At 67.3% G+C, this 57,671-nt stretch carries 47 protein-coding genes and 1 riboswitch (2 of these 48 only partly in view); of the genes, 27 read left to right on the top strand and 20 right to left on the bottom strand.

Features of this window, described 5'->3' with window-relative positions:
• The 5 genes from ACYVAN_RS02615 to ACYVAN_RS02595 all read left to right on the top strand — a co-directional run.
• Nucleotides 1–36, top strand: the 3' portion of a protein-coding gene (locus tag ACYVAN_RS02615; RefSeq protein ID WP_460955175.1) for an ABC transporter permease. It extends 630 nt beyond the left edge of the window; only the last 36 of its 666 coding nucleotides appear in the window; the start codon falls outside the window, past its left edge; the stop codon is at nucleotides 34–36.
• Nucleotides 33–725 carry an ABC transporter permease gene (locus tag ACYVAN_RS02610; RefSeq protein WP_460955173.1) on the top strand — a complete coding sequence of 231 codons (693 nt, stop codon included), beginning with the start codon at nucleotides 33–35 and terminating at the stop codon, nucleotides 723–725. Before ACYVAN_RS02615 ends, ACYVAN_RS02610 begins: the two co-directional genes overlap by 4 nt.
• Complete coding sequence (locus ACYVAN_RS02605; protein ID WP_460955171.1) at nucleotides 722–1,603, top strand: ABC transporter substrate-binding protein; 882 nt, start codon at nucleotides 722–724, stop codon at nucleotides 1,601–1,603. Before ACYVAN_RS02610 ends, ACYVAN_RS02605 begins: the two co-directional genes overlap by 4 nt.
• Before the next feature lie 250 nt (nucleotides 1,604–1,853).
• Nucleotides 1,854–2,129, top strand: a complete 276-nt coding sequence (locus ACYVAN_RS02600) for a hypothetical protein (RefSeq protein WP_460955169.1) — start codon at nucleotides 1,854–1,856, stop codon at nucleotides 2,127–2,129.
• 345 nt (nucleotides 2,130–2,474) lie between these two features.
• Nucleotides 2,475–2,750, top strand: coding sequence for a hypothetical protein (locus ACYVAN_RS02595; protein ID WP_460955167.1), 276 nt, complete (start codon nucleotides 2,475–2,477; stop codon nucleotides 2,748–2,750).
• A 125-nt stretch (nucleotides 2,751–2,875) separates the two neighbouring features.
• Here ACYVAN_RS02595 and ACYVAN_RS02590 read toward each other — a convergent pair whose 3' ends face one another.
• Nucleotides 2,876–3,685, bottom strand: coding sequence for an IclR family transcriptional regulator (locus ACYVAN_RS02590; RefSeq protein WP_460955165.1), 810 nt, complete (start codon nucleotides 3,683–3,685; stop codon nucleotides 2,876–2,878).
• Between the two features lie 194 nt (nucleotides 3,686–3,879).
• On the opposite strand from ACYVAN_RS02590, the gene hutH reads away from it, so the two are divergent.
• The 5 genes from hutH to hutI all read left to right on the top strand — a co-directional run bounded on the left by hutH (nucleotide 3,880) and on the right by hutI (nucleotide 10,963).
• A complete protein-coding gene (hutH, locus tag ACYVAN_RS02585; protein ID WP_460955163.1) occupies nucleotides 3,880–5,433 on the top strand; it encodes a histidine ammonia-lyase in 1,554 nt (517 codons plus the stop codon).
• Nucleotides 5,430–7,106 (top strand): urocanate hydratase, encoded by a 1,677-nt coding sequence (locus tag ACYVAN_RS02580; protein WP_460955161.1) that lies wholly within the window; start codon nucleotides 5,430–5,432, stop codon nucleotides 7,104–7,106. Before hutH ends, ACYVAN_RS02580 begins: the two co-directional genes overlap by 4 nt.
• Before the next feature lie 15 nt (nucleotides 7,107–7,121).
• A complete protein-coding gene (locus ACYVAN_RS02575; protein ID WP_460955159.1) occupies nucleotides 7,122–8,333 on the top strand; it encodes an allantoate amidohydrolase in 1,212 nt (403 codons plus the stop codon).
• A gap of 4 nt (nucleotides 8,334–8,337) precedes the next feature.
• A complete protein-coding gene (locus ACYVAN_RS02570) occupies nucleotides 8,338–9,660 on the top strand; it encodes a formimidoylglutamate deiminase (protein WP_460955157.1) in 1,323 nt (440 codons plus the stop codon).
• 142 nt (nucleotides 9,661–9,802) lie between these two features.
• The gene (hutI, locus tag ACYVAN_RS02565; protein WP_460955155.1) at nucleotides 9,803–10,963 is read left to right on the top strand and encodes an imidazolonepropionase; all 1,161 of its coding nucleotides are present in this window, start codon (nucleotides 9,803–9,805) and stop codon (nucleotides 10,961–10,963) included.
• Between the two features lie 55 nt (nucleotides 10,964–11,018).
• On the opposite strand, the gene ACYVAN_RS02560 is transcribed toward hutI, so the two are convergent.
• From ACYVAN_RS02560 to ACYVAN_RS02540, 5 genes are all read right to left on the bottom strand, one after another.
• Nucleotides 11,019–11,918, bottom strand: a complete 900-nt coding sequence (locus tag ACYVAN_RS02560; RefSeq protein WP_460955153.1) for a LysR family transcriptional regulator — start codon at nucleotides 11,916–11,918, stop codon at nucleotides 11,019–11,021.
• Nucleotides 11,915–13,102 carry a glycine C-acetyltransferase gene (locus tag ACYVAN_RS02555; RefSeq protein ID WP_460955151.1) on the bottom strand — a complete coding sequence of 396 codons (1,188 nt, stop codon included), beginning with the start codon at nucleotides 13,100–13,102 and terminating at the stop codon, nucleotides 11,915–11,917. The genes ACYVAN_RS02560 and ACYVAN_RS02555 overlap by 4 nt, the downstream gene beginning before the upstream one ends.
• On the bottom strand, nucleotides 13,103–14,122 hold the full coding sequence (tdh, locus tag ACYVAN_RS02550; protein WP_460955149.1) for an L-threonine 3-dehydrogenase: 1,020 nt from the start codon (nucleotides 14,120–14,122) through the stop codon (nucleotides 13,103–13,105).
• 267 nt (nucleotides 14,123–14,389) lie between these two features.
• Nucleotides 14,390–16,381, bottom strand: coding sequence for a YhgE/Pip family protein (locus ACYVAN_RS02545; RefSeq protein ID WP_460955147.1), 1,992 nt, complete (start codon nucleotides 16,379–16,381; stop codon nucleotides 14,390–14,392).
• 18 nt (nucleotides 16,382–16,399) lie between these two features.
• On the bottom strand, nucleotides 16,400–19,132 hold the full coding sequence (locus tag ACYVAN_RS02540; RefSeq protein WP_460955145.1) for an efflux RND transporter permease subunit: 2,733 nt from the start codon (nucleotides 19,130–19,132) through the stop codon (nucleotides 16,400–16,402).
• Nucleotides 19,133–19,310: 178 nt separating this feature from the next.
• Here ACYVAN_RS02540 and ACYVAN_RS02535 point away from each other — a divergent pair, with 178 nt between their 5' ends.
• Nucleotides 19,311–20,051 (top strand): TetR/AcrR family transcriptional regulator, encoded by a 741-nt coding sequence (locus ACYVAN_RS02535; RefSeq protein WP_460955143.1) that lies wholly within the window; start codon nucleotides 19,311–19,313, stop codon nucleotides 20,049–20,051.
• Nucleotides 20,052–20,190: 139 nt separating this feature from the next.
• Here ACYVAN_RS02535 and ACYVAN_RS02530 read toward each other — a convergent pair whose 3' ends face one another.
• The 8 genes from ACYVAN_RS02530 to ACYVAN_RS02495 all read right to left on the bottom strand — a co-directional run bounded on the left by ACYVAN_RS02530 (nucleotide 20,191) and on the right by ACYVAN_RS02495 (nucleotide 34,500).
• Entirely contained in the window at nucleotides 20,191–20,367 is a 177-nt protein-coding gene (locus tag ACYVAN_RS02530) for a DUF6104 family protein (protein WP_460955141.1), read from the bottom strand.
• A gap of 285 nt (nucleotides 20,368–20,652) precedes the next feature.
• Nucleotides 20,653–24,324 carry a multifunctional oxoglutarate decarboxylase/oxoglutarate dehydrogenase thiamine pyrophosphate-binding subunit/dihydrolipoyllysine-residue succinyltransferase subunit gene (locus ACYVAN_RS02525; RefSeq protein ID WP_460955139.1) on the bottom strand — a complete coding sequence of 1,224 codons (3,672 nt, stop codon included), beginning with the start codon at nucleotides 24,322–24,324 and terminating at the stop codon, nucleotides 20,653–20,655.
• Nucleotides 24,325–24,678: 354 nt separating this feature from the next.
• A complete protein-coding gene (locus ACYVAN_RS02520) occupies nucleotides 24,679–28,389 on the bottom strand; it encodes an ABC transporter ATP-binding protein (protein WP_460955137.1) in 3,711 nt (1,236 codons plus the stop codon).
• A 115-nt stretch (nucleotides 28,390–28,504) separates the two neighbouring features.
• Nucleotides 28,505–29,353, bottom strand: coding sequence for an ABC transporter permease (locus ACYVAN_RS02515; RefSeq protein WP_460955135.1), 849 nt, complete (start codon nucleotides 29,351–29,353; stop codon nucleotides 28,505–28,507).
• Nucleotides 29,353–30,495 (bottom strand): ABC transporter ATP-binding protein, encoded by a 1,143-nt coding sequence (locus ACYVAN_RS02510; protein ID WP_460955133.1) that lies wholly within the window; start codon nucleotides 30,493–30,495, stop codon nucleotides 29,353–29,355. The genes ACYVAN_RS02515 and ACYVAN_RS02510 overlap by 1 nt, the downstream gene beginning before the upstream one ends.
• Before the next feature lie 48 nt (nucleotides 30,496–30,543).
• Complete coding sequence (locus tag ACYVAN_RS02505; protein WP_460955131.1) at nucleotides 30,544–31,230, bottom strand: hypothetical protein; 687 nt, start codon at nucleotides 31,228–31,230, stop codon at nucleotides 30,544–30,546.
• 410 nt (nucleotides 31,231–31,640) lie between these two features.
• Complete coding sequence (ald, locus tag ACYVAN_RS02500) at nucleotides 31,641–32,759, bottom strand: alanine dehydrogenase (protein WP_460955129.1); 1,119 nt, start codon at nucleotides 32,757–32,759, stop codon at nucleotides 31,641–31,643.
• Between the two features lie 175 nt (nucleotides 32,760–32,934).
• Nucleotides 32,935–34,500, bottom strand: a complete 1,566-nt coding sequence (locus ACYVAN_RS02495; protein ID WP_460955127.1) for a PucR family transcriptional regulator — start codon at nucleotides 34,498–34,500, stop codon at nucleotides 32,935–32,937.
• Between the two features lie 107 nt (nucleotides 34,501–34,607).
• Nucleotides 34,608–34,699, top strand: a riboswitch (glycine riboswitch).
• Between the two features lie 149 nt (nucleotides 34,700–34,848).
• Between ACYVAN_RS02495 and gcvH the strand changes: the two genes are divergently transcribed.
• The 6 genes from gcvH to ACYVAN_RS02465 all read left to right on the top strand — a co-directional run bounded on the left by gcvH (nucleotide 34,849) and on the right by ACYVAN_RS02465 (nucleotide 39,335).
• Nucleotides 34,849–35,223 carry a glycine cleavage system protein GcvH gene (gcvH, locus tag ACYVAN_RS02490; RefSeq protein ID WP_460955125.1) on the top strand — a complete coding sequence of 125 codons (375 nt, stop codon included), beginning with the start codon at nucleotides 34,849–34,851 and terminating at the stop codon, nucleotides 35,221–35,223.
• Between the two features lie 27 nt (nucleotides 35,224–35,250).
• Nucleotides 35,251–36,606, top strand: a complete 1,356-nt coding sequence (locus tag ACYVAN_RS02485; RefSeq protein ID WP_460955123.1) for an L-serine ammonia-lyase — start codon at nucleotides 35,251–35,253, stop codon at nucleotides 36,604–36,606.
• A 165-nt stretch (nucleotides 36,607–36,771) separates the two neighbouring features.
• Nucleotides 36,772–37,344: a sugar O-acetyltransferase gene (locus ACYVAN_RS02480; protein WP_460955121.1), complete on the top strand. Its 573-nt coding sequence runs from the start codon at nucleotides 36,772–36,774 to the stop codon at nucleotides 37,342–37,344.
• Nucleotides 37,345–37,556: 212 nt separating this feature from the next.
• Nucleotides 37,557–38,072, top strand: a complete 516-nt coding sequence (locus ACYVAN_RS02475; RefSeq protein WP_460955119.1) for a MarR family winged helix-turn-helix transcriptional regulator — start codon at nucleotides 37,557–37,559, stop codon at nucleotides 38,070–38,072.
• Nucleotides 38,073–38,116: 44 nt separating this feature from the next.
• Nucleotides 38,117–38,536: an organic hydroperoxide resistance protein gene (locus ACYVAN_RS02470; RefSeq protein ID WP_460955117.1), complete on the top strand. Its 420-nt coding sequence runs from the start codon at nucleotides 38,117–38,119 to the stop codon at nucleotides 38,534–38,536.
• Nucleotides 38,537–38,633: 97 nt separating this feature from the next.
• Complete coding sequence (locus ACYVAN_RS02465) at nucleotides 38,634–39,335, top strand: type 1 glutamine amidotransferase domain-containing protein (protein WP_460955115.1); 702 nt, start codon at nucleotides 38,634–38,636, stop codon at nucleotides 39,333–39,335.
• Nucleotides 39,336–39,344: 9 nt separating this feature from the next.
• On the opposite strand, the gene ACYVAN_RS02460 is transcribed toward ACYVAN_RS02465, so the two are convergent.
• The 4 genes from ACYVAN_RS02460 to ACYVAN_RS02445 form a co-directional block, all read right to left on the bottom strand.
• Nucleotides 39,345–39,674, bottom strand: a complete 330-nt coding sequence (locus tag ACYVAN_RS02460; protein WP_460955273.1) for a YidH family protein — start codon at nucleotides 39,672–39,674, stop codon at nucleotides 39,345–39,347.
• Nucleotides 39,671–40,069: a YidH family protein gene (locus tag ACYVAN_RS02455; protein WP_460955113.1), complete on the bottom strand. Its 399-nt coding sequence runs from the start codon at nucleotides 40,067–40,069 to the stop codon at nucleotides 39,671–39,673. Before ACYVAN_RS02455 ends, ACYVAN_RS02460 begins: the two co-directional genes overlap by 4 nt.
• A gap of 88 nt (nucleotides 40,070–40,157) precedes the next feature.
• Entirely contained in the window at nucleotides 40,158–40,565 is a 408-nt protein-coding gene (locus tag ACYVAN_RS02450) for an SSI family serine proteinase inhibitor (RefSeq protein ID WP_460955111.1), read from the bottom strand.
• A gap of 219 nt (nucleotides 40,566–40,784) precedes the next feature.
• Complete coding sequence (locus ACYVAN_RS02445) at nucleotides 40,785–41,504, bottom strand: MerR family transcriptional regulator (RefSeq protein WP_460955109.1); 720 nt, start codon at nucleotides 41,502–41,504, stop codon at nucleotides 40,785–40,787.
• A 105-nt stretch (nucleotides 41,505–41,609) separates the two neighbouring features.
• Here ACYVAN_RS02445 and ACYVAN_RS02440 point away from each other — a divergent pair, with 105 nt between their 5' ends.
• The 9 genes from ACYVAN_RS02440 (at nucleotide 41,610) to ACYVAN_RS02400 (ending at nucleotide 55,302) form a co-directional block, all read left to right on the top strand.
• The gene (locus ACYVAN_RS02440) at nucleotides 41,610–42,749 is read left to right on the top strand and encodes a CaiB/BaiF CoA transferase family protein (RefSeq protein WP_460955107.1); all 1,140 of its coding nucleotides are present in this window, start codon (nucleotides 41,610–41,612) and stop codon (nucleotides 42,747–42,749) included.
• A 2-nt stretch (nucleotides 42,750–42,751) separates the two neighbouring features.
• Nucleotides 42,752–43,894 carry an acyl-CoA dehydrogenase family protein gene (locus ACYVAN_RS02435; RefSeq protein WP_460955105.1) on the top strand — a complete coding sequence of 381 codons (1,143 nt, stop codon included), beginning with the start codon at nucleotides 42,752–42,754 and terminating at the stop codon, nucleotides 43,892–43,894.
• A gap of 236 nt (nucleotides 43,895–44,130) precedes the next feature.
• The gene (locus ACYVAN_RS02430) at nucleotides 44,131–45,276 is read left to right on the top strand and encodes an alkaline phosphatase family protein (RefSeq protein ID WP_460955103.1); all 1,146 of its coding nucleotides are present in this window, start codon (nucleotides 44,131–44,133) and stop codon (nucleotides 45,274–45,276) included.
• 230 nt (nucleotides 45,277–45,506) lie between these two features.
• On the top strand, nucleotides 45,507–47,003 hold the full coding sequence (locus tag ACYVAN_RS02425) for an FAD-linked oxidase C-terminal domain-containing protein (RefSeq protein WP_460955100.1): 1,497 nt from the start codon (nucleotides 45,507–45,509) through the stop codon (nucleotides 47,001–47,003).
• Complete coding sequence (locus ACYVAN_RS02420) at nucleotides 47,003–48,265, top strand: FAD-binding oxidoreductase (RefSeq protein ID WP_460955098.1); 1,263 nt, start codon at nucleotides 47,003–47,005, stop codon at nucleotides 48,263–48,265. Before ACYVAN_RS02425 ends, ACYVAN_RS02420 begins: the two co-directional genes overlap by 1 nt.
• Nucleotides 48,265–49,587 (top strand): (Fe-S)-binding protein, encoded by a 1,323-nt coding sequence (locus ACYVAN_RS02415; protein ID WP_460955096.1) that lies wholly within the window; start codon nucleotides 48,265–48,267, stop codon nucleotides 49,585–49,587. The genes ACYVAN_RS02420 and ACYVAN_RS02415 overlap by 1 nt, the downstream gene beginning before the upstream one ends.
• Before the next feature lie 236 nt (nucleotides 49,588–49,823).
• Entirely contained in the window at nucleotides 49,824–51,557 is a 1,734-nt protein-coding gene (locus ACYVAN_RS02410; protein WP_460955094.1) for an L-lactate permease, read from the top strand.
• 147 nt (nucleotides 51,558–51,704) lie between these two features.
• Entirely contained in the window at nucleotides 51,705–52,919 is a 1,215-nt protein-coding gene (locus ACYVAN_RS02405) for an acetyl-CoA C-acetyltransferase (RefSeq protein WP_460955092.1), read from the top strand.
• A gap of 160 nt (nucleotides 52,920–53,079) precedes the next feature.
• Nucleotides 53,080–55,302 (top strand): 3-hydroxyacyl-CoA dehydrogenase NAD-binding domain-containing protein, encoded by a 2,223-nt coding sequence (locus ACYVAN_RS02400; protein ID WP_460955090.1) that lies wholly within the window; start codon nucleotides 53,080–53,082, stop codon nucleotides 55,300–55,302.
• A gap of 122 nt (nucleotides 55,303–55,424) precedes the next feature.
• Here the strand turns inward: ACYVAN_RS02400 and ACYVAN_RS02395 are convergent, their stop codons facing one another.
• Nucleotides 55,425–56,258 (bottom strand): hypothetical protein, encoded by an 834-nt coding sequence (locus ACYVAN_RS02395; protein ID WP_460955088.1) that lies wholly within the window; start codon nucleotides 56,256–56,258, stop codon nucleotides 55,425–55,427.
• Nucleotides 56,259–56,511: 253 nt separating this feature from the next.
• Nucleotides 56,512–57,138 (bottom strand): TetR/AcrR family transcriptional regulator, encoded by a 627-nt coding sequence (locus ACYVAN_RS02390; protein WP_460955086.1) that lies wholly within the window; start codon nucleotides 57,136–57,138, stop codon nucleotides 56,512–56,514.
• A gap of 83 nt (nucleotides 57,139–57,221) precedes the next feature.
• On the opposite strand from ACYVAN_RS02390, the gene ACYVAN_RS02385 reads away from it, so the two are divergent.
• Nucleotides 57,222–57,671, top strand: partial view of a flavin-containing monooxygenase gene (locus ACYVAN_RS02385; RefSeq protein WP_460955084.1) — the start only. Its footprint extends 1,050 nt past the window's final position; 450 of the gene's 1,500 nt are visible here — the first part of the coding sequence; its start codon is at nucleotides 57,222–57,224; its stop codon lies off the right edge, out of view.

Below are 57,671 nucleotides of genomic sequence, written 5' to 3'. Positions count from 1 at the left end.
ACCCCATGGGCTCGCGCGGGGGTGAACCGGTCTTGATCGTCGAACTCTGGGACTGGCTGGGAGATCCGGCGAACTGGCGCGGCTCGGGCGGTCTCGCCGCGCAGGCACTCCGACACCTCTACTACTGCGTGCTGTCGGTGGGCCTGGCCTCGTTGATCGCGATCCCCCTCGGGCTCTACATCGGACACACCGGGCGGGGCGACGTGCTGGTGGTGGGTGTCGGCAACGCCATGCGGGCACTGCCGACGCTCGGGGTCGTGACGCTGTTCGTGCTGCTCTTCGGAATCGGGGAGGGCCCCGCGCTGGCAGGCCTGGTCATACTCGCGATCCCCGCGGTGCTGTCCGGAACCCATGCGGGCATCCGCAGCGCACCACCGGAAGCCGTCGACGCGGCGAGGGGGATTGGGATGACCTCGATGCAGCGGCTGTTCCAGGTCGAACTGCCCAACGCGCTACCCCTGCTGTTCGGTGGAGTGCGCAGCGCCATGCTCCAGGTGGTGGCCACCGCCGTGGTCGCAGCCTACGTGGGACTCGGCGGGCTCGGACGAATCTTGCTGGACGGCTTGAAGGTCCGGGACTACCCGCAGATGGCTTCGGCCGCACTCGTCATCGCGGCGCTGGCGGTCCTGCTCGATCTCGCGCTCGCGGCGCTGGCGCGCCGGATGGTGCCGCGCGGGCTCGTGCTGACCGCCCGAACCGCTCGGAAGCAGGAGGCAGTGGGTTGATCAAGCAATCACTCGGGTGGGCAACCGCTATCGTGGCGGCATTGGTGCTTTCGGCGTGCGGACCGCGAGAACCGTTCGACACCGCCGGAACCGATTCGGTGGTGGTCGGATCAGCGGACTTCGCCGAAAGCGAGCTGCTCATGGAGATCTACGCGGCGGCGTTGCGCAGCACCGGAGCCGACGTCGAAACCAGAGGCCGCATCGGTGCCCGCGAACTGTACGTCGATGCCGTGCGCAGCGGGGAGCTGTCCGTGATCCCGGACTACACGGGAAACCTCCTGCAGCACGTCGATCCGGCGGCGCAGGCCACCGGATCCGAGGAGGTGTACGCGGCGCTGCGGGAACGGCTCGGCCCGGGCCTGCGGGTGTTGGAACCGTCACCGGCCGAGGATTCCGACGTGCTCGCCGTGACGCCCCGCACCGCCGAGTCGGGCGTGCGGTCGATGACCGATCTCGGACCCCGCTGCGGGGAGTTCGTGCTCGGGGCGCCTGCCGAGTGGAAGTCGCGTTGGGAAGCCCGAATCGCCGAGGTGTACGGCTGCGAGTTCGAGCGGATCCGCAGCGTGGAAGCGGGCAGTGTGACCGTGGACGCGCTGACCAGTGGGAAGATCCAGGTGGCCAACCTGTTCACCACTTCCTCGGCGATCGAGGCGAACGACTTGGTGGCGCTCGACGACCCCCGTGAGATGTTCCCGGCCCAGAACGTCGTGCCGCTGGTGGGACGCGGTGAGCTGGACCAGACCCAGGTGGACGTGCTCGACCAGGTCTCCCGGGCGCTGAGCACCGAGAAGCTGGCCGAACTCAACCGGCGGCTCGAGGTCGACAAGGAGAACCCGGCCGACGTCGCCGAGGAATTCGTCGCCGAAGCCGGAATATGATCAACGGAGTGGCTGTCGGAATCTAATAATAGTGCCTATCCGAGGCGGACGTCGCATTCACGTCCGAATGCGTCCGCTCGGAGGTGGATTCGTGCCCAGTTGTGGCTCGTTGGTGTGATGCCGCGCGCCGATGTCGAGGATAAGTGCGATGGTGTTGGTCGCTGATCGTTGATGGGAAGGAAGACCGGCAGCGTGCTTGCCCATTTTGGATCGGCGCAATTGGAAGTGAACGCCAAGGATGGGATCTCGTATGCGTACTTCTGTTCGTCTTCTGGGCGTTGTCATCGCGGCGACTGGTGCGATGGCGATGAGCGCCCCTGCGTTCGCCGTGGACAAGGGCGACAACGACAAGCCGAGCATCACCAACGAGAGCGAGGGCGGTGACGGCGGCGACGGTGGTCTGGGGCTCAACGTCCTGTCCTGCCTGAACGTGATCAATGCTCTGGGCGACACCAGCCAGGAGTGCAACGCTGGTGCCGGTGGCTCGGGCGGCGACGCGGCGACCTCCGTGGGCGGCGGCGACTGATACGCCGAGAAACGCCACTAGAGAAGAGTGTCGGCTCCCGCCGGGGGCCGACACTCTTGTCGCGGCTACCGGAACGCGTTTCCGCGAGTGCTCCGCCGGGCGCGAAAAAACTGCATGAATTCTTCCGGGAAGATCCTCGGGATTGCCGGAATCGGTTTCCATGCTCCGTGCATCTACGTTCGATCGGGGTACTTGGTGTACCGATAGTGGTACTCGGAATGCTGATCCGCCGGTGTGCTGCAAAGGTGAATTCACTGATCGGTAATCATGGGTCGCGGGGACCCTGGGCTCGAGCCCATTCCGATCCGGCACTGGAAGTAAGTGAACCCAAGGATGGGATCTCGTATGCGTACTTCTGTTCGTCTTCTGGGCGTTGTCATCGCGGCGACTGGTGCGATGGCGATGAGCGCCCCTGCGTTCGCCGTGGACAAGGGCGACAACGACAAGCCGAGCATCACCAACGAGAGCGAGGGCGGTGACGGCGGCGACGGTGGCACGGGTCTGAACCTGCTTTCCTGCGTCAGCTTGGTCAACCTCCTCGGGGACACCAGCCAGGAGTGCAACGCCGGTGCCGGTGGCTCCGGCGGCGACGCGGAGACCTCCTTGGGCGCCGAGGGCTGAGTTCCGCACTGTCCTGTCGGGGGACGGGTGCCGGCCTCTCGCGAGGGGCCGGCACCCTTGTGCTGTCCGCCGCTCGTCCCGCGCGTCTGGCGGATGTGCTGCCGGGCTGCGTCCGCATCGTCACCTCAAGCACGTCCGCTGATGCGTGCGGTCAACTCGGTCGCAGTTCGCCGCACCTGCTCGGCCAACTCCGGCCAGGTTCGCGCACAACCGCGCCCGCGCCCAGCGGGCGACTCCTCGGCAGCGCCGTCGCACACGTGCCGGAACGTCGTGCTGATCGAGGCGGTCGGTCTCCCGTCGTGGTCGAAGACCGCGCAAGCCACCGAGGCGAACCCGTCGGTGACGAAACCGTCCTCGACCGCCCACCCCAAGCGCTTCTCGACGGAGAGCAGCCTGCGCAGCTCCGGCAGGTCGCGCGGTCCCCGGACGGTGCGGCGGACGAAACTCGTCGCCGACGGCAGCACCGCCCGGACCTGGGCGGCAGGCAGGTTCGCGAGAATCGCCCGACCGGAGGCGGTCAGCGGCGCGGGCAGCCGAACACCCACGTCGGTCACCAGCGTCTGCGGCTGCACGGGGCGTTCCTTCAGCAGGTACAACGACTCGCCGCCGTGCAGAACGCCGAGATGCGCGGTGATGCCCGTGTCGTCGACCAGCCTGCGCAGCAGGGGACCGGCGAGTCGTTCGAGTGGCTCGTGCCGGAGGTACGCCGAACCCAGCTCGAAAGCGGCAACCCCCAGCCCGTAGCGCCGCTCCTCGGGCAGGTGGGTGACGAAACCGGCGGAGAGCAGCTCGGACAGCAGGTGGTACGTCGTCGAGCGCGGCAACTCCAGTTCACGGGCGAGTACCCCGGCCGAGACCGGGCCAGGACGTTTCGCCAGGGCCAACAGAACGGCCAGGCCACGACGCAACGCCGGAACATCACTGCTGCCGCCCACCGCGGTCCTCCTCGCTCGCTCCGTCCGACCGGCCACTCGCCCCGACGCCCGTGAACCGCGACGCGGAACCAGATCGGGTGGCTCGGCTGTCCACGGACCGAGTGCGCCACGACCGCCCCCGAACGTCTGGTATTTCAGACGCTCTCACCCTATTCGGGCTTCTGCCGCAGGGCTCAACGCGCTGGTATGGACACATGGTGGACAACATGGAACACGTGCCGGTCGGGCCCGAACCGCTCGTGGCGGAGCAGGTGGTCCGAGTAGCGCGCGCCGGTGCGCGAGTGCGCCTCACCGCCCTCGCCGAAGACCGGATCGCCGCCACCCGCGAACACGTCGACGCGCTGGCGACGGCCGACGGCCCCACGTACGGCATCTGCACCGGATTCGGCGCGCTCGCCGTGCGCCACATCCCACCGGACAAGCGGACCCGGCTGCAGCAGGCGTTCGTGCGATCACACGCCGCCGGCGCGGGCAACCCGGTCGAGCCGGAAGTGGTTCGCACCCTGATGCTCCTGCGGCTGCACACCATCGCGACCGGGCACACCGGGGTGCGCCCGGAAACGGCGCGCTGCCTCGAAGCGATGCTCAACGCGGACCTCGTTCCCGTGGTGCACGAACACGGCTCGCTCGGATGCTCCGGCGACCTCGCCCCGCTGGCATCGGTGGCCCTCGCGCTCACGGGCGAAGGAGAGGTGATCGACAGCTCCGGAACACCACACCCGGCAGCCGAAGCGCTCGCCCGAGCCGGGATCGAACCGGTCGTGCTCGGTGAGAAGGAAGGTCTCGCACTCACCAACGGGACCGACGGGATGCTCGGGATGCTGGTGCTGGCCCTGCACGACCTCGCGGCCCTGCTCGACGTCGCGGACGTGGTCGCCGCCATGAGCGTCGAAGCGCTCCTCGGCACCGATCGGGTGTTCGCCGCGGACCTCCAAGCACTGCGGCCACATCCCGGCCAGGCGGTGTCCGCGGCGCGGATGCGAGCGGCCCTCGCCGGATCACCCATCGTCGCCAGCCACCGCACCCCCGACTGCAACCGGGTGCAGGACGCCTACTCGCTCCGATGTGCACCCCAGGTGCACGGGGCCGCGCGCGACACCCTCGACCACGCCCGAACCGTGGCCGAACGGGAACTGGCAGCGGCCATCGACAATCCCGTCGTGCTCGGCGACGGCCGAGTCGAATCCAACGGAAACTTCCACGGTGCCCCGCTTGCGCACGTGCTGGACTTCCTCGCGATCGTGCAAGCCGACGTGGCAGGCATGGCGGAACGCCGCACCGACCGGATGCTGGACGTAGCCCGCTCGCACGGCCTTCCCGCGTTCCTCGCCGACGACCCCGGCGTGGACTCGGGACACATGATCGCCCACTACACCCAGGCAGGTCTGGTCAGCGAACTCAAGCGCCTCGCCAACCCCGCGTCCGTCGACACGATCCCCACCAGCGCCATGCAGGAAGACCACGTGTCGATGGGCTGGTCGGCGGCCCGCAAGCTCCGCACCAGCATCGACGGACTCACCACCGTGCTCGCTGTCGAACTGGTGACCGCCGCACGAGCCCTGGACCTGCGTTCGCCCCTGCACCCGGCACCGACAACCGGCGCGGTCCGAGACCTGGTGCGCACCCGCGTGCCGGGCCCCGGTCCGGACCGGCACATGGCACCGGACATCGCCGAAACCGAGGAACTGATCCGGACGGGCGCCGTAGGGCGGGCCGTCGCCGAGCACCTCGACAGGAGGCAGTCGTGAGCAACGCCAACACCGTGCGGGCTCCGCGCGGAAGCACGTTGACCGCGCGGAGCTGGAGCACCGAAGCACCGCTGCGGATGCTGCAGAACAACTTGGACCCGGAAGTGGCCGAACGCCCCGAAGACCTCGTCGTCTACGGCGGCACCGGCAAAGCGGCCCGCAACCAAGCCAGCTTCCGGGCGCTGCTGCGGGAACTGACCGTGCTCGCCGAAGACGAAACCCTGCTGGTGCAGTCCGGCAAACCGATCGGGGTGCTGCGCACGCACGAATGGGCGCCCCGCGTGCTCATCGCCAACTCGAACCTGGTCGGCGACTGGGCCAACTGGCCCGAATTCCGCAGGCTCGACGCGCTCGGGCTGATGATGTACGGCCAGATGACCGCGGGCTCCTGGATCTACATCGGAACCCAAGGAATCCTGCAAGGCACTTACGAGACGTTCGCGGCCGTGGCCGAACGCCGCTTCGGCGGCAGCCTCGACGGTACCCTCACCCTCACCGCCGGACTCGGCGGCATGGGCGGTGCACAACCCCTCGCGGTCACCATGAACGGTGGGGCAGCGCTCATCGTCGAATGCGATCCGGAACGGGCGAACAGGCGCCGCCGCGCCGGATACCTCGACCGGATCGCCGAGGACCTGGACGCGGCCGTCACCGAGGTCCTGGAAGCCAAGCGGCAACGCAGACCGCTGTCGGTGGCGGTCATCGGCAACGCCGCCGACATGATCCCCGAACTGCTGCGGCGCGGTGTACCCGTCGACATCGTCACCGACCAAACCTCCGCCCACGACCCACTTTCCTACCTACCGTCCGGTGTGGACCGCGAAGACTGGGCAGGCTACGCGGAGCGGAAACCGGACGAGTTCACCGACCGCGCGCGCGAATCCATGGCCGCCCACGTCGAAGCGATGGTGGGTTTCCTCGACGCGGGAGCGGAAGTCTTCGACTACGGCAACTCGCTGCGCGGTGAAGCCAGGACAGCGGGCTACGGACGCGCGTTCGACTACCCCGGCTTCGTGCCCGCATACATCAGACCACTGTTCTGCGAGGGCAAAGGCCCCTTCCGGTGGGCGGCGCTGTCCGGCGACCCGGCCGACATCGCCGCCACGGACCGGGCGATCCTCGACCTCTTCGGCGACGACGAACGCCTGGCCCGCTGGATCCGCCTCGCGGGGGAACGAGTGGCCTTCCAAGGACTTCCCGCCCGAATCTGCTGGCTCGGCTACGGACAGCGCGATCTGGCTGGACAACGGTTCAACGACATGGTGGCCAGCGGTGAACTGGCCGCCCCCCTCGTGCTCGGCCGGGACCACCTCGACTGCGGATCGGTGGCCTCGCCCTACCGCGAGACCGAGGGCATGGCCGACGGCTCCGACGCCGTCGCCGACTGGCCGATGCTCAACGCGATGGTCAACACCGCGTCCGGCGCCACCTGGGTGTCGTTGCACCACGGCGGTGGCGTCGGCATGGGCCGTTCCCTCCACGCCGGGCAGGTCACCGTGGTCGACGGGAGCCCCCTGGCGGCCCGAAAACTGGAACGGGTGTTGACCAACGACCCCGCCACCGGCGTACTGCGGCACGTCGACGCCGGCTACCAGCGAGCCGGCGAAATCGCCGACCAGCACGGTCTGCACATCCCGGTACGCAGGAACGACGACAATCCCAGGACTACGTGACGCTGCGAGGTGCTGATGCTCCCGGACCACGGGTTCGACACCCCCTCGGAACTGCTCGGATCCATCGACGACGTCGGCGCCGACCAGCGCCGCGGCGGGTACTCGCGGCACGTCTTCGACCCCGCCGAACGCGAGCTCCGCGACTGGTTCACCGAACAGGCCGGACGACGCGGACTGCGGGTGATGACCGACCACAACGCGAACATCTGGGCCTGGTGGGGCGATCCCGGCGCGGACGCGGTCGTGACCGGCAGCCACCTCGACTCCGTACCCGGCGGCGGCGCGTTCGACGGGCCGCTCGGGGTGGCATGCGCGCTGACCGCCGTCGACCTGCTCCGGGCGGACGGATTCACCCCACGCACACCACTGGCCCTGGTCGTCTTCGCCGAAGAGGAAGGCGGCCGTTTCGGCGTTCCCTGCCTCGGGTCGCGGCTGCTCACCGGCGCGATCACCCAAGAACGGGCCAACTCGCTCCACGACCGCGACGGGGTGAGCTTCGCGGAAGCGCTCAACTCGGCGGGATTCGAACCGCGCCACACCGGGCCGGACCCGGCGGCCGTCCGGCGCATCGGCCGGTTCGTCGAACTGCACGTCGAGCAGGGACGAGGACTGGTCGACCACGGCAGACCGGTGGCGGTGGCGTCGGCCATCCTCGCCCACGGCAGGTGGCGCTTTCGGTTCCACGGCGAAGGGAACCACGCGGGCACCACGCTGCTCACCGACCGGCGCGACCCGATGTTGCCCGCAGCGGAACTGGTGCTGACGGCCCGGCGCCTCGCCCGAGACGTGGAAGGAGCACGTGCCACCGTCGGGCGTCTCGTCGGCAACCCCGGCGGAACCAACGTCATCGCGTCCAGCGTCGACGTGTGGTTGGACGTCCGAGCTCCGTCCCCCGGCAACCTCGTCGCCGAACTCGTCGGTCGGGCTCGGGAACTCGCCGCGACGGAAGGCTGCGCCGTAGAGTTGACCGAGGAATCCCGCAACGAAACCGTGCGGTTCGACCCCGCACTGCGGGACGACCTCACGGCCCTCCTCGACACCGCACCCGTGCTCCCCACCGGTGCGGGCCACGACGCCGGAATCCTCGCGGCCGAAGTACCCACCTCGATGCTGTTCGTGCGCAACCCGACCGGCGTGAGCCACGCCCCCCAAGAACACGCCGAACCCGCCGACTGCGACATAGGCGCCGAAGCACTCGCCCGCGTCCTCGAACACTGGGCGGGGTGACCACATGAAGACACGCACGTACTGGTGCGACTGGGCATGGCTGCCCCACGGGCCGGAGCCCGACGTGCTGATCGAGATCGACGAGCACGGCACCTTCAGCCGGGTGGCCCCACTACAGGACCGCCCACCGGCGGCGTCCCACCTGCCGGGCATGACACTGCCCGGTATGGCCAACGGTCACTCGCACGCGTTCCACCGCGCGCTACGCGGACGCGCCGGTGGCCGGGGAACCTTCTGGACCTGGCGCGACCGCATGTACGAGGTCGCGGCCAAGCTCAACCCCGACAGCTACCACCGGCTGGCCACCTGCGTGTACACCGAAATGGTCCGGTCCGGGATCACGTGCGTCGGCGAATTCCACTACCTGCACCACGCTCCCGGCGGCGCCCGCTACCGGGACCCGAACGTGATGAGCGCGGCACTGGTGCAGGCCGCCCGGGACGCGGGCATCCGACTCACCCTGCTGGACACCTGCTACCTCACCGGCGGGTTCGGCCAACCCGTCGACGGCGTGCAGCGGCGCTTCGCCGATCCCGACGTGCACGCGTGGGCCGAGCGGCTCGCCCGGTTCGCGCCGGACGGTGCGGGGACGCGGCTCGGAGCGGCCGTGCATTCCGTCCGGGCCGTGCCACCCGAAGCGATCCCCGTCGTTCGGGACTGGGCCGAACACCACGACAGCCCACTGCACCTGCACCTGTCAGAACAGCGAGCCGAGAACGACGCATGCCTGGCCGCGCACGGCCGCACCCCTACCGAACTGCTCGCCGAACACGGGATCCCCGGACCGCGCACCACCGCCGTGCACGGAACGCACCTGTCCGCCGCCGACGTGCGCCTGCTCGGCAACAGCCGTACCGGGGTGTGCCTGTGCCCGACGACCGAGGCCGATCTCGCGGACGGGATCTCCCCGGCGACGCGACTCGCCGAAGCGGGCGCGGTGCTTTCCCTGGGCAGCGACGGGCATTCGGTGATCGACCCGTTCGCGGAGTTGCACGCGGTCGAAGCGTCGATGCGGCTGCACACCGAAACCCGCGGCAATTTCAGCGTCGACGAACTGATGACGATGGCGGCCTGCGCCGGACATCGATCGCTGGGCTGGCCCGATGCCGGACGGATAGCCATCGGCGCACGCGCCGACCTCGTGGGCCTCGATCCGGAAAGCCCACGGATCGCGGGCGTCCCACCCGCGGCCGTACCGGCGGTGGCCCGCGGTGACGACGTCCGCGACGTGATCGTCGACGGCAACCACGTCGTCCGGGAGGGTACGCACCGCTGCGTACCGGATGTGGCTGTCCGGCTGCGGGAAGTGATCGCCGACCTGTTCTGAACGCGGCGCTCGCGCACCGCCGGGCCACCACGCCCGGATACGGCACCGGCCGCACGCACCCATCGACATCCCAGCCCATCGACGACCCAGCCCATCGACGACCCAGCCCATCGACGACCAGCAGGGGAGTGGTCACCGGATCATGGCCAGCACCGTTATCACCGGCATAGGCGAACTCACCACCCACGACCCCGAATCGGGAAAACTCGCCGACGCCGCTGTCGTCGTCGACGGTGAGCGCATCGCGTGGGTGGGTTCCAGCGCGCGGGCACCCGAAGCCGACCACCGCGTCGACGTGGCCGGGCGCGCTATGCTGCCCGGTTGGGTCGACAGCCACACCCACCTCGTCTTCGCCGGAGACCGGACCACCGAGTTCGCCGCCAGAATGGATGGCCACCCCTACCGCGCGGGCGGCATCGCCACCACCGTCGAAGCGACCCGCTCGGCCACCGACCGCGAACTGGTCGCCAACCTGCGCCGCCACATCACCGAAGCCGTCGCCCAAGGCACCACGTACGTCGAAACCAAAACCGGCTACGGGCTCACCGTCGCCGACGAGCTCCGCGCCGCCACCTTGGCGGCGGGCGAAGCCGACGAAGTCACCTTCCTCGGCGCACACCTGGTGCCGCCCGGCCACGACCCCGACGAATACGTCGACCTCGTGCGCGGTCCCATGCTCGACGCCGTCGCGCCGCACGTCGCCTGGTGCGACGTGTTCTGCGAGCAGGGCGCCTTCGACGCCGACCAGTCCCGACAGGTGCTCGACGCCGCGGCCCGGCACGGACTGGGACTGCGGGTGCACGGAAACCAGCTCGCACCAGGGCCGGGCGTGCGGATCGCGGTGGAACTCGGTGCCGCCAGCGTGGACCACTGCACCCACCTCGAACAGTCCGATGTGGACGATATCGCCGCGTCGGATACCACCGCGACCCTGCTGCCCGCCTGCGATCTGTCCACCCGCCAGCCACTGCCGGACGCCCGCGCTCTCCTCGACGCTGGGGCCAGCGTCGCACTGGCCACCAACTGCAACCCCGGCTCGTCCTACACCACGTCAATGGCCTTCTGCGTGGCGACGGCCGTCCTGCAGATGCGGATGAGCGTCGACGAGGCGATCCTCGCGGCGACGTGGGCCGGCGCCAAGGCGCTGCGCCGCGAATCCGGCGAGGGCGCGGTCGGAAGTATCCGCCCCGGTGCCCGCGCGGACCTCCACGTCCTCGACGCACCCAGCACCACCTGGCTGGCCTATCGCCCCGGCGTGCCGATGACCCACGCGGTGTGGCGTGCGGGCACCCGCGCGCGCTGAACCCGCACCCCCGAGTTTCTGCACCGGCCACCGGTGACCACGCAGCGCATTCGACTCACCGAGGGGCCTGCTGCGCCTTCAACGCGTCCAAAACCACCCGTACCAGCGGATTCTCCTCCCGGCCGCGTTGCACGGCGGCGAAAACCCGGCGAGTCGGTGGCTGCCCCGCCACCGGTCGCACGCACACCGAACGCTCCGAGCCGATCGCCGTGCGCGGCACCAGAGCCACCCCGGTACCGGCAGCCACCAACGCCACCACCGCGTGGAAATCATCCGAAGTGTGCGTGATGCGCGGAACGAACCCCGCGTGCTCGCAACACACCTCCGCCACGGCGCGGCACGGATTGCCCGGCAACGGAGCGATCCAGTCCGCATCCCGCAGGTCCGACACCGCCACCTCCGGGGCCTCGCACAACGGATGGCCCGGCGGCAGCACCACGTCGAACGGCTCCGAATAGAGCGGATAGCGACTCAACCTGTCGGTGTCGGTCTGCAACGTGGAGCTGTACTCCATCGAGATCGCCACATCGGTTTCGCCCGCCAACAGCATCATCAGGCTGGTGTGCGCCTCCGCATCCCGCACCAGCACCGACACACCCGGTGACCGCTCCCGCAACATCACGATCATCGGAGCCACCACCTGCGTGATCGCGGAGGCGAACGATGCGATCTCGACCTTTCCCACCGAACCCGAAGCGCACTCCGCCAAGCTCGCCTCGGCCCGCTCCAACTCCGCCAACACCGCCTTGGCATGCCCGACCAGCAGCTCACCCGCCGCAGTCAGCCGCACCCGGCGGCCCTCGCGCGCCAGCAGCGACTGGCCGGCTTCATGCTCCAACGCTGTCAACTGCTGCGACACCGCCGACGGCGTCAGGTGCAGCGCATCCGCCGCCGCGCGCACCGTGCCGTGATCAGCCAGCGCGCGCAGCACCAGCAGTCGCCGCGGATCGATCACCGCACACCAGCGCTCATCCGGTCGCGGGCGGCGACGAACGCCCGCACCGCACGTTCCACGTCCTCCGGCGAATGCGCCGCCGACATCTGTGTGCGGATCCGCGCCTTGCCCTTCGGCACCACCGGATACGAGAAACCGATCACGTAAACGCCCTCCGCCAGCAGCAGATCCGCCATCCTGGCTGCCTCGGCGGCGTCCCCGATCATCACCGGAATGATCGGGTGCGAACCCGGCAGCAGATCGAAACCCTCCTCGATCATCCGCTGCCGGAACAACGTGCTGTTGTCGGCCAACTTCCGCCGCAACTGCGGCTCGGAGCCCACCAGGTCCAGCGCGGCCAGCGACGCGGCGACGATCGAAGGCGCCAACGAATTCGAGAACAGGTACGGACGTGACCGCTGCCGCAACAGCTCCACGACATCGGAGGGCGCGGACACGTATCCACCACTGGCACCGCCCAACGCCTTGCCCAACGTCCCCGTCAGCACGTCGACCCGATCGGACACCCCGAACAGCTCAGGCGTTCCCGCACCCGTCGGACCGGTGAATCCGACCGCGTGCGAATCATCCACCACCACCATCGCCCGGTACCGGTCGGCCAGATCGCAGATCTCGTCCAACGGTGCCAGGTACCCGTCCATCGAGAACACGCCGTCGGTGACGATCACGCGGTGCCGCGCATCACCGGCCTCGGCCAGACGCCGTTCCAGATCAGCCATGTCCCGGTTGCGGTAGCGCGAACGGCCCGCCTTGCACAACCGAACCCCGTCGATGATGCTCGCGTGGTTGAGCTCATCGGAGATCACCACGTCGCGCTCGTCGAGCAACGTCTCGAAAAGGCCCCCGTTGGCGTCGAAGCACGAACTGTACAGAATGGTGTCCTCGGTACCCAGGAACTCCGACAACCGACGTTCGAGCAGTTTGTGCGGTGCCTGGGTACCGCAGATGAACCGCACCGACGCCATCCCGAAACCCCAGTCGTCCAGCGCCTGTCTCGCCGCCGCCAGCAGCGCCGGATGATCCGCCAAACCCAGGTAGTTGTTGGCGCAGAAGTTCAACACCTCCGAGTCGGAAACCCCGACCCGGGCGCGCTGTGGGGAGTCCAACACCCGCTCCTGCTTGTGCAACCCGGCCGCGCGGATCTCGGCCAGCTCCGCGCGGACATCGTCGACCAGCGTGTACATCTACCGCACCGTCCAATCCAGGATGACCTTGCCGCACCGGCCACCCCGTGCGACCTCGAACGCCTCGTCGTGCCGGGTGAAGGGGAAGCGGTGCGTGATCACCGGCGCCAGGTCCAGCCCCGACTGCAGCAGCACCGACATGGAATACCAGGTTTCGAACATCTCCCGGCCGTAGATGCCCTTGATGGTCAACATCTTGAGCACCACCGTGCTCCAGTCGACCGCGAAGTTCTCGGCAGGCAGCCCGAGCACCGCGATCCGGCCACCGTGGCTCATGTTGCCGATCGTGTCCCGCAACGCCGACGGATGCCCCGACAGCTCCATGCCCACGTCGAAACCCTCCGCCATGCCCAGCAGCTCCTGGGCCCGCGCGATGCTGGTCTCGGCGACGTTCACCGCCAGATCCACCCCGAGCCGGCGGGCGAGCGCGAGACGGTGCTCGCTGACGTCGGTGACCACCACGTGGCGAGCACCCGCATGCCTGGCCACCCCCGCGGCCATCAAACCGATCGGCCCGGCACCGGTGATCAACACGTCCTCGCCGACCACCGGAAAACTCAAAGCCGTGTGCACCGCGTTGCCGAACGGGTCGAATATCGCGGCCACATCGGGATCCACGTCCTGCCGGTGCACCCACACGTTCTGCTCCGGCAACATCGCGAACTCCGCGAACGCACCATCCCGATGCACACCGAGACCACGGGTGCGTGCGCACAGGTGCCGTCTGCCCGCCCGGCAGTTCCGGCACTTCCCGCACACCAGATGACCCTCTCCGCTGACCACGTCACCCACCGCGACCTGCTCGACGGCCGAGCCGACCGCCACCACCTCGCCCGCGAACTCGTGACCGACGACCAGCGGTGTGTCCACCGTCCGCGACGCCCAGTCATCCCACGACGCGATGTGCAGGTCGGTGCCGCAGATCCCCGTCCGCCACACCCGCACAACCACGTCGTCGGGGCCCGGAGCGGGATCCGGCAGTTCGGTCAGTTCCAGCCCCGGCGCCGGCGAGGTCTTCACCAAAGCGCGCACCTTGCCTCCGATCGTCCGCCCGTCGCCGAGGTCTTCGGCAACGGCCGTCCCGGAGTCTCACCCCCGCGGAGCTGAACGGTCCATCACGACTTTCTGCACTGGCACGTAAGCACCGCTGCACAACCCCCAGCTCGCGGTCGGCGCGGCGGCCGGAGCAAGGGAACCTTTCTGTCACATGTGGAAGAAAAGTTCCCTTGCTCGCACCTACCAAAAAGCCGGGGCAGACAAGGCCTGCCCCGGCTTTCGCTTCCCTGTTCAGGCGAGGGCAGCCTGGTTGCCGCCCCCGTAGGAGGTGGCCAGCGGGTATGCCGCTCGGACGGTGCGCTGCCGCTCGACGGCCAGGCAAGTGACGCCCAGGCCCAGCAGTGCCCAGAACACCAGCAGTGCCACCGATCCCAAACCGGAGACGTCACCACCGGTCAGCGTCGCGCGCAAACCGTCCAGCGCGGGCCCCACGGGCATCGCCGCCGACAGCGTCCCCAGCACACCGGGCACCGCCGAAACGAACCCGTTCGCGAGAACGATCAGCGCGACGAGCATCGACACGAAACGTCCCGCGCCACCGAGCGCGCCCGCCAGCGCCTGGTTGACCGCGGTGAACGCGACAGCGGCCAGTGCACCGATCCCCGCCGTCGCGAACCACTCACCGACCGCGAGTTCCCGCGACCAGCCGAGTACCGCGGCCACCAGCACGCCCTGCACCACGGCGATGCCGGCAGGCAGCGCGAAGTGGCGCAACGCCAGCACGAACGACGAGCGGGTCGACCCCAGCATCCTCGCGGGCATCGGGCGCAGCACGAGGAACGTGGCCAGCGCACCAGCCCACAACGCCAGCACCGCGTACACCGGCAGACCACTGCTCCCGAAGCCCACGGCCGTGCCGTTCGTGGTCGCCACCGGGCTGGCCACCACGTCGGAGAGCTTCTCCCGATTCTCATCCGAGTAGGCGGGCAGCTGCTCCACGGCCTGCCCCAGTCCGGAGGAGAGCTCACCGGAACCGTCGCTGAGCTTCCGCGCACCCGCGGTCAAACCACCGATTCCGGTCGAGAGCTGACCAGCACCGTCGGCGAGCTCGGTAGCGCCCCCGTGGAGTCGGGAGATGCCGTTGTGCAGCTCCGCGGTACCGCCGTCGAGCTGGGACGCGCCGTCAGCGAGCTGGTCGACACCATCGGCCAGGGCGGGCAGGCCGCCACCGGAGTCGGGGGTCCGGCCGGCCATCTTCTCCAGCCCACCGGCGACCCCGCCACTGGCCTGGGAAACCTGCCCGGCACCCTCGTTCAGCTTCTCCGCGATCACGGCCTGCACCGCGAGCTTGTTGCACAGCGGCAGAATTCCCGGCGGGCACTCCTTCTGCATCTCCTTGAGATTCGCCGAGAGGGTGCCCAGGCCGGAGTGCAGCTCGTTCACCCCGGCCGATTCCTTGGCGGCGACATCGGCCAACGTCGCCGACTGTTCCGGCAGCTGAGCGGTCTGCTGACGAAGCTGCTCCAGCCCCGACGCCAGTTCCGACGTGCCGTCGGACAGCTGAGCCGCACCGCCGTCCAGCTCGCCCAGCCCGTCCGAGAGCTGACGCGAACCCGCAGCGAGCTGCTCCGCACCGTCGGCGAGCTGCCCGCCGCCGTCCGCCAGCTCCTCGGCGCCGTCGGCCAGCGACTTCGCACCCGCGGAGGCATCACCCAGCTTGTCGTTGAGCGTGTTGAACCCGACGAGCACGTTGTCCAGATAGGTCGTCGTGAGCTGGTTGCTCAGCAGTTCCGCCGCCGTACTGGTCACGTACTTGTTGATCGCTCCGTCGGCCAATTTGCCACGCTCGCCGGTGGTGACATCGATCTGCGCGCGGTGTGACTGCGCCGGATCGCGGGAGAACGAAGTGGCCGCTTCGGAGAAGTTCTCCGGGATCGTCACCACCGCGACGTACTCACCGTCCTGCAGTCCCTGCTCGGCCGTTTCCTTCGTGGCGAACTCCCACGAGTAGTTGCTCTTGATCTCGTCACCGACGAGCGTCGCGGAGAGCTGCCTGCCCAGCGGGGCGAGCTGACCATCCACCTCCACCGGCTCGTCGTTGTTGACGACCGCCGCCTTGACGTCCTTGAGTCGGTCGTCGGTGCTGCCCAACGACCACGTCAGCAGCCCCGCGATCGCCAATGGAACCAGGAGCAGGCCGAGTAGGGAGACAAGCGGTAACGGGAGGAAGGAGGACCGGCCGGCACCGGAGCCGCGCCGCATCGTGTTCTTCAGTGAACTCACAGCAATACCTCTGCTTTTCTAGCGCGTCACGCCGGTCAGGACGCCGGAAACGGCCTCCCGCGGGTCGTCGCGAATGTCGGCGAGGGCCACGGGGCGAGCTGCGGGCAACAGGTCACGCACCTCCGAGGAACCGGTCGTGCCCGCGACCACGGTGAGCACGTTCCCGGCCTCGGTGAGCAGCCGCCGGATCTCGGCGCGCTCGGTGGGGGCCGATGCGCGGTCGGTCCGGTCGAGGACCAGGATCCGGGGCGCTTCGGCGAGCGCCGCGCGCACCGCCTCGGCTCCACCGGTGCCGAGGTCGACGTAGGCGACGCGTGAGCGCACCGCGGCAGCCCGAGCCGGCAGTGCCAGCCCCAGCACTTTCAGCTTGCCGCTGTCGGGCTTGACCCTGCCGGACAGGGTCAGCAGCAATGCGCTGACCGCGGACTCGTCAGTTCCGCGCACGACGTGCGTGCCCCGTGCCGCAACCGTGAAACCGACCTGCCGGAACAGCCGCTGCCCGGAGGACGGTTCGGTCAGCGACAGCCCCTCGCACGCGATCGCCGCCTCGGAGCCTGGGTGCGGCCAGTCGGCGAGCGCCAGTTCGTCGCGCAGGTTCTCGCCCTCCACGTCGAACGACGGCAACTTCCGGTCCAGGCCGCGCGGTATCCACCACGCCTTGTCGTCGAGCACGGACAGCACCGCCGGTACCAGCGTCATCCGGACGACGAACGCGTCGATGAACACGCCGACCGCCAGGCCGAATGCGATCGGTTTGAGATTCGCGTCGCCCGATGGCACGAACGCCGCGAACACCGCGAACATGATCACGGCGGCGGCGGTGACCACCTTCGCCGACGAGACGAACCCGGAGTGAATGCTGCCGCGAGCATCACCCGTGTGCACGTACTCCTCGCGCATCCGGGACACGAGGAACACCTCGTAGTCCATCGCCAGTCCGAACAGAACACCCATCAGCACGATCGGCATGAAGCTGATCACCGGACCGGTCCGGGCCACGTTGAGGAGCTCGGCCAGATACCCGTCCTGGAACACCAAGGTGATGATGCCCAGGGAGGCCCCGATGCTGAGCAGATAGCCCAATGCCGCCTTGACCGGGACCGCGATCGACCGGAACACCATCGCCAGCAGCACCAGCGACAGGCCCACCACGACGATGCCGAACGGCAGCAGCGCGTCGGCGAGTTTGTTGGAGACGTCGATGCCCACAGCGGTGAAACCGGTGACCGAGATGTCGATGCCGTACGTGTCCATGAAGTGCCCGTCCAGCGAGCGGATTCGCTCGACCAGCTCCTTCGTTTCCTCCGAATTGGGGCCGCTCTCGGGGATGACCTGGACGATTCCGGTGTCGGCGGTGGGGTTCGGGCTCGCCATCGGAACTTCCGCGACCCCGTCGAGCTGCTCGATCTCACCCTTGAGGTCGTTCATCAACCCCAGCGGATCAGTACTGGTCACGATGTTGCCGGTCACGATCAACGGGCCGTTGTGGCCTTCTCCCAGGTGCTCCGCGACAAGGTCGTAGGTGACGCGCGCCGGCTCGTCCTCGGCCAACGCACCCGCGTCCGGAAGCGCCAGCCGCAGTCCTGCGGCGGGTACCGTCGCCAGGCCGAGTACGGCCACCACGGCGACGATCGTCACCAGCGGGAACCGGGTCGCCGCGCGGACCCAGCCGCTGAAGAAGCGGTCGCCCTTCGGCGTGCTCCGCTGATCCGCTCGCCTGCGCCGACCGCCCGGCCGCAAGCGTGTCCCGCCGAAGCCCAGCAGTGCGGGGACCAGCGTGAGCGAGACGACCACGGCGATACCGACGGCGACAGCGGCGGCGACACCCATCGTGGTGAGGAACGGGATTCCCGCGACACCGAGTCCGACCAGCGCGATCATGACGGTGAGCCCGGCGAAGATCACCGCTGAGCCCGCTGTGGCGACCGAGCGGGCCGCCGCCTCCTGCGGGTCCGCGCCACCGGCGAGTTCCTGCTGGTGTCGGGAGATGATGAACAGGGCGTAGTCGATGCCCACCGCCAGGCCGAGCATCAGAGCGAGCAGTGGTGTCGTGGCCATGACCGGGGCGACGGCCGTCGCCAGGAAGATCAGCGTGGTCGACACACCGACCCCGATCAGGGCATTCAGCAGTGGCATCCCGGCGGCCAGGAAGGACCCGAGGGTCACGGTCAGGACGATGACGGCGAAGACGAGCCCCAGTACTTCGACGAGGCTCGCTCCGGGCATGCTCTGGCTGTAGAGCGGGCCGCCGTGGGATACCTGTGAGTTTTCCGGCAGCCGGTCGTCGAGGGATTGGGCGATGCCCGCGATCCGGTCCTTGGTGGCCTGGTCGACTGTGGACACCTGCTCGGTGAGCTGCACGGCGATCAGCGCGGCCGAGTCGTCATCGCTGACCGTCCCGCCGAGCTCCTCGTTGTACGGGGAGATCACCGAGGCCACCGGCTCCAGGGCGGCGAGCTCGTCGACGGTCTCGCGCACCGGTTCCTCGACCGCGGGATCGCGGACCCCGTTCTCTCCGGGGGAGGTCACGATGATCTGGCCGGAAGCGCCGCTGGTCTGGGGGAAGGTGACACTGAGCCGGTCGAGGGCTTCCTGCGACTCCGTCCCGGGGATGGACACGGTGTTGTCCAGGCCCTGGTTGAGCGCCAGTGCGGCGCCGCCCGCGACGAGCAGCACGAGTATCCAGATCGTCAGGACGGTCTTTCGGGCGGCGTACGCCACCCGACCGAGTGAGTAAAGGAACGAGGACACACCACACTCCTGTCGCCGGAACGGGGGAAGTGGATACGACCCTGTATCCGATACGAGAACGTATCTGATACAGATGTGTATCCGATACGGGGGTGTATTCGCCCTATGATGGTGCGGTGGAACCGCCGATGACGGCGGTCAGTCACACGGCCGTCCACGAGCCGCGAGGAAGGAAGGCATGGTGGCAGCGATCAAGGGCGACCCCGCAGCCCCGGGTGATACCCGAACGGTGCCCGACGCGCCGGAACAAGACGGCGGTGCACGCGAAACCGCTCGGCGAACCAAGACCCGCGAGCGGCTCATGGACTCCGCATACCGGCTGTTCTCCGAACACGGCATCAACGGCACCTCGATCGAGGCGATCGCCGACGACGCCGGATTCACCCGCGGCGCCTTCTACTCCAACTTCGGAAGCAAGATCGAGCTGTTCTTCGCCCTGACCGAGCGGGAGAACCAGACCCGCCTGGACACGCTGCGCGACCACTTCGCCCGCATCGTGAAGTCGCTCGAATGCGTCGACGGCGAACCGGGCGAGGACCTCATCGAAGAGGTGATCGCCGACATCCTCCGCTCGCAGACCGGCACCCGGCAGTGGTGCCTGATGCTCAGCGAATTCCGGCTGCTGGCCATGCGCGACCCCGCAGTCGCACCCCGGTTCCTCGACAACACCCGCGTGTTCCAACGCCAGCTCGCCGACATACTGGAAACCGCGGCCCGATCGGTCGGCCTGCGCTTCGTCATCGATCCGGTGCACATGACGCAGCTGCTGACCGACCAGTACGAAGCAGCCATGCAGGAGGCAATCCTCGCCGGTGCGGAAGATTCCGAACTGACCACCCGAGAGACCGTCATGCACACGTTGCCCGCGTTGGTGCGTAACCTCACCGAACTGACCGGCTCCGAGAGGACCGAGCGCTGAGAACGCGGGGTTCGCCTCAACGCTGTGCCGAACTCCCACGTGCTGCGGTGGGGAACAAGCCGTCCGGTAGCCGAGCCCGACCCTCCCGCGCACCGTGCGAAACGGGAGAACCAGGCCGGTCGTTACCGATCGTGAACGCTCACTCGTCGTCGGCGTCGTCGCGGGCCATGAAGGTCGCCAACCGCTCGGCGGCGTCCTCGAACTGCGGGTTGAGGTCGACGAAAACTCGCATCCGGTCGGCGACCCACGCCAGGGTCACCTCCTCGTCGCCACGACGCTCTTCGAGCTCCTCGATGCCACGGTCGGTGAAGTACACCGCATCCTCCTCATTGTTCCGGCCACTTCGCCTCCCGACGAACCGCGCGGTCGCCGAGGGCACGCTGCTGCGCAGAACTGTAAGACAGCGTCCGCCGCGAAGGAACGCCGCTGTCACCCCGCGGCAGCCAACCGCGTGCCCCCGGCGTCCCCAGAGGTGACAGCAAGGGAACTTTTCTTCCACATGTGACAGAAAGGTTCCCTTGCTCGCACCGCGATGCGCCCGTGGGAACGACGAAGGCCGCCGGCTCCTGAAGGAACCGGCGGCCTCGTTCGCTGTTGTGAATCAGGCGAAGGCGCCCTGCACGACCTCGGCCTGCTCCACATCGTGAACGGTCTTGAGACCGGTCGCCGGGGCGGCCATGGCCCGCCGCGAAACGCGCGTGATGCCGGTGAGCCGCTCGGGGAACAACTCCGGCAGCGACAGACCCAAGAACGGCCAAGCACCCTGGTTGGCCGGTTCCTCCTGCACCCAGCGCACGTCGTTCGCGTTCGGGTAGCGCTCCAGCAACCGGCCCAGCTTGCGGTGGGGCAGCGGGTACAGCTGCTCCAACCGCACGACCGCGGTGTCGTCGTGACCCTGCTTCTGCTTCTCGTCGGCCAGCTCGTAGTAGAGCTTGCCGGTGCACAGCACGATCCGGCGAACCGACTCGGGATCCGGCTGCGACGGGTCGTCGATCACAGAACAGAACTTGCCCTGGGTGAAGTCCTCCACCGGGCTGGTGGCGGCCTTCATCCGCAGCATCGACTTCGGCGTGAACACCACCAGCGGACGGTGGATGCCATCCAACGCATGCCTGCGCAGCAGGTGGAAGTAGTTCGCCGGTGTCGACGGCATCGAGACCGTCATCGACCCCTCGGCGCACAGCTGCAGCCACCGCTCGATGCGGGCGGAGCTGTGGTCCGGGCCCTGGCCCTCGTGGCCGTGCGGCAACAGAGCCACCACATCGGAACGCTGGCCCCACTTGGCCTCACCGGCCGAGATGAACTCGTCGATGATCGACTGCGCGCCGTTGAAGAAGTCGCCGAACTGCGCCTCCCACACGACCATGGCGTTCGGATTGGCCACCGAATAGCCGTACTCGAAGCCCAGCGCGGCGAATTCGGACAGAGCCGAGTCGTACGCGAGGAACTTGGCCTGGTCATCCGAGAGGTTCTGCAGCGGCGTGTATTCCGAACCGGTCTTGCGGTCGATCAGTACCGAGTGCCGCTGACCGAACGTGCCACGCCGGGTGTCCTGCCCGGTCAACCGGATCGTGCGCCCGTCCATAGCCAGCGAACCGAACGCCAGCAGCTCACCGAACGCCCAGTCGATACCGCCCTCGTCGGCCATCTTCGCGCGGCGCTCCAGCACCGGCTTGATCCGCGAGTGCGGCGTGAAACCGTCCGGCAGCGTCAGGTGCGAGTCGGCGATCCGTTTGACCACCTCGTGCGGAACCGCGGTCACCAGTTTCACCGGGATGGCCTGTTCCGCCTCCACCGACGGGCTCGGCTCCGGCGGGTGCTTCTCCAGCTCGCGGACCTCGTTGAACACGTGCTCCAACTGGCTCGCGTAATCCTTGAGCGCCTTCTCCGCTTCCTCGACCGTGATGTCACCGCGCCCGATCAAGGACTCCGTGTAGGTCTTGCGGACGCTGCGCATCTTGTCGATCGCGTCGTACATCGTCGGCTGGGTCATCGACGGGTCGTCGCCCTCGTTGTGGCCACGGCGCCGGTAGCAGACCATGTCGATCACGACGTCCTTGCCGAACGTTTGCCGGTACTCGACGGCCAGCTTGGCCACCCAGACGCAAGCCTCCGGGTCGTCGCCGTTGACGTGGAAGACCGGCGAACCGATCATCTTCGCCACGTCGGTCGAGTACTTGCTCGAGCGCGAGTGCTCGGGAGCGGTGGTGTAGCCGACCTGGTTGTTCACGATGACGTGCACCGTGCCGCCGGTGCGGTAACCGCGCAGCAACGAGAGATTCAGCGTCTCGGCCACCACGCCCTGACCGGCGAACGCGGCATCACCGTGCAGCAGCACCGGCAGAACGGTGAAGCCTTCCTGGCCCTTGTCCAGAATGTCCTGCTTGGCGCGGACGATGCCTTCCAGTACCGGGTCCACGGCTTCCAGGTGCGACGGGTTCGAAGTCAGCGACACCTTGGTCTCGCCATCGCCGAACATCCGGAAGTACTTGCCCTCGGCGCCGAGGTGGTACTTCACGTCACCCGAGCCGTGCGCCTGCCCCGGATCGAGGTTGCCCTCGAACTCGCGGAAGATCTGCGCGATCGGCTTGCCGACGATGTTGGCCAGCACGTTGAGCCGGCCGCGGTGCGGCATGCCGACGACTACCTCGTCGAGCTCGACCGACGCCGACGAGTCCAGCACCGCGTCCAGCAGCGGCACGACCGTCTCCGCGCCCTCCAGCGAGAACCGCTTCTGGCCGACGTACTTGGTCTGCAGGAACGTCTCGAAGGCCTCGGCTGCGTTGAGCTTCGACAGGATGTACTTCTGCTCGGACTGTTCCGGCTTGGTGTGCGGCCGCTCGACCCTCTTCTGTAGCCACTCCCGCTCGTCGGGTTCGAGGATGTGCATGTACTCGACGCCCATCGTGCGGCAGTACGAGTCACGCAGCACACCCAGCACGTCGCGCAGCTTCATGTGTTCCTGGCCGGCGAAACCGCCGACGGCGAACTCCCGGTCCAGGTCCCACAGGGTCAGGCTGTGCGAGAGGACGTCGAGGTCCTCGTGCTTGCGCTGCCGGTAGTTCAGCGGGTCGATGTCGGCCATGAGGTGGCCGCGAGTGCGGTAGGCGTCGATGAGCTCCAGCACCCGGGCGGTCTTGTCGACCGCGCCCTCGGGGATGTCCTGCGTCCAGCGGACCGGCTCGTACGGAATCCGGAGCGACGTGAAGATGTCGTCGAAGAACCCGTCTTCGCCCAGCAGGAGCTCGTGGACCTTGCGCAGGAAGTCACCGGATTCGGCGCCCTGGATGACCCGGTGATCGTAGGTGGAGGTCAGCGTCACGATCTTGCTGATCCCCATGTCGACCAGGGCCTTCTCGCTCGCGCCCTGGAACTCCGCCGGGTAGTCCATCGCCCCGACGCCGATGATCGCGCTCTGACCGGCGGTCAACCGCGGCACCGAGTGGTTGGTGCCGCTGGGACCGGGGTTGGTCAGCGAGATGGTGGTGCCTGCGAAGTCATCCGCCGTCAGCGCGTTGTTGCGCGCCTTGCGGATGATGTCCTCGTACGCCTGCCAGAACTGCTGGAACGTCATGTCCTCGCAGCTCTTGATGGAGGCGACCACCAGGTTCCGCGCCCCGTCCTTGCCCGGGAGGTCGATGGCCAACCCGAGGTTGACGTGCTCCGGGGTGACGACCGCGGGCTTGCCCTTGGCGTCCTCACCGTAGTGGCGGTTCATGCCGGGGAAGTCCCGCAGCGCACGGACCAGCGCATAGCCGATCAAGTGCGTGAAGGAGATCTTCCCGCCCTTGTTCCGCTTCAGGTGGTTGTTGATGACGATGCGGTTGTCGAACAGCAACTTGGCCGGCACCGCGCGCACACTGGTCGCGGTGGGGACACTCAGCGACTGCTCCATGTTCTTCGCGATCGCCGCTGCGGGGCCACGTAGGGCCTTGGCCTCCTCACCCGGCCCTGCCTGCTTGACCGGCGAGGCTTTCGCGGCCTCCTGCGGAGAGGGCTTCGCCTTCGATTCGGTTCCCGACTTGCTCGGCGCAGAGGCGTTACGGACCTGTCCGTTGCTCTCGCTCGTGCGGGCAGTGGCGGCCGTCGCGGTGGGAGCTGCTGCTGCTGCAGCAGCGGGCTTGTCAGTGGCTGCCTGGCCCGGCTTGTAGTCGGCGAAAAATTCGTGCCACGCCGAGTCTACGGAAGTAGGATCTTGGAGATAGTGCTCGTACATCTCCTCGATCAACCACTCGTTGGGGCCGAACTGTGACGCAGGGCTGCTGCTGGACACGGTTGGCGTTCGCCTCGATCCATCTGCTCGTAATTTTCAGACATGCTCACCTCCCAGGCTAACTTCTTGCCGGTCGGCTGACGCAGACACCAGGGACGTACGACACACCAGTTAGTTCACAAAATCGATCAGGATACGCCGAAAATCGAGAATTTTCCCTCGATCGCCTCCTGTGAACTTGGCCTACTGTTCGGTAACATTAGTGCTTTTTTGGTGCTGCGAGCTGCCTGCCTTGTCCAGCCGCATATCGCCCGGGACCGCCGAGCGCGTTTCACCCCCGCCAGCCCCGCGTCCCATCGCCGACCAGCGGAATCACCGAACGGACATTGCCGGTCACCACGGGTGACAGGACGGTCACAGTCCCGCGGCGGAAGCACCATCCACCGGCGCATCCGACACCCGCCACGACCTCGCGTAGTGACCACCGGCGGCGAGCAGTTCCGAATGCGTGCCCTCCTCCACGATCCGACCGTCCTCGACCACCACGATGCGATCCGCCCGGGAGGCCGTCGCCAATCGATGCGCCACCACGAACGTCGTGCGCTCGGTCGCCACCCGCTCGCCCGCGGTCACCACCATCGACTCCGTCGCCGGATCCAGCGCCGCCGTCGCCTCATCCAGCAGCAACAGATCGGGCTCGACCAGTTCCGCACGCGCCAACGCCACCAACTGCCGCTGCCCGGCGGACAGCCCACGCCCGCGCTCACCCACGTCCTGGCGGAACCCATCCGGCAACATCGTGATCATCGGCAAGGCGCCCACATCACCCGCGGCCGCCTCGATCTCCGCACGCGTGGCATCCGGGCGGCCGTAAGCGATGTTGCCCGCGACATCACCCGCGAACAGGAACCCCTCCTGCGGCACCACCGCGAGCCGGTGATGGAAGTCCTCCAGCGGATAGTGGCGCACATCCACCCCATCGACGAGCACCTCGCCCTCCGTGGCGTCGTAGAACCGCGCCAGCAGCTTCACCAGCGTCGACTTGCCCGCACCCGTGGCCCCCACCAAAGCCACCGTCTCCCCGGGGCAGGCCCGCATCGACACATCCCGCAGCGCGAACCGTTCGGTGCCCGGATAGCGGAACGAGACGTTCCGCAACTCGACCTCACCCTTGAAGTGATCCGGAACCGCTACCGGATCGGAAGTCTCCGGGACCGACGTGGGCGTGCGCAGCAAATCACCGATCCGCCGCAAGCCGACCCTGGCCTGCTGATAGCTGTCGAACACGCCGGACAACTGCTGCACCGGTGAGAAGAACAAACCCAGATACAACAGGAAGGCCACCAGCACGCCGGGCGTCAGCGTCCCGCCCGCCACCCGGGCCGCACCCACACCCAGCACCATGGCCTGCGCGAACTCCGACAGGAACGTCACGAACGGAAAATACGTGGCGATGTAGCGCTGCGCCCGCAGGCGCGAACGTCGATACGCGTCACTGCGCTGCGCGAACATCCGCGCCGTGTGCCGCTCCCTGCGGTGCGCCTGCGCAATCCGAAGCCCCGACACGTTCTCCTGCATGTCGGCGTTGACGGTGCTCACCCGCTCGCGCGCTTCCGCATAAGCCGTCACCGACACCCGCCGGAACAGCACGGTGGCCACCACCAGCACCGGCAACACGGTCAACGCCACCAGCGCCAACGACAGATCAGTGACCAACAACGCACCCGCGATCCCGAAGATGGTCAGCACGCTCACCACAGCCGTGGCCAACCCCGTCTGCAGGAACGACGAGAGCGCATCCACATCCGTCGTCATCCGGGTCATGATCCGGCCCGCCAGCTCGCGCTCGTAGTAATCCAAGCCCAACCGCTGCAAGTGCGCGAAACTGCGCAACCTCAACACGTACAGCAACGTCTCGCCCGTACGAGCCGTCACCACCGTCTGCAACCGGATCAACAACCAGCCACCGCCGACGATCGCAGCGCCTGCCGCCGTCACCGCCAGCAACGCCGTCGAACTGCCATCGCCGACACCACCATCGACGCCGAACCGCACCAGCGACGGCAACGCGATCGACGTGAGCGCATCACCGGTGACCAGCAGCACCGTCAGAACCAGGCCCCACCTGATCGGCCGGAACAACCCCGCCAACCGAAACCGCGGATCCGGCGCCGTCGCATCGAACTCGTGGAGCGACGGGCGATCCTCGGCAGCCGGCAACCGCCGAAGTCCCTCGACCAGCTCCTGCGTGGGCGGTTCGGCGCCCGCACCCCGCACGACCTCCGCTTCGGCACCCGAAACATCCCCGGGCCACAGCTCCGGAGTCGTGCCACCTGCCTCCTCGGAACCAGGCCGGGCACGGTCGATCGACTCGCCGGAACCAGCCAGCAACGAACGGAACAGCACGCACCGGTCCTCGAGTTCCTCCTGCGTGCCGCAGTCGACCACCCGGCCCTCGTCGAGCACCGCGATCCGATCCGCCAACCCCAACGTCGATCGCCGATGCGCGATCAACAACGTCGTGCGCTGCTCGGTGACCGAATCCAGTGTGTCGTGAATAGCCGCTTCCGTCGTCGGATCCACCGCCGACGTCGCATCGTCCAGCACCAGGACCCGCGGATCCGACAGCAAAGCCCGAGCCAACGCCACCCGCTGTCGCTGCCCACCGGACAAGGTCAACCCACGCTCGCCGACGAGCGTGTCGTAACCATCCGGCAGAGCCTCGATGAACTCGTGCGCCTCGGCGGCGCGCGCGGCCCAGGCCACCTCCTCCTCCGACGCCTCCGGACGCCCGTACGCGATATTGCCCCGAATCGTGTCCGAGAACAGGAACGCCTCCTCGAACACCACCCCCACGGCCGCGCGCAGCGAATCGAGCCGAAGATCGCGGACGTCATGCACCGCATCGGGCGGTCCGATCCGGATCCCGCCCTCCTGCACGTCGTAGAAGCGGGGGAGTAGCAGCGACACCGTCGACTTCCCCGAACCGGCGGACCCCACCAGCGCGAGCGTCTCGCCCGAACGCACCCGCAGCGACAGTCCCCGCAACACCGGCTGGTCACGGGTGTAACCGAACCCGACCTCGTCGAGCTCCACCTCCAGCGGGCCCTCGGGAAGATCCACCGCACCAGGCTCGTCCCGCACATCCGGGCGGGAATCGATCAGATCGTTGATGCGCTCCACCCCCGCGCGGGCGAGCTGCGCCTGGATCATCACGCTGGCCAGCATCCGAGCCGGTCCCGCCAGCATCGCCATGTAGCCGGTGAACGCCGCGAACGTCCCCAGCGTCACCTGGCCCTGCATGGCCATCCAGCCACCCAAGCCGAGCACACCCACCTGGCCGGCCGAAGGCAACGCCGTCAGACTCGCCGACGGCGTCGCCGTCATCCGCGCGGCGCGCAACCGGGCGGCGAACAGCCGTCGAGCGCCCTTCTCGAGCCGCGCGACCTCCCTGGCCTCCTGGCCGAAGCCCTTGACCACCCGAACACCGGTGACCGTTTCCTCTACCTGCTGCGCGACGTCCGCTGCCCGCTGCTGGGCGGACCAGGTCGCCGGGAACAGCTTCTTCTTGCTCTGCGCGCTCACCACCGCGATCAGCGGCGTCACCACCAGCGATACGACCGTGAGCAGCGGCGAAAGCCACAGCATCGCCACCAGGGCGAAAACGGCCAACACCAGCATGCCCACCGCCATCGGCAGCATCGAAAGCAACGTGTTGACCAGCTGCAAATCGCTGATCGACCGCGAAACCACCTGGCCCGTGCGTAGCGCATCCTGCTTGCCACCGTCCAAGCGCTGCACCGAGGCGAACACCGCGCGCCGCAGATCGTGCTGCACGTCCAACGCCAGTCGCCCCGCCGAATAGCGGCGGACGAACGACGCGCCGAACCGGAACAGGCCCAGTGCGATCAGCGTCGCGACGATCCACCAGAGCCGGTCGGTGCTGCCCGCGATGGCGTCGTCCAGCGCCAGCTTCGTCAGCAGAGGGACGAGAGCTTCCAACCCCATCGCGGCGACCGACGCTCCCAACGCCAGCACCACGGCCGTCGGGTGTCGCCAGCAGGCGGCGGAAAGCCGACGGATCCAGCCGCCGGCCGCGGGAGCGGGATTGGCGGCATCGGTCACCACGCCAGGTTAGGACGTGGCACCGACGCCGTGGCGCTGAACGAGGCGGGGTGAGCAAGGGAACATTCCACGCAGATGTGACAGAAAGGTTCCCTTGCTGCATCCCCGAACCTGCTCAGGTGATGTCGCGCTGCCTGCTCATCCACCAACCACCCGCGAGGAACGCGAGCGTGTAGCCGATGAAGGTCAGCAGGCTGAGCCACCAAGGGTGGCCGTAGGTGCCGCCGAACAGAAAGTGCAGGAACTCGAAGATCTCCTGCGGGACGAACTGCTCGCGCGCACCCGCGATCGCCGAGATGAACACGGGAACGGCGACGTTGCCGACGATGCCGTTGCCTGCGGCCGCAGGCAGGTAGGCGGTGAAGTCGGTGGTTTCGGATCCCATCAGGAAGAGCGTGACGGCGAACTCGAACACGAACTTGTAGATCAACAACGTCATGATCACGAGCACCGAGTTGGTCACGAGCGTGCCGAGCCCGACTCCGAGCAGCGTCCACAGCACCATCGCCAACAACCCGGCCGCGCCGACCGCGAACCAGTCAGCCGGATCGCCGAATCCGTCGAAGCCCGCACCGACGAGGCCACCGAGGCTCGAGCAGAGCACGTTGACCAGCCCGTAGAGCAGTCCCATGCCCATGTAAGTGATCAACTTCGCCGTCAGTACAGCGCCACGAGGGGTAGCGGTCAGATAAGTCGTGGTGATGCTCTTGTGCCGGTGCTCACCTGCCACCGCCAGTGCACCGAACAAGGCGGCGAAGACCGTGCTGAAGTTCGTCGACATCGACACCGTCAACAAGCCCAGCGGCAGCGGTCGGCCGAGCTGCTGTTCCAACTCGCTGATCGTGCCGAACCCGGTGCCGAGCCACCCGGCGCCGAAGCTCAGCACCGCCACCGGAATCAGCAGCGCCCACCACAAGTTGATCGTGAAAATCTTGCGGAACTCTGCTCTGACCAGCCCGACCATCAGGCCCTACCTCCCGAACCACCGTTGCTGCCCTGCTCATACCAACCCGGGTTCGAACCGCTTGGCGGCTGTTGAGTCCCCGGCTGGGAGTCCAGCGGCGCCCACTGGCCGGAATCGTGCTGGGCGGCCACCTCCCCGCTACCCGCGAGCGCGCTACCCGCGTACTGACCGCTGGTCAGCTGGAAGAACAACTGCTCCAGGTCGACCTGGTCCTCGTGCATGCCGTAGAGCGCCACGCCGGCCTGCAGTGCCAGATCAGCGACCGTCCGGGTGTCCGAACCGGTCACGGCCAGCCTGCCGTCCGGGAGGTACTCGACCTCCAGACCCGAACGATGCAGGGTCTCCACCAACCGATTGGGATCAGCCGCTTGCACCACCACCCGCGAACGCTGCGCAGCACGCAGCTCGTCCAGGTGACCGTGGTACATGCACTGGCCCTGGCTGACGATCACCACCTGGTCCACCGTGTGCTCCATCTCCCGCAGCAGATGGCTGGAGACCAGCACGGTCCGTCCGGTGGCCGCGAAGGAACGCAAGAAGCTGCGCAGCCACGCGATGCCTTCCGGATCGAGACCGTTCGCGGGTTCGTCCAGAACCAGGATCTGCGGATCCCCCAGCAGCGCCGTCGCCAGCGCCAGACGTTGCCGCATACCCAGCGAGAAACCGGCGGTCTTCCGGGTGGCCGCACTCGACAACCCCACCAGCTCGAGCACCCTGTCCGCCTGCTCGTCCGGCACGTTCATGGCCGCCGCGTAGCAGCGCAGGTGACCGCGCGCGGTGCGCCCTGGGTGGAAGCTCTGTGCCTCGAGCACCGCCCCGACCGTGGTGGCCGGATTGGGCAACGCGTCGAACGGCAACCCGTTGATCGTCGCGGTACCCGAAGTGGGCTTGACCAGGCCCAGGAGCATGCGCAGCGTGGTCGTCTTGCCCGAGCCGTTCGGACCGAGGAATCCGGTCACCGACCCGGGCTGAACCAGGAAACTCAGATTCTGAACCGCATGAACCGGCCCGAAGTGCTTCGTGAGGTTCTGCACAATGATTCGGCCGCTGCCGTCGTGCACGCGCTCCTCCATCGTCGCAAGGTGTTGCACGGCGTCGCCGCGGGCAAGGACCGCGCGGACCGCCACCGAGGCTGCAACCATCCTGCCTCATCGCCAGCAAGGCCGGTTGAGGAGTCGCGTAAACGGTGGTCAGAGCAGGTTCGCTCGAAATTCGCTCCGATCGGTCACGCGCGCCCGGTGGATCTTGGAGTGGTCGGTTTCCAGACGGTGGCGTTGCGGCACCGCAGGGACCGCAGGGATCTCGGACGTGGTGACCGTGTCCCACGTCCGCAATCCCCCCTCCGGAGTGGTGGCAGTACCGGTAGTCGCAGTACCGGTAGTCGCAGGACCGGTAGTCGCAGGACCGGTTGCCGCAGGACCGGTTGCCGCAGACACGTTCGGTTCCGGCAGGGCACCGCGAGCTTCATGCGCACCCACTTCGCCCACCCCGGCGGGCGGCGGCGCGGGACACGCATCCCCATCGGGGTCGGCGTTCTCCGTGGGCCAGACCAGCGGTTCGGTTTCCGGCGCATCCACTTCGTGCCGACCATCCCGAGCGTGTGCCCCATGCCCGGACCGCTCGCCGATCAGCTTGCGATGCGCGGTAAGCCACACCTCGCACGGCCAGCGCTTGGCGCGCAGGGTTCCGGCGCAGGCCGGGCAGTGGCCATCGTCATCCGGATTGTGCTCTTCGAGCAGTGCCCGCAAACCTTCGGTGAGCCGGTGCAGCTCGTTGCGCGTAATCGGCAGCAACGTCTCCGGGCTGCCACGCTCGGCCAGCTCATCCCACCTGTCGAGTCGCGCCCGCACCGCGTCGCACAGAGTCATGTCCAGCACGTCGTCTCCCAACCTCGGTGGGGAGCGGAACAAGGGAGGTTGGCTCCCCGTCGGCTGATATCGGTCGACGGGCGCCACCGCTACACGGCAGGAACAGACCACTCACTCCTTCGAGTGGTTATCGATTCCGCTGCTCGAATCTGCGGGTGAGGCGGCGCGGGCCGTCGGAAAACGCTTGATGGTGCCCTACACTTGGCAGTGGCGGCCTGCTCCCGGTGACCCCCAGGCTGGTTGAGCGGGCCGCCCCTGCCGCACCGATCGGTCCCTGAAATCCTAACCGCGCGCCACATCCCGACTGAGCGCGCGCCGTCCTGATCAGCGCGCGGTGGCCGGATGGACGGGGCGCGCACATGCCGGAAGACGCCGGGGCCGGCATTTGCCCGCCAGCTCAGGCGCACCCCGGCCACGGGTCAACGAGACAACAGCTCCTCAACCGACTGGCTGTTCAAACCGTGCGCTTGCGCGACCGGCTCGTTCACCAGCGTCCCGCCGTGCGTGTTGAGCCCAGCAGCAAGCGCGGGATCCGCCCGACACGCTTCCTGCCAACCCTGCTCGGCGATCCGCAGCGCGTACGGCAACGTCACATTGGTCAACGCGTGCGTCGAAGTGTTCGGCACCGCACCCGGCATGTTCGCGACGCAGTAGAACATCGAATCGTGCACCTGATAGACCGGAGCGTCGTGCGTCGTCGGGCGAGAACCCGCAAAGCATCCGCCCTGGTCGATCGCGATGTCCACCAGTACGCTGCCCGGCTTCATACGGGCCACCATCTCGTCGGACACGAGCTTCGGCGCCTTTGCCCCCGGAATCAGTACCGCCCCGATCACCAGGTCCGCGGACAACACCGCTTCCTCCACCGAGTAGCGGTTCGACGTCACAGTGCGAATCTGGCCGCGGTAGTCACGGTCGATCTCCCGGAGCCGGTCCACATCGGTGTCCAGCAGCTCCACATCCGAACCCATGCCCAGAGCGATAACCGCCGCGTTGAGCCCGGCCACACCACCACCGATGACAGCCACCCGAGCCGGACGCACACCAGGCACACCACCAGGAAGAACACCCCTACCCCCGCTCGGGCGGAGCAACGCGTAAGCCCCCATCTGCGGTGCCAACCGACCGGCCACCTCGCTCATCGGTGCGAGCAGCGGCAACCCACCGCTTGCTGTCTGCACCGTCTCGTACGCGATGCCGGTGACCTCCGAGTGCAGCAGCGCATTGGTCAGCTCCGCCGAGGCGGCCAGATGCAGATATGTGAACAGTGTCTGGTCCCGGCGCAAGTGCCGGTACTCCTCAGCGATCGGCTCCTTCACCTTGAGTACGAGCTGCCCCTCCGCCCACACGTCCGCGGTGTCGGAAAGCACCTTCGCCCCGGCCGCCACATACTCATCATCCGAGATCGACGAGCCGACACCTGCCTGCGTTTCGACGAATACCTCGTGGCCACGCGACACGAACTCGTTCACCCCGGCAGGCGTGCACGCCACCCGGTACTCGTTGTTCTTGATCTCACGGGGAACTGCGACCTTCACGACGAATCCTTTCTCCGGTGCTGCGCACCACGATCCGCCGTAGACACCTCGTCCGCATCATGCTCACGGAATGAGATCACCCCACGGCACTTGTGGTCACGGCACAACCCGTGGCGGTCGGGGTGGGAGCAAGGGAACCTTCCTGCCACATCCGTGGAGCAAGGGAACCTTCCTGTCACCCGTGCCGCGCCCACTGCCCGGCCAGCAGCTGCACCAGCAACGCCGACCGCACGTCGGGGTCGTCGAGGTCGAGGTCGACCAGAGTGACCAACCGCTTCATGCGATACCGGAACGTGTTCGGATGCACCCTCAACTCGCGACTCGCCGCGCGCGGGTCGCCGGGATGCCGCAGCCAGGCGTGCAGCGTATCGAGGTAGTTCGTCCCCTGCGCGTGATCGTGTTCGGCCAACTGTCTGATGGGCCCCAGCGCGCCGACCCCGGCATCCGTAGCCGTATCGGCCATCCGCGTGAGCACCAGCCGGTGCCACAGCTCGTCGTGCACCGCCACCCGCTCCTCGACCAGACCGGCCCGCAACAGGCCGAGCAGCTCCTCCGCCTCATCCCGGGAACGGGACAACTCGCCGACACCGACGGCCGTGCCGACAGCCACCAACGGCCGGGGAACAACGTCGTGCGTGGCCAGCGCCGCCCGCAACGCCGACCAGCCGCCCGAACGCGCATGCTCGGGCACCAACGCGAACAACACACCCCCGACCTCGGTGACCGGAGGCTGCCGCCCAACACCCTTGGTGATCCACTCCCACATGGCGAGTCGATGGCCCTCGGCAGGTTCCTCCGAAGCGGCGGCATCAATGGCCACCACCCGATGTTGCTCGTTGGACACGGCCAGTTCCTTCGCAGCGGCCCGCCACCCATCCGCACCATCGAGTACTCGGTGCACCAGCTCGGCCGAACGCTGGCGAGCAGCGTCGGCCACCGCCCGCCACCGAAGGAGCTGCAGCGCGACCAAGGGCGCGGTATCGGCGAACGCGGTAGCCCGCTGCTCGGACACCTCTCCGGGCACCACCGCCCACAACGAACCGAGCAGTTCACCACCCATCCGGATCGGCACCACCAGTCTGGGCAGCGTGCCGTCCTGCTGGGCAGGCACGAAAACCGCCGAACTGCCCCGAACCAGCTCGCGGAAAGTGCCGCGCTCCCGGAACTTGGCGAGCACGTCGTCCGGCTGCCTGCGCCCCATGATCGTCGACACCCGTGCCGGGTCGGTGAGGTCCTGCCGCGCCGAATACGCGAGCACCTGCGACCGCGCGTCCTCGATCGTCACCGGCGCGTCGACCACATCGGCGGCGGCATCGGCCAGCCGGAACAGATCGCTCAACCCGGGATGTGCGGGACTGCGTTGTTCGGAACCATCCGAGCCTGTGCCCGTCAGCGCCGCTCTGATCAACCACACCAACTGGGCCCAAGCCGTTCCCGAACGCACCTCGACGAGAGTGATTCCCGTCTCCACTGCTGCTGTGACCACCGTCTCGTCGGTGGCCAACGGTGGTTTGAGCAACACCGCAGCGGCATGATCCGCACCGCAACCGCGCGCCAAATCGACGGCTTCCTGCGCATTGGTCACCGCGACCCCGAGAACGAGGTCTCCCTGCGCGACCTTGGGTATATGACCAGGTTCTGTGATGACGACGTCCCCGACGCAACCGGTCTCCTCGGGAGCGACCACCACCCGCAGTAGTGTGGGCCCCACCCGGTCGGCCAGTGCGTGGACATCGAGCATCGTCGTTCTCCCAGATGCGAAGCCGCCGAGAACGTGCACCGTGGGATTGACACCGCGGCTGTCGCGTTTATCGTTGCTGAACACACGAACAATCGCATACCGGCCGCAGAACCCGGGCGGGAGAGACCCTGACCAGTCAGGGCGCCGAAGGAGCAAGACTCCCCGCAAACTCTCAGGCACCCATGACCGCTCGGGCGAGGCAACTCTGGAAAGCGCGCTTCCTCGTCGGGAGCCGCACCCACGGTGCAAGTCGCGACGAGGCGGCGAAGCTCTCAGGTACCGCAACAGAGGGGGAGGCCCACCCATCCCGGGCACACCTGTGTCCTCGACAGCAATGGAGCCTCCCGCATGTCCCTGCCGACGCATCTCCAGTACACCGAAGAGCACGAGTGGCTGGAACAGCGCGACGACGTCGTCCGCATCGGCGTGACCCCGTACGCCGCAGAGGCCCTCGGAGACATCGTCTACGTCCAGCTGCCCGAGGTCGGCGAGAAGATCGAGTCCGGTCAGACCTGTGGTGAGCTGGAATCCACGAAGTCCGTCAGCGACCTGTACGCGCCGGTGAGCGGAGAGGTCACCGCCATCAACGAATCCGTTGTGGACGATCCGTCGGTGGTCAACTCCGACGCGTTCGGCGACGGTTGGTTGCTGGAAGTGCGATCCACCGAAACCGGTGATGTTCTCAGCGCCGAGCAGTACGCAGAATTGACCGGGACGAAGTAACCCCCGGTCCCACAGGAGGACTGATCAATGGCGATCAGCGTCTTCGACCTTTTCTCGGTGGGCATAGGCCCATCGAGCTCCCACACCGTCGGACCGATGCGCGCGGCCGGAATGTTCGTCGACCGGCTGCGCGCCGACGGGACATCGGAACGCGTCGCGCGGGTCAAAGCCGAACTCTTCGGTTCACTCGGCGCCACCGGACACGGTCACGGTAGTGCGAAAGCAGTGTTGCTGGGGCTGGAAGGGCACGCGCCGGAATCCGTGGACCCGGCCGCGGTCGGCGGGCGCGTCGACGAGATCCGCTCGACCGGCAGGCTCCGCCTGGCAGGTGAGCAGGAGATCCGCTTCTCGGTCGATCGGGATCTGGTGATGCACCGCCGAAAGTCCCTGCCGGTACACCCCAACGGCATGCGATTCACCGCGACCGGCCGGGACGGGGCGGAGATCGTCTCCAGCGATTTCTACTCGGTCGGTGGTGGTTTCGTTGTGGACGATGAAGCCGCGGGCACCGATCGGATCAAACCGGACGAGACCCCCGTGCGGTTCCCGTTCCACACCGGCGAGCAGCTGCTGCTGCGGGCGACCGAGTCCGGAACGCCGATCAGCCAGGTGATGCTCGCCAACGAGTTGTCCTGGCGCGGTGCCGACGAGGTTCGCGCGGGACTGCTGCACATCTGGCGCGTGATGGGGGAGTGCGTCGAGAACGGGTGCGGCAACTCCGGTGAACTGCCCGGTGGTCTCCACGTCGCCCGCCGCGCCACCGCACTGCGCGAGTGCCTGACAGACCAGGATGATCCGATGGAATGGGTCACGCTATTCGCGCTGGCCGTCAACGAGGAGAACGCGGCCGGTGGCCGGGTGGTCACCGCGCCGACCAACGGCGCGGCGGGGATCGTCCCTGCGGTCCTGCACTACTACCGGCGATTCGTGCCGGGCGCGGATGACGACGGTGTCGTCCGGTTCCTCCTGGCCGCAGGTGCGGTCGGAGTCCTGTTCAAGGAGAACGCTTCCATCTCCGGCGCCGAGGTCGGTTGTCAGGGCGAAGTCGGCTCGGCCTGCTCGATGGCCGCGGCGGGCCTGACCGAAGTGTTGGGTGGCACCCCGAGCCAGGTGGAGAACGCCGCCGAGATCGCCATGGAACACCACCTCGGCCTCACCTGCGACCCGATCGGCGGACTGGTGCAGATCCCGTGCATCGAACGGAATGCGGTCGCCTCGGTCCAGGCGATCACCGCCGCGCGGATGGCGTTGCGCGGTAACGGAACCCATTTCGTCTCGCTCGACAAGGTCATCAAGACCATGCGCGAAACCGGCCGGGATATGAAGGTCAAGTACAAGGAGACGGCTCGCGGCGGCCTGGCGGTGAACGTCATCGAGTGCTGACATTCGGCCGGTGACCTGCGTTCATGCGCTTCGATGCGGCGCTCCGCCGTTTCCGGGCGCGATCATGCCGCGATGCGCCGCCCACCGCGCTCTGGTTCGAGTAGGGTGCTGCCCGGCCGATGACAGGCGGAACGAGAGACGGTTCGTGCCTAGCGGGAGGGCGCAGTGGCCAGGCAGAAGGACAGGATGCTCGCCGGTGAGCTCTACATCGCCGATGACCCGGAGCTGGCTTCCGAGCTTCAGCACGCGGCCGAACTGAGCGAGAAGTTCAACACCTGCCCGGCGGGCGATCCGCAGGCTCGGCGGGCAGCCTTGGCCGACCTGGTCGGTGAACTGGGAGAGGGCGCGGAGGTGCGGCCGCCCCTGCGCGTCGACTACGGCTACCGGATCAGTCTCGGACCGGGGACGTTCGTCAACTTCGGCGCCGTGCTGCTCGACGTCGCGGAGATCAGCGTAGGTGCTGATGTGCAGATCGGCCCCAACGTCCAGCTACTCACCCCCACGCATCCGATCGACCCCGAACAGCGGCGTGCCAAGTGGGAGGCGGCGCGGCCGATCACGATCGGGGACAACGTCTGGCTCAGCGGCGGAGTCATCGTCTGCCCAGGGGTGAGCATCGGGGAGAACACCGTCGTCGGTGCTGGTGCGGTTGTCACCCGCGACTTGCCCGCGAACGTCGTCGCCGTCGGCAATCCCGCGCGCATCGTCCGCGACGTCCACGACCAGACGGACTCCTGAAGTACTCCCCGGCGACTCCGGGATGATCCGTCCGCAGTGTCCGGGAGCTGCGGGTGCGGCCCACAGGACGAGTCCCATCGATTCGCGCCGCTCGCGCTGACCCAGCCCACCACGGGGGTGGGAGCAAGGGAACTTTTCTTTCACATGTGACAGGAAGGTTCTCTTGCTGATTTAGGTTGCGCGCAATTGAATTGCGCGATACCTTTGGCCTTGTGAGTGAGTCGACCGGTGGTGAATCCGAGTACCTGTCCCTCGACAGGCAACTGTGCTTCGCGCTGTACAGCGCTTCACGCGCCTTCACGAACCTGTACCGCCCGCTGCTCGACGAGCTAGGGCTGACCTACCCGCAGTACCTCGTGATGCTCGTGCTCTGGGAGCGCGAAGCGGTGTCGGTCAAGCAGCTGGGCAGCTTGCTGCGACTGGATTCCGGCACGCTCTCGCCACTGCTCAAGCGCCTTCAAACCGGCGAGCTGATCACTCGTCGCCGCAACGCGGAGGACGAGCGCTCCGTGGAGGTTGCCCTCACCGATTCCGGACGAGAGCTCCGCGAACGTGCTCGCGAAATCCCGAGGCGCATGCTCGCCGCCACCGGTCTGACCAGTGTGGAAGAGGTGGACGAACTGCGCACCGCGCTGGAACGGATCACCGCCAATCTGGACACGGCCACCGAACGGGCCCGGACGGAGATCGAGGCCGGTCGAGGCATCCCGGACGACCTGTCCGGTTGAACCGTCCAAGCGATCGAAACCCCTCGAACGAAGAAAGAGGCACAATGGCACCGCTGTACACGGCCGAAGCCACCGCCGCAGGAGCCGGCCGGGACGGGCGAACCCGTTCCTCCGACGGCGTCCTCGACCTCGACCTCGCGGTCCCGAAGGAAATGGGCGGACCGGGCGGAGACAGCACCAATCCGGAACAGCTGTTCGCGGCGGGATACGCCGCGTGCTTCCACAGTGCCCTGCAACTCGTGGCGCGCAAAGCCAAAACCGACATCACCGACTCCGAAGTGACCGCCCGGGTCAGCATCGGCAGCAACGGTGACGGCGGCTTTCAACTCGACGTCGGCATGAACGTGCACCTGCCAGGCGTCGAAGCTGACCAAGCCCGTCAACTGATCGAGGAAGCCGACCGGGTATGCCCCTACTCGAACGCGGTGCGCGGCAACATCGACATCGAACTCGGCGTGTCCTGAGCCGCGCCGAACACATTCGACGACCGAACGACATCAGCGCCCGAACAAGCCGAATCACCAATCGGTTCGGCGAACAACCCTGCGGGAGGAGCTTTCGATGACATCCGTGCTGTTCGTAGTGACCGGAGCCAGCGAGTGGACGCTGGCCGACGGCACCAAACACCCCACCGGCTTCTGGGCGGAGGAACTCGTCGCCCCGCACCAGGTTTTCACCGAAGCGGGCTTCGACGTGACCTTCGCGACCCCCGATGGCGTGGCCCCGACCGTCGACCGCAACAGTCTGTCGGTGGAAATGAACGGCGGTGACGAGCAGAAGGTCACCGAGCTGCGCGACTACCTCGCCGCCATCGATGACCGGCTGTCGGCTCCGGAATCGCTGGCAGGAATCGATCCTGACCGGTTCGACGTGCTGTTCGTCCCCGGCGGGCACGGCCCGATGGAGGACCTGGCCGTGTCCGAGGACATGCGGCGGATCCTCATTCGGATGCACGACACCGGCAAAACGCTCTCGGCCGTGTGCCACGCGCCGGCCGCGTTGCTGGCGGCGCGGCGTGACGACGGCTCGTGGGTCTTCGACGGATACGACCTCACCGGATTCACCAACGAGGAAGAAACCCAGGCGGGTCTCGCCGAATACGCCGCATGGCTCCTGGAGGACCGGCTCACCGAGGCAGGTGCCGCCTTCCGCTCAGGTGCGGCATGGGCTCCGTACCTCGTTTCCGATCGGACCCTGCACACCGGCCAGAACCCGGCCTCGTCCGGCAAGTTGGCCGAACACGTGGTGTCCGTCGCGCGCTGAGCATCCGGCTCACCACAGCACGACGAGGAGACCTGCACACCCGACCACCACGCTCAACGCGGCCAGCGCCAGCGGCGCCGAGCCGTCGGGGAGTGTGGTGTCGGCGTGCAGGCTCCGCGTCGTGCGGTGATGGCGGCGCCAGGTCAGAACAGCGAGCAGTCCGGTCAGCGGCAGCAGCAGTGCGATCAGTGCCGCTGCCGCGAGCAGACTCCGCTCGGCGACGAACCGAGTCAGCGCCAGACCGCCGACCGCAAAAGCCAGCGCGGTGCGCAGCCACGCCAGTGCCGTGCGCTCGGGCTGCAGTCCCGAGTCCCACGGTGTCTCCGCTCCGGGACTCATCGCCACGCGGCGATCAGCAAGAAGCAGCCGACCGCACCCGCCACCGCCAAGCCGTAGCCCAGGACGGGAACCAGCCGAGGCGAGGGGAGTGCCTGACCGGTGCGCAGCGCGCGCTCCGTCACGAACCACCGCCGGACGGCAGTGGCGCTGACCAGAATCCCGGCCAGGAGCAGCGCAAAAGCCAGGGCGGTGCCCCAAGGCTGGGGTGCTGATCCGCTGACGAGAGCGAACGCGTCGACGGCGACACCGGCGGCCATCAACGCCAGCGCGGTACGGATCCAGGCGAGAAAGGTGCGCTCGTTGGCGAGGCTGAACCGCGGGTCCGGTTCGCTACCGACGCCGTACAGCCGACGAGGGCTCCGACGGTAGGGCAGCTCACCTTCATGCGGATCCATGCCCTCACCATAATCGCCCGTCGCAGTCGGCTGTGACCCGCGAGCGCTCCTCGCACGCCTGATCGGACCGATGGGCGGCAGGGGCCGCTCAGAAGTCGAAGACCTGCTCGGTCTGCGCCTTCGCCGTGCAGATGTTCGAGTAGGTCTTCTCGAAGTGCAGCGGCTCACCCTGCCAGTTGCCGTGCGCGGTGAGCGTCACCGGCTGGTAGTCGAGAGTGCACATGGTGTGCTCGTGCCGCAGACCGTTGGGGTCACCGCCCGCGGCCTCGAGGCTCCCGCAGGCGTTGGTGGCGTGCGGGTGCGTGCCACCGGTGGGTTCGCAGGCCAGCGTCGCCGTCCGAAGTGGATTTCCTCGTCCGTTGTCGTGAACGGCCAGTGAGACGAAGCTGGCCGGGGGGCCTGCGGGCTCGGCGTTGACCGCCACGGGAACCAGCGCCGCCCCCAGCATCGTCGTCGCGGCCAGGGCGATGCGGGCGAAAGTCCGGGTTGCAGCCATAACGTTGCTCCTCGGTGAGTGGGATTTCGGGGAAGGTCCCGTACTCTCTATCGGGAACAAGCCGTCCGCATCCGCAGCTTGGCTGCGAGATCACCCGATCGAGATTCACCTTTCCGGTTCGGGCCACGCGGAGTCGCCCCCGGAACGAGCATTATCCGGCGGGGCGCCGTCCCAGGCGCGAACCGTCCCCCACTCCGACGCCGCCGGTTGGCCGCCACCTCACACGTGGTCGCGGATCACGTCGTTGACGGCCCGCTGGAACCCGTTGACCAGCACCTGGATCGTCAACGGCCGGAGCTGATCGGTCACCTCCCGGACACGTTCGCGCTCCTCCTCCGGTCGACCGCGCTCCACGTACGGGCGCAGCACGTTGGCGGCGAAGAGCTCCCGCAATTCCACGGCGATCTGCGAGGTGTGCTGCTCCACGAGCGACTTCGCCTGTACGAGCATTTCCAACGGCAGGTCCAGGTCGAGGATCTGCAGGCCGACATCGAGCATCGCGGTGCTGGGCAGGCGGACCCGCTCCGGATCATCGTCCGGACGGTCCAGAATTCCGATCTTGATGAGCCGATCGACCAGGTCGTCGTCGAGCAGCCTGCCCGCGCGCTGGTTGAGCTCGTTGCGGTCGAGGACCTCGGGCTGATCGGTCGTCCAGGGCGCGAGCAACGCGCGATGCAGAGCGAGGTCGTCCGGAGTCGCGTCCTCGGGGATGCGCTCCAGATGGCGTTCGATCGCGGAGAGCGTGAAACCGAGGGTTTGCAGCTCGCGGATCAGGTCCAGCCTGGCGAGATGGTCGCCGCCGTAGAGACCGAGCCTGCCCCGCAGCCGGGGTGGCGGTAGCAGGCCGCGCGAGGCGTAAAAGCGAACGGTGCGCACGGTGACGCCTGCGCGCGCGGCCAACTCGTCGATCGTGAGTTCTTCGTCCGCTGTTCGGAGCATGCGCCGCACGATACTCCTTGACCTCTGTGACACCAACAATGTAACACTAATAGCGTCGCAGTTTTTTGTGGTGCGCGACACAGGGCCATCGGAGAGGTTGAGGTCGTGACGGAAACAGGAAAACGCGGCCCATTGGCCGGAGTCAGGGTTGTGGAACTGGCCGGACTGGGCCCCGCCCCCTTCTGCGCGATGCTGCTCGCCGACCTCGGCGCCGATGTCGTTCGAGTGCAGCGTCCCCAAACCGAAGTCGGCAAGCACGACATCCTCGAGCGCGGAAAGCGCCTGCTGCCGGTGGACCTCAAACACGAGCAGGGGCCGGACACCGTGCTCGCACTGGCAGCACAAGCCGACGTGCTCCTCGAAGGATTCCGACCAGGAGTCACCGAACGGCTGGGCATCGGCCCGGAACAGTGCTGGGAGGTCAACCCGGGACTCGTCTACGGACGCATGACCGGCTGGGGCCAGGACGGTCCGCTCGCCTCGGCCGCGGGCCACGACATCGACTACATCGCGCTCACCGGCATGCTGCACGCCATCGGACGCAAGGACGGCCCGCCCCAAGTGCCCGCCAACCTGGTGGGTGACTTCGGCGGCGGCGCCATGTATCTGGCGGTGGGCGTCCTCGCCGCACTGCTCGAATCCAAGACGAGCGGGCGCGGACAGGTCGTGGACGCAGCCATCGTCGACGGTGCCGCCCACCTCGGTTCGATGCTGTTCGGCATGCTCTCCGCAGGCGGGTGGAAGCCCGAGCGAGGAACGAACCTGCTGGACACCGGCGCGCCCTTCTACGACGTCTACGAAACCTCCGATGGCGAGCACATGGCCGTCGGTGCACTCGAACCGAAGTTTTACGAAGAACTGGTCGACAAACTCGGCCTGACCGGCCTGCCCGATCGCGACGACCCGTCGAACTGGCCCGAACTGCGCGAACGATTCACCGAGGCGTTCGCGTCGCGGACCCGCCAGGAATGGGCCGAGCTGTTCGACGGATCCGATGCGTGCGTCGCCCCCATCCTCGCGATGGACGAAGCCGCCGAGCACCCGCACGTGGCCGCCCGGGGAACGTTCCTGCGGGACGACGAGCTACTGCAGCCCGCCCCGGCCCCGCGCTTCTCCCGCACTCCCAGCTCATCACCGAAACCAGCCAGTCCACCCGACACCTCGGTGCTGGGTGACTGGCAGGTCACCGGGGCCACCGACCTGCTGGCCTCCGGTGCGATCCACCCCGCCGGAAAGGAAGCGTGACCATGCGCAGGGAACTGTTCGACGACGACCACGAGGCGTTCCGCGAAACCGCCCGTGCCTTCATCGAAAAGGAACTGGTCCCGCACCAGGCCGAATGGGAAGAAGCGGGTGTGGTCAGCCGCGAGGCCTGGCTCGCCGCGGGCAGGCAGGGCCTGCTCGGGACGGCGGCGGACGAAGCCCACGGCGGTGGTGGAGTCGACGACTTCCGCTTCAACGTCGTCTTCGACGAGGAACTCGTCAAGGCGGGCGTGTCCGGATTCGGCGCTCCCGTACACAACGACATCAACCTGCCGTACCTCGCCAACCTGGCCACCGAAGAGCAGAAGAAGCGCTGGCTGCCGGGCTTCTGCACGGGCGAGACCATCACGGCGATCGCCATGACCGAACCGGGCGCGGGCAGCGATCTGCAGGGTATCCGCACCACTGCCGTGCGTGAGGGTGACGAGTACGTCATCAACGGGCAGAAGACCTTCATCAGCAACGGGGTTCTCGCCGACCTCGTCATCGTCGTCGCCCGCACCGACCCGGACGCCGGCCATCAGGGAATCAGCCTGCTGGTCGTCGAACGCGGCACACCGGGCTTCGAACGCGGCCGCAACCTCGACAAGATCGGCCAAAAGTCGCAGGACACCGCCGAGCTCTACTTCAACGACGTTCGCGTTCCCGCGACGAACCTGCTGGGCGAGGAAGGCCAGGGCTTCATCTACCTGATGGAGAACCTGCCGCAGGAGCGACTGTCCATCGCCGTCGCGTCCGCCGCCGCCGCGGAGAAGGTCCTGGAACAGACCAAGCAGTACTGCCACGAACGGCAAGCGTTCGGCCGTCCGATCGGTAAGTTCCAGAACACTCGCTTCGAACTCGCGGAAATGGCCACCGAGGTCCAGATCGGCAGGGTGTTCGTCGACCGCTGCGTGTCCGATCACCTCAAGGGCGAACTGAGCATCGAGAACGCCGCCATGGCCAAGTGGTGGCTGACCGAGATGAACAAGCGGGTCGTGGACCGTTGCCTGCAGCTGCACGGCGGCTACGGCTACATGATGGAGTACCCGATCGCCAAGGCATTCCTGGACTCCCGGGTGCAGACGATCTACGGCGGCACCACCGAGATCATGAAGGAGATCGTCGGCAAGTCGATGGGTTTCTGAGGTGTCACCAGTCTGGCTGGTCGGAATCGTCTCCCGACCACCGGGCGGTGAACCTTTCGGCGGGGCCGGTGTCCGGTACCGGCCCCGCCGCGTTTCGCGGTCGTTCTCGCGGAGTCCCGGCCTTTCGTTCCCCCCGGGTGACAGAATGGTCGGCGCAGCGAGCGCCGATTGCCGAAGGGGATGCCGTATCGGCGAGTCGTCGGCATGACACCACCGCCGGGCGGGAGGGTTGTCGAGTGGACTGGATCATCCCCCCCGACGACGAACGCATGCTCCCCGACGTGCTGCCCTCCCTGCTGACCGCGATGAACGTCCCAGGCTTCGCCGGCACGATCGAATTCCCGGAGTGCCGCAACGCCGCGGTGCTGCTGGTCGACGGTCTCGGCTGGTCACTGCTGCGCGAGCACGCAGCCGACGCGCCGGTCATGGCCGCACTCGCCGCCGAAATCCCCGCCAAAGCCGGGTTTCCGACCACCACCGCCACCAGCATCACATCCCTGGGGACCGGCAGGCGCTCCGGTGAACACGGCATCGTCGGTTACACCTTCGCCGAACCCTCCGGAGGCCTGATCCACGCGCTGTCGTGGTCCACGCACGCCGCGGATCGGCGACTCAGCCTGCTGGACCGGTGGCCACCCGAACAGGCCCAGTCAACACCCACGGCCCTCGAAGAGGCGACCGGTGCCGGAGTCGACGTACACACCGTCGTGCCCGCCGAGTTCGAGGGAACCGGGCTTACCAGAGCCGCGTTGCGCGGTGGACGGCTCCACGGCACGCGGGCGATGGGCGACCTCGCGGCCGAGATGCTGGCCGCGCTCAACGCTCGCGGACCGGCTCTGTGCTACGGCTACCACGGTCACCTCGACCTGTTGGGACACGTGCACGGCCCGGGGACCGAACCGTGGCGGCTGCAACTGCGCCAGATCGACCACCTGGTCGGCATGCTCGTCGAACAACTACCTGCCGACACGCTGCTGGTGGTGACCTCCGATCATGGCATGGTCCGCGTCGACCCGGCCGAAGCGCTCGATTTCGATACCGAGCCTGCCTTGCGGGATGGCGTGCGACTGCTGGGTGGCGAGCCCCGAGCCCGCCACCTCTACACCGAACCAGGTGCGCGGACCGATGTGCAGCAGGCGTGGCAGGAGCTGGTGGGCGACCGAGGACTGGTGATCCTGGGAGAGGACGCCATCGAGGCCGGCTGGTTCGGGCCGGTCGTCGACAATTGGGTGCGGCCCCGCATCGGCGATGTCATCGCTGTCATGCGGAAAACCGGCGTCAACCGTTCAGCGGTCGAACCGGGTGCGTCGGCGCTGCTCGGCCAACACGGTTCACTCACCGCGGATGAGCAGTTCATCCCGTTGCTGGCCTCGGCGGGGTGAACCCGCCGTAGTGGGTGAGTCCTCCGCGCGGCCGCGGGACCGCCCGGAAGGTGACGCAGGGCACTATTCTGGCGGGGAAGGTAGTGGTGCCGACGCTGCGGAGTCGTGTGCTGCCGCGACGTGAAAGAGCGTTGCCACCCTCTTGTATCTATGTTGTGGACATCCTAGGGTCTTGCGCACGAAACATTGGTTTCACGTGACGGAATCCTCGTCGGTGAGGAGGGCTGAAGATGCAGTCAACCGGTACGTCGCCATCCGGCGAGGACCGACGAACACCACTCGACGAGCTGGTGGCCGGTTTCCGGCAAGGTCTCCCGGACCGCGCGCTGATCACCGATCCGCAGCGGCTCCGAACCTACGAATGCGACGGTCTCGCCAGCTACCGCGTGGTCCCGGCCGTCGTGGTTCTGCCCGAAACCACCGAGCAGGTCCAGCAGATCGTCCGTGGCTGCGCGCGCCACCGGATCCCGTTCGTCGCCAGAGGATCCGGCACCGGGCTCTCCGGCGGCGCCCTGCCCGACGCCGAAGGCGTCCTGATCGTGACCTCGAAGATGCGCCGAATCCTCGAAATCGACATCGCCAACGAGCGAGCCGTCGTCGAACCCGGCGTCATCAACCTCGACGTCACCAAAGCCGCCGCACCGCACGGCTACTACTTCGCGCCGGACCCGTCGAGCCAACAGGTGTGTTCCGTCGGCGGCAACGTCGCCGAGAACTCCGGCGGAGCCCACTGCCTCAAGTACGGGTTCACCGCCAACCACATCCTCGCCCTCGAAGTCGTCACCCCCGACGGCGAGATCGTCCAACTCGGCGGCCTGCCGGAAAGCCCGGGTTATGATCTGCTCGGAGCGTTCATCGGCAGTGAAGGGACTCTCGGAGTCACCACCGCGATCACCGTTCGCCTGCTCCGCGCCCCCGAAGCCGTCCAAACCCTGCTCGCCGGATTCCCCTCCACGGACGAAGCCGGCGCCGCCGTCTCCGCGATCATCGCCGCCGGAGTCACGCCCGCGGCCATCGAAATGATGGACGCCTTGTCCATCGAAGCAGCCGAACAAGCGGTCCAATGTGGATACCCCTCCGGGGCCGGTGCCGTGCTCGTCGTCGAACTCGACGGGCCCTCGACCGAAGTCGAACACACCTTCAGCGAAGTGCGGCGTCACTGCGACGAAAACGGAGCGTTCGAAATCCGCGTCGCCGCCGACGACACCGAACGCGCCGTGATCTGGAAAGGACGCAAATCAGCCTTCGCGGCGGTCGGCCGGATCAGCCCCGACTACATCGTCCAGGACGGCGTGATCCCCCGAACCGCATTGCCCGAAGTGCTCGGCCGCATTGCGCAGCTGTCAGCCGACTCCGGCGTCCGAGTGGCCAACGTTTTCCACGCCGGAGACGGAAACCTGCACCCGCTGGTGCTCTTCGACGACGACGAAGACGGAGCGGCCGAACGGGCCGAAGCGGTCTCCGGAGCGATTCTCGACCTGTGCATCGAGCACGGCGGGTCCATCACCGGAGAACACGGTGTCGGAGCCGACAAGGTCAAATACATGGGCCGCATGTTCACCGAAGAAGACCTCGACACCATGCAACGAATCCGGTGCGCCTTCGACCCGGCCGGTATTTGCAACCCCGGCAAGGTGTTCCCCACACCACGACTGTGCGGCGAGGTCCCCGGGCCCCGACGCGGCGTCCATCCACTGACCGAAGCGGGATTGGCGGACCAGTTCTGATGACCACGCGAACGAGCGGCTCCGCACCCGAAACCCTCCTCGCGGCCGCGGGCCCCGACCGGGTTCGGGACGCGACACCAGCCGACGCCATCGGAGAAACACACCCTCGGTGGGTCGTCTCGACCGACAACACCGAGCAGACCTCGGCGGCCGTGCGCGCGGCCGCCGAACACGACCTCACCATCGTGCCCACCGGCTCCGGCACCAAGCTCGGCTGGGGCGGCACACCCCGGTCGGCCGACGTGCTGCTCGACCTGTCCCACGCCGACGGCATCATCGAACACGCAGCCGGCGACCTCGTCGTGCACGCCAGAGCAGGAACGACCATCGCCGAGATCCAACGAGTCGTCGGCTCCGCCGGACAACAACTGGCGATCGACCCGATGCTGCGATCCGCGACCGTCGGGGGAGTCGTGGCCACCGCCACCGCAGGACCCACCCGGCACCTCTACGGCAGCGTGCGCGACCTGCTCATCGGCATCACCGTCGTCCGCGCCGACGGCACCACCACCACCTCAGGCGGAAAAGTCGTCAAGAACGTCGCCGGATACGACCTCGGCAAGCTCTACACCGGCTCCTACGGAACCCTCGGCGTGATCACCGAAGCGATCTTCCGGCTGCACCCGCTCGCCGCCGAACAACGCTGGATCACCCGCCCCGGATGCACACCGGACCAAGCCGCCCAAGCGGTCGACACCATCCGACACTCCCAAGCCATGCCCACCGCCATCGAGATCGACCAACCACGACCCGACAGCCCCATCACGGTCTGCGCCCAACTCGAAGGGCGCCCCCGAACCACCCGGGAACGAGCACAGGACCTCGCCGACGCCCTCGACGGCCAACCCGAAGTGCTCACCACCCCACCCGACTGGTGGAGCAGCTACCCGTTCGACCCGACAGACGGAATCGGCCTACGCATCGGCACCACCCCCGCCGGGCTGGCAGAGCTGGCCACCACGATCCGGGACACCGCCGAACAACACCGGCTGCCCCTCGCCGTACGCGGCGCGGCAGGACTGTGCGTCCTGCACGCCGGACTCCCCGGCAGCACAGATCCCGAAGCCGCCGCCGAACTCATCACCGAACTCCGCGAGAAGTCCGGCTACGTCGCGATGCTCACCGGGCCACCACGACTGCGGGAACTCATCGACCCGTGGGGGCCGACCCCAGCCGGGACGCTCGAACTCATGCGCCGGACCAAGGACCAATTCGACCCCGACCACCGACTCGCCCCGGGCCGGCTCACGGGAGGAATCTGATGACCGAGAACCCGACCGGCACGAGCGGCGCATTCGACGCCTTCCACCCGCCCCAACAGAAACTCATCAACGACTGCGTCCACTGCGGATTCTGCCTGCCCGCCTGCCCCACCTACGACTTGTGGGGCGAAGAGATGGACTCACCACGCGGCCGCATCTACCTCATGAAGGAAGGCCTCGAAGGCGAACCCATGACCGACAACATGGTCGGCCACATGGACGCCTGCCTCGGCTGCATGGCCTGCGTCAGCGCCTGCCCTTCCGGCGTGCAGTACGGCACCCTGATCAACGAGACCCGAGCACAGATCGAACGCAGGCACACCCGAGGACGTTGGGAGCGTTTCGTCCGAGGCGCCATCTTCACCCTCTTCCCGTATCCGCGCAGACTCCGGGCAATGCGCGGACCGCTCGCGCTCTATCAGCGCAGCCGGCTCGGCAAGCTCCTCCAGCGCTCCGGCCTGCTGTCCAAACTCCCGCAGAACCTCCAGGTGATGGAATCCCTCGCGCCGTCCATCACCCGTGCACCCAAGCTCGGACACCGCGTCCCCGCCCAAGGGCGCAGGCGAGCCGTCGTCGGCATGGTCACCGGATGCGTGCAGAGCGCGTTCTTCCCCGACGTCAACGCCGCCACCGCACGAGTCCTCGCGGCCGAAGGCTGTGACGTGATCATTCCGCCCGGGCAAGGATGCTGCGGTGCACTGAGCGAACACTCCGGCCGGGAAACCGAAGCCGTCAAGTTCGCCCGCGCACTGCTCGACAGCTTCGAAGAAGCCGATGTCGACCACATCGTCATCAACTCGGCGGGCTGCGGATCCACCCTCAAGGAATATCCGCGGTTGCTGCGGGACGATCCCGAGTACGCCGAACGCGCCCAACGATTCTCCGAACGAGTCCGCGACATATCCGAAATCCTCGTGGAACTCGAGCCCGTCGCCGAACGACATCCCCTTCCGGTCGAAATCGCCTACCACGACGCCTGCCACCTCAGCCACGGTCAGGGAATTCGCTCCCAGCCGAGGGAATTGCTGCGAGCCATCCCGGAACTTCGCATCCGCGAGATCAACCGCGGCGACCTGTGTTGTGGATCCGCCGGTGTGTACAACCTCCTGCAGCCCGAACCGGCCAAGGAACTCGGGGACCGCAAGGCCGAGAACGTACTCGACACCGGAGCATCGCTGCTGGTGACCGCCAACCCGGGATGCTCCATGCAAATCCGTACCGCGCTGGAACGCCGCGACGAACAGATCGCCATGGCGCACACGGTGCAAGTGCTCGACGCATCGATCCGAGGTGCCCCCGTCACCTCGCTACTCAAAACCTGACCTCCCCGGGTGATACCGGCCTGCGGCGGCTCGGAAAGGACCAGCCGACCGCCGCAGGCAGGCCAATGCTGCCCCGAAAACCGAACCCGGCCGGATAATCGCGATTTTTCCACCAAAACCACTGGTCAACAGCAATAGCGGATCGTGTTGCCGAACGCACGTATTGACGCCGATGTGACCGGCGTTGTGTTCTGCCACACCACACGAGTTGGAACCCCCGCCACAAGGGAGTGGTTGTGTACCAACAGATTCTCGATCCGCTATTCGGTTCGCTGGGTTGGAGTTCGCTGGCGGCATCCCTACCGCTGCTGGTGCTGTTCGCTCTTCTGGGACTTGTCCGCATGACCGCGTGGAAAGCCTCACTGATCGCACTCGGTGTCGCGCTCGGCGTCGCCGTGTTCGTATACCCGATGCCCGCCGACCAAGCATTGCTCTCGGCCACCCTCGGTGCGGCGTTCGGCTTCTTCCCGATCCTTTGGATCGTCATCAACGCCATCTGGATCTACAACATGACCGTCGTGACCGGTCATTTCGACGTGTTGCAACGCTCGTTCGCGCGAGTCAGCAGCGACCGGCGCATCCAAGCCGTGATCATCGCGTTCTGCTTCGGTGCACTACTCGAAGCACTCGCCGGTTTCGGCACCCCCGTCGCCATCACCACGGTCATGCTGCTCGCGCTCGGTTTCAGCCCCATCACCGCGGCCGTCGTGGCGCTCGTCGCCAACACCGCGCCGGTCGCTTACGGTGCCCTGGCGTCGCCCCTCGTCACACTCGGCAGCGTCACCGGGCTTCCCGTCGACGAACTCGGTGCCATGACCGGGCGGCAAACTCCGCTGCTCGCGGTCATCGTCCCCATGGTGCTCGTCGGCATCATCGACGGGAAGCGCGGAGTGCGGCAAACGCTGCCGGCAACCCTGGTCTGCGGCGTTACCTTCGCCGTGTCCCAATTCGTCGCTTCCAACTACATTTCGGTGCCGTTGACCGACATCATCGCCGCACTCCTCGCAGCCGGTGCGACGGTGCTGCTGCTGCGCGTATGGACTCCGCAAACCAACGCGGCCGACCGGACGGACACCGAACCCGTAACGGCAGGGACGGGACCCGTCGAAGCGGAGGGGGACCACCCACGGGCCACCGACACCGCAACCCACCAGCACACAACCACTGCCCCCGACAGTGGCGCTTCCGGGCGCACCCCGGAAGCGGGGGAGCGCAACACCCCGCACGACAACCGGCGTGAAACCCTGCGCGCCTACGCTCCCTACCTCGTCATCATCGCCGTGTTCGTCTTCGCCCAGCTCGGCCCGATCGCCGACATCCTCGACAGCGTCACCCTCAAGTTCGACTGGCCGGGACTCGACATCCGCGACTCCTCCGGCCAACAGCTCTCGATGACCGAATTCAAGTTCAACTGGCTCTCCACCGCGGGCTCGCTTCTGCTGATCGCCGGACTCCTGTCCATCCCCACGATCGGCATCCGCCCCAAGGACGCGCTGGCCCGCTACGGCGGCACCTACGTGCAGCTGAAACTGCCGATCGTCACGGTCATGTCGGTGCTCGCCATCGCGTACGTGATGAACGCGTCCGGACAAACCGCCACGCTGGGCAACTGGATGGCGGCCATCGGAGGCCTGTTCGCGCTGATCTCACCCATCCTCGGCTGGCTGGGGGTCGCGGTCACCGGATCCGACACCTCGTCGAACTCACTGTTCGGTGCCCTGCAGGTCTCCGCGGCGAACAAGGCCGGTCTCGACAGCGTTCTCACTGCGGCCGCGAACGGGTCCGGGGGAGTCCTCGGCAAGATGATCTCGCCGCAGAACCTCGCCATCGCGGCCGGAGCCGTGGGCATGGCCGGTCGGGAGGGCGACATCTTCCGTCGAGTCCTGCCCTGGAGCCTCGGATTCCTCGCGCTCATGTGCGCGCTCGTCTACCTCCAATCCACCCCCGTCCTGGCCTGGACAACCGTCTGATTCGGGGCGAGCAAGGGAACCTTTCTGCCACATGTGGAAGAAAGGTTCCCTTGCTCGCACTCCCAGCGGCACAAGCGCCTTGACTGTGACAGTGTTGGTGTCACACTCTGAGTGGAGTACCTGCCGCAACGAGGAGGCACGCCGCCCATGTCCGAGGCGTACGTCTACGACGCGATCCGCACCCCACGCGGTCGTGGCAAGAAAACCGGATCACTGCACGGGACCAAACCCATCAGCCTCGTCACAGGGCTGATCGACGCTCTCCGCGAACGAAATCCGGACCTGGACACCGCAACCATCGACGACCTCGTGCTCGGCGTCGTCTCACCGGTCGGTGACCAAGGCGGAGACATCGCGAAGACCGCCGCTCTCGCCGCCGGCCTACCGGACACGGTCAGCGGGGTGCAGCTCAACCGCTTCTGCGCCTCCGGACTCGAAGCCGTCAACACCGCAGCGCAAAAGGTACGTGCCGGGTGGGAGGACGTCATCCTCGCCGGTGGCGTCGAGTCCATGTCCCGCGTGTCGCTCGGTTCCGACGGTGGCGCCTGGGCGATGGACCCCGAGACGAACTTCGACACCAGCTTCGTACCCCAGGGCATCGGCGCCGACCTGATCGCCACCCTCGAAGGGTTCGACCGAGACACCGTCGACGCCTACGCCGTCGAATCCCAGACCCGCGCAGCCAAGGCCTGGGCGGACAACCGCTTCGGCAAGTCGATCGTCCCGGTGACCGACACCAACGGCCTCACCGTTCTCGACCACGACGAACACGTCCGCGCAGGCACCACCGCCGACTCCCTGAGCGCACTGCAGCCATCGTTCGCCGCCATGGGAGAGATGGGCGGATTCGACGCGGTCGCCCAGCAGAAGTACCACTGGGTCGAAAAGATCAACCACGTCCACCACGCCGGCAACTCCTCCGGCATCGTCGACGGGGCGGCCCTGACCCTGATCGGCAACGAGACGATCCGCGAAACGACCGGTCTGCAGCCACGCGCCCGCATCGTGTCCGCGGCACTCAGCGGCGCCGACCCCACCATCATGCTGACCGGCCCCGGCCCTGCAGTGAACAAAGCACTCGCCAAGGCCGATATGACCATCGACCAGATCGACCTGGTCGAAATCAACGAGGCGTTCGCGGCCGTCCCTCTGAAGCTCATGAAGGACTTCGGCATCCCGCACGAGAAGGTCAACGTCAACGGCGGTGCCATCGCCATGGGACACCCGCTCGGCGCCACAGGGGCGATGATCCTCGGCACTCTGATCGACGAGCTCGAGCACCGCCAGCAGCGGTACGGCATCGCCACGCTGTGCATCGGTGGCGGCATGGGCATCGCGACCATCGTCGAACGACTCAGCTGACCGACGCTTCGTGCGGCCCGCCCCACCGGCACCGGCCGCCCGTGGCAGCAAGGGAACCTTCCTTCCACATGTGGGAGAAAAGTTCCCTTGCTGTCAGCGAGCAGACGCGTCGAATCACCGCAGAACCGCGGCACTCCACACACTCCGAAGGACAAGACCCATGAGCGAGCAGAGCACCATTCGATGGGCTGATCGCGACGCCGACGGCATCGTCGTGCTCACCCTGGACGACCCGCAGCAGCAGGCCAACACAATGAACGAGCGCTACGTGCGCTCCATGGAAGAAACCCTGCAGCGCCTCGAAGCCGAACGCGACAACATCACCGGTGTCGTCCTCACCTCGGCCAAGAAGACGTTCTTCGCAGGTGGCGACCTCCACGATCTCATCAAGGCCCGGCCGGAAACGGCCGCGCGAACCAGCGAAACCACCGCCATCGTCAAGCGCCAGCTGCGCAAACTCGAAACGCTCGGAATCCCGGTCGTGGCCGCCCTGAACGGGACCGCGCTCGGCGGCGGCCTCGAGATCGCACTGGCCTGCCACCACCGGATCGCGCTGAACTCCTCCAGTGCGCGTTTCGGCCTGCCCGAGGTCACCCTCGGGCTGCTGCCGGGCGGAGGCGGTGTCGTCCGCACCGTACGACTGCTCGGAATCGCCGACGCACTCATGAACGTTCTCACGCAAGGGCAACGCCTGCGGGCCGAAGCCGCCAAGGAAACCGGGCTGCTCGACGAACTGGTCGACGACCCGGATTCACTCATCACGAACGCGAAGGAATGGATCAAGGCAAATCCGGACGCCACTCAGCCGTGGGACCGGAAGGGCTACAAGATCCCCGGCGGCGCACCGGACAACCCGAAGTTCGCCGCGAACCTCCCCGCGTTCCCGGCGAACGTCCGCAAGCAGCTCAAGGGCGCCCCGATGCCGGCGCCCCGCAACATCCTCTGCGCGGCAGTCGAAGGTGCGCAGGTCGACATCGAAACCGCCTTGGACATCGAAGGCCGCTACTTCGTGGAGCTGGCGTCCGGGCAGACGGCCAAGAACATGAGCAAGGCGTTCTTCTTCGACCTCCAGCACATCAGCTCCGGAGGTAGCCGCCCGGACGGCATCGCCGAATGGAAGGCAAGCAAGGTCGCCGTGCTCGGTGGCGGCATGATGGGCGCGGGTATCGCCCACGTTTGCGCCAAGGCAGGCATGGACGTCGTGATCAAGGACGTTTCCCTTGAGGCGGCCGAGAAGGGCAAGGACTACACGGCCAAGATTCTCGACAAGGCCATCGCCAGGGGACGGTCGACGGAAGCCAAACGTGACGCGCTGCTCGAACGCATCACGCCCACCGACAAGGCAGATCAGCTCGCCGGGTGCGATCTGGTGATCGAGGCCGTCTTCGAAGACACCAAGATCAAGCATCAGGTCTACGCGGAAGCGGAAGCGGCCGTAGCCTCGGACGCCCTACTCAGCTCGAACACGTCCACCCTGCCGATCACCGGTCTGGCCGAAGGCGTGAGCCGGCCGGACAATTTCATCGGCCTGCACTTCTTCTCGCCCGTCGAGAAGATGCCGCTTGTGGAGATCATCACCGGCGAGAAGACCAGCGACGAAGCTTTGGCCAAGGCGTTCGACGTCGTACAACAGATCAACAAGACCCCGATCGTGGTCAACGACAGCCGAGGCTTCTTCACCAGCCGGGTCATCGGCACCTTCGTCAACGAAGGCGTGGGAATGCTCGCGGAAGGGGTGCACGCTGCCTCCATCGAGCAGGCCTCCGCCCAAGCCGGGTTCCCGGCGCCGGTCCTGCAGCTGTTCGACGAGCTGACCCTGACGCTCCCGCGCAAGATCCGCGAAGAGACGAAGAACGCGCTCGAAGCCAACGGCGGCACGTGGACACCGCACCCGGCCGACGCGATCCTCGACCGCATGATCGACGAGTTCGATCGCAAGGGACGGTCCAGCGGTGCCGGCTTTTATGAGTACGTCGACGGGGCGCGAACCAACCTGTGGCCCGGCTTGGCGGAACACTTCGGGGCGGGCACTGTGAACCCGAGCGAAGTCGACCTCACCGACCTCAAGGAACGGTTGCTGTTCGTTCAGGCACTCGAAACGGTCCGGTGCTTCGACGAGGGCGTCCTCACTTCGGTGCCCGACGCCAACATCGGTTCCATCTTCGGTATTGGCTTCCCGGCCTGGACCGGTGGTGTCATCCAGTACATCAACGGTTACGAGGGTGGAATCAAGGGCTTCGTGGCGAGGGCAACGGAGCTCGCCGAACGTTACGGACAGCGGTTCGACCCGCCGGCTTCTCTGGTGCGCAAGGCCGAAAGCGGCGAGGTGTTCGAACTCGGTGAAACCGACCGGGACGTGGTGACGGCCACCTCGGCAGCCTGACCGCCCGGACGTGGCAGGAAGGGCACTTTCCTGTCACCGAAAGCAGAACCGCGGGGAGGGGTGGACACTCGATCCACCCCTCCCCGCGGTCGTCTATTGAACGACCGCAGCGCTGAACAGACTCAGCCCAAGATGTGCTCGACAAGTCCGGCGCCGGGAACCGAATCGAGGCCCTTGCTCGGCGGCAGCTTGGGCAGACCCGTCGCGACATCCCGGCCGAGCTTGTGGGTGGCATCCGCAAGCTTGTTGTCCACCATGGCGAGGGCAGGCATGTCATTCGCGATCGGAGCGACGTGCCCCAGCTTCGGCAAGGTCGGCCCCGAACCGTTCTGCGGCGTATCCCGCAAGGTGGGTGCCACCGCGCCGACGGGATTGGCCAGCGGTTCGAGTTCGTATCCCTGAGCCGCGGTGAATTCCGCAGCTGTATCCACAGCCGACACGCCCTCGTGGTCGGGCTGCCGCGGGCCGATCTTGGCCTCGAAGAATCCGCCTTCCTTGGCATGCTGGTCGAACGCGCCGGTGTGGTCCGGTTGTACGTCCGCGGAGATCGTCGGCCGCGCCTTCGTCATCTGCTCGACGCGGGTGGTTTCCGCGAACAGGTGCCCGAGGATGCGGTTGGGTTTGCCGGGGGCGAGGATCGGGCGGCCGTCCCGGAGCTCCCCCGCCACTCCGTGGGTGGTGGTCACGATGTCCGCGCCGACCTGCTTGACCAGGTTGGGAGAGCTCGCTTTGACCTGGGCATCGACGCAGGGCGCCTTGGTCCGGTGGAAGGCAGCGCCCTGCTGCATCTCGCAGGCGTCCACCGGTACCGAGAAGCCGACTTCGTCGGGCACCTGCGAGAGGTCCGGAGCCGGGAGTGGGGATGCCTCCTCTGCGGAAGCGCTCGCGGTCCCGACCGCGGCGAACCCCGCGGCCACAACGGCTGCCTGCATCGTGCGGGTGGTCCAGGGACGCAAGATCAGTTCTCCTTGATCTGACGGGGGCGTGACCACCACGACCGGCGCCGACATCCGACGCGTGTGGCGATCTCGTTACGGCTGCTCGGACCTTCGTGCCCGGACGGCCGACGCGCTCCCCATCGGACCGGTAGCTGCCGATCTTGACCGTCAGATTTGAGAGACCGCACGAATGAGTGGTTTTCACAACCAGTGATGCGAAGTGTGGTAATCGGTCTCCGAGTTACCGGGGTGCGAGGACCCCGCGAGGAGTTCAGTCGAGCGTGAGGCTGGGGGTCAACATCGCCATGAGGTGCTCGGTGGCCATCTCGGGTGTGATCTCGGGCCTGCGCTCACGCCACAGCGCCAACCGCTCGCACGCACCGATGATCGCTTCGGCGAACGCCTCCAAGCGCACCGAGTCGAGCTCCGGGCGGGCAACGCGCAGCAGCTCGGCGGTGAACTCGGTTTGCTGCATCCGGATGGCCTCGAGCTCGGAATGGACCGTGCTGTTGGGCAGAGCGGTCTCGTTCCGCAGCAGCTCCCATGCTTGCTGGTGGTCGTCGCCGAACTTGAAGAAGGCCAGCAGGCAGTCGTACATCAACTGCTCCGGATTTCCCGCGTTGGCGGCGGCGGCGCTGGTGCACTCCAGCAACTCCCGCTTGGCCCGTTCCACGCACGCGATCAGCAGGCCCTCTTTGGAACCGAAGTACTCGTAGAGCATCGGTTTCGACAGGCCGACGCGCTGGGCGATGTGATCCATCGACGCGGTTTGGTAGCCCTCGGTCGCGAACACTTCCTCGGCGACCGCGACGATCTCCCGCTCCCGCTGGGCGCGCGAAACGCGCTTGCGGGGGGCGGTCGTAGCCGTGTGCGTTGCTGCTGCTTGCCCGATCTCCACGAAACCAACCCTACCGCAAGTAACCTACTCGTAGTAGCCTACCTTCGAGTAGGCAGGCTGGGGCAGCAGAAGGAGGCCCGGACATGGTGCAAACACAGTCGGACCAGCAGCAGCGATACGACACCTCCGTCGTCATCGTCGGCACCGGATTTTCCGGGCTGGGAACCGCGATCAAACTGAAAGAAGCCGGAATCCACGACTTCATCGTGCTGGAGAAGGACGAGGACCTCGGCGGAACGTGGCGCGACAACACCTACCCCGGCTGCGCCTGCGACGTACCCTCCCTCATGTACTCGTTCTCGTTCGAGCAGAACCCGGACTGGTCCAGGCTCTTCGCAGGCCAGCAGGAAATCTCCGACTACCTGCAGCGCTGCGCCGACAAATACGGCGTGCGGGAACACATCCACTACGGCGTCACGTTCACCGGTGCCGAGTACGACGAAGACACACGCCACTGGCACCTCACCACCGAATCCGGAACCGAATACGTCGGCCGCGCTCTGGTCATGGGCGTCGGCGCACTCCACATCCCG

This window comes from Parasphingorhabdus pacifica (assembly GCF_054779195.1).
The sequence above is the reverse complement of the archived record's forward strand: the minus strand, read 5'-3'. Positions and strand labels throughout refer to the sequence as shown.

Coding starts and splice junctions, on each gene's coding strand:
- ACYVAN_RS02495 (WP_460955127.1), bottom strand. CDS start 34,500: ATGCTCGATGTCCACGCACTGGCCGACCGGGTGGGGCCCACACTACTG.
- ACYVAN_RS02465 (WP_460955115.1), top strand. CDS start 38,634: ATGACATCCGTGCTGTTCGTAGTGACCGGAGCCAGCGAGTGGACGCTG.
- ACYVAN_RS02455 (WP_460955113.1), bottom strand. CDS start 40,069: ATGGATCCGCATGAAGGTGAGCTGCCCTACCGTCGGAGCCCTCGTCGG.
- ACYVAN_RS02450 (WP_460955111.1), bottom strand. CDS start 40,565: ATGGCTGCAACCCGGACTTTCGCCCGCATCGCCCTGGCCGCGACGACG.
- ACYVAN_RS02420 (WP_460955098.1), top strand. CDS start 47,003: ATGACCACGCGAACGAGCGGCTCCGCACCCGAAACCCTCCTCGCGGCC.
- gcvH (WP_460955125.1), top strand. CDS start 34,849: ATGTCCCTGCCGACGCATCTCCAGTACACCGAAGAGCACGAGTGGCTG.
- ACYVAN_RS02595 (WP_460955167.1), top strand. CDS start 2,475: ATGCGTACTTCTGTTCGTCTTCTGGGCGTTGTCATCGCGGCGACTGGT.
- ACYVAN_RS02535 (WP_460955143.1), top strand. CDS start 19,311: ATGGTGGCAGCGATCAAGGGCGACCCCGCAGCCCCGGGTGATACCCGA.
- ACYVAN_RS02600 (WP_460955169.1), top strand. CDS start 1,854: ATGCGTACTTCTGTTCGTCTTCTGGGCGTTGTCATCGCGGCGACTGGT.
- ACYVAN_RS02470 (WP_460955117.1), top strand. CDS start 38,117: ATGGCACCGCTGTACACGGCCGAAGCCACCGCCGCAGGAGCCGGCCGG.
- hutI (WP_460955155.1), top strand. CDS start 9,803: ATGGCCAGCACCGTTATCACCGGCATAGGCGAACTCACCACCCACGAC.
- ACYVAN_RS02485 (WP_460955123.1), top strand. CDS start 35,251: ATGGCGATCAGCGTCTTCGACCTTTTCTCGGTGGGCATAGGCCCATCG.
- ACYVAN_RS02445 (WP_460955109.1), bottom strand. CDS start 41,504: ATGCTCCGAACAGCGGACGAAGAACTCACGATCGACGAGTTGGCCGCG.
- hutH (WP_460955163.1), top strand. CDS start 3,880: ATGGTGGACAACATGGAACACGTGCCGGTCGGGCCCGAACCGCTCGTG.
- ACYVAN_RS02435 (WP_460955105.1), top strand. CDS start 42,752: ATGCGCAGGGAACTGTTCGACGACGACCACGAGGCGTTCCGCGAAACC.
- ACYVAN_RS02515 (WP_460955135.1), bottom strand. CDS start 29,353: ATGGTCGGGCTGGTCAGAGCAGAGTTCCGCAAGATTTTCACGATCAAC.
- ACYVAN_RS02415 (WP_460955096.1), top strand. CDS start 48,265: ATGACCGAGAACCCGACCGGCACGAGCGGCGCATTCGACGCCTTCCAC.
- ACYVAN_RS02425 (WP_460955100.1), top strand. CDS start 45,507: ATGCAGTCAACCGGTACGTCGCCATCCGGCGAGGACCGACGAACACCA.
- ACYVAN_RS02510 (WP_460955133.1), bottom strand. CDS start 30,495: ATGGTTGCAGCCTCGGTGGCGGTCCGCGCGGTCCTTGCCCGCGGCGAC.
- ACYVAN_RS02405 (WP_460955092.1), top strand. CDS start 51,705: ATGTCCGAGGCGTACGTCTACGACGCGATCCGCACCCCACGCGGTCGT.
- ACYVAN_RS02575 (WP_460955159.1), top strand. CDS start 7,122: ATGCTCCCGGACCACGGGTTCGACACCCCCTCGGAACTGCTCGGATCC.
- ACYVAN_RS02400 (WP_460955090.1), top strand. CDS start 53,080: ATGAGCGAGCAGAGCACCATTCGATGGGCTGATCGCGACGCCGACGGC.
- ACYVAN_RS02555 (WP_460955151.1), bottom strand. CDS start 13,102: ATGTACACGCTGGTCGACGATGTCCGCGCGGAGCTGGCCGAGATCCGC.
- ACYVAN_RS02570 (WP_460955157.1), top strand. CDS start 8,338: ATGAAGACACGCACGTACTGGTGCGACTGGGCATGGCTGCCCCACGGG.
- ACYVAN_RS02460 (WP_460955273.1), bottom strand. CDS start 39,674: ATGAGTCCCGGAGCGGAGACACCGTGGGACTCGGGACTGCAGCCCGAG.